The following is a 57,671-nucleotide window of genomic DNA, read 5'->3' on the forward strand; positions in this document are numbered from 1 at the left end:
GTTGCGGGTGCAAAAGTAGCTACTTCATACCGTTATCCAATACTTTTTAATCAACTATTTTTAATCTGTTTTTTAATCAACTGAAAATAAGAAACTTATTTTTATTTAATTTTAGTATTTGTAAGATTTTAGAGTTTATTTTAAGACAAGTTGAAAGTTGTATCGCAGAGATTCACAAAGAAAACACCGAGACTCACGAAGGTTTTTTATAGATACAATACAGTTTTAACCGCAAAAACCCTAGCCCTGATAGAAGTGGAAATCCTTTTATGCCGGGGTTCGGCATAAAAGATTGAAACGGATAGCAGGAAAGAGCTCCAAAAAAAAGCTCATACTATATAGTACAAGCTTCATATATGTGGAAAGATTAAAAAAATCTCTATTTCGTTAATTTACAATTTCATCGATTTCTCTTTTCCATCGTAGCTAATTGTTTTATCGAAATTAGTTGTACTAGTCATTCCACTTCCTTTTTCCTTAGTTACAAGTATAATATTAAACGTTCTGTTTTTTATCATACCTTTGAAGTCTCCTTTTCTTTTTCCGATAGTTAAGGTTTTGGTTTGCTCATTCCATTTAAAAGTTATTGTAGAATAGGCTCCTTTTTCATAATTATAATTATCGTTTTCATCTTCATACAAAGTAAATTCGCCATTAGTACCAGGATAAACGCGAATTTCTAATTTATCCCATTTTTTTTCGGTAGCGTACTGCACTTGAGGTCCGAATGGAATTATACTTCCCGATTTAATATATAATGGAATTTCATCGATGGTTGTTGCTTTTTCAATTTCCTGACCTCCGTTAATTTTCTCATTTGTCCAGAAATCATACCAAGCTGTTCCTTCTGGCAAATACACTTTTGTTGATTTAGCCTGAGTAAAAGTTACAGCTTGGGCTTTTGTACTGTTGGCATCATTATTTTTATCCCAACCTGTTTCTTCGTTTGATTTTACAATAGTTTCAGGAGTATATTGAGCATTGACAACAGGTGCAACCAATATTGATTTACCAAATAGATACTCATTATTCATATCTACAACTTTCTTATCATCAAAATCCATTACCAAAGCACGCATCATAGTCGATTGACTATTGGTAATATCCCAAGCAGCAGAATAAATGTATGGCAAAAGTGAATAACGCAAATCAATTGTTTTGGCTATCGCATCATAGATTGGTTCACCTTTTTTTCCAAAATTATAAATCTCTCTAGGAATATCAGTACCATGTGAACGCATCATAGGAGTAAATGCTCCAAACTGCATCCAGCGAACATACAATTCTTGAAATGATGGATTCTTAGTTCCGTCACCCCATCCTTTTTTATAAGCACCTGCGAAAAAACCACCAATATCGGTATTCCAATACGGAATGGCACTCATAGAAAAGTTTAGACCAGCTGGTATCTGATTACGTAACGATTCCCAAGATGAATTGACATCCCCTGACCATGTGTTAGCGCCATAGCGTTGTTGTCCAGCAAAAGCTGAGCGGGTAAGGATAAAAATACGTTTATCAGCACTTGCTGCACGTTGGTGTTCTGAAACTCCACCTACTGTCATCAATGGAAAAGCATTACGAACTTTTCTAAATGAACCTAGATAGGTTTTAAGATCAAAATCAGAAGGCTTGAAGTCTAAGTGATCTGGTTCTGATGAATCCATCCACCATCCATCAATTCCCAACGAGAAAAGCCCTTTGTTTAAATACTTCCAATAGATCTCACGAGCTTCTGGATTGTATGGATCATAAGGCTGAACACCTGATGGATAGTCACGGTTTGGCGGCCAGGTTTCTAATCCTGATTGTGGCCAAGTACCAAAATTTAAAAGCATACCCTTTGGTTGCATTTCTCGAAATTGCTTGGTTTGTGGTCCAAATGAATTCCAAATTGAAATAATCACGTGTGCATTCATGTTGTGAATATCATCCACCATTTTCTTTGGGTTCGGGAATTCGGGGTTGAGGAAGTCCATCGCATTCCACAAATAATTATTGCCCCAATATTGCCAATCCTGAATAATCCCATCCAGCGGAACACCTAATTCACGGTATTTACTCACTACACCTACCAATTCATTTTGGCTTTTGTAGCGTTCTTTACTTTGCCAATAACCAAATGTCCATAATGGAAACATCGGAGCTTGTCCGGTAAGCTCACGCATACCCGCAATAGATCCGTCAATATTTCCACCAACCATGAAATAATAATCAATACAATCGCCTACTTCCGATTTGAATGAAGCACTTTCTGGCTTATCTTCAAAAGTAGTAGGCGAATAATTATCCCAAAACAATCCGTACCCTTTTGTAGAAACTAAGAAAGGAACATAATCATCAACGTTGCCTTGTACCATATTGATTTTTGCGTTACGCAATGATAATTTACCTCGCTGTTGCTGACCAAGACCGTAAATAGCCTCGTCTTTTTCGAGTGTAAATAACTGATTAATGCTATAGGTTTTAGATCCTGCATCATCAAAATCAGTAAACTTTGATCCTGATGCCGCCTCACTTAAAAGTGCTGCTCCAGCAATTGTGTGATATGCTATTTTACCCGATTTTACATCAACATCAACTTTTAGTTTGTCGCTTTTTAGCGAAAGAATAGCTCCTTTTTGTTGGATTGTAAATTTTGTTTGCTGTGGTTTTTTGGTAACGGATAGACTTTCTTTTTTGAAAGCAACTCCTTCGGGTGATTTTAAAATACGAACAATACCTGGACTGTAAAACTGAACCTCAACATCCATAGACTGAAGTTTGGTTTTTAGCCCTAAAGCCGTTTTTTGATAATTTTGAGCTGCTAATGACGAAAAAGAAAACAGCGCAAGCAACAGAATGTACTGGCGGTTTCTACTCAGAAATGCATTTTTCATTTGGTTTATTTTAAGTTAATCAATATGAACCAAAGCTATTTATATTCACTTAAAAAATAGGTACGATATGTTGTTTTTATTGGTACACCTTGTTGTTTATTCCTTTATAACAACTCATTATCAGCCTTTTTACCGTTTTGCGCATACTTTGACGGACTGACTCCAAAAGCTTCTTTAAAATATTTGCTGAAATATTTCTGCGTATTGAAACCTACTTTTTCGGCTACTTCGGCTACGGAATATTGCCCCTGAATTAAAAGTTGTGCGGCACGTTTTAATCGAATGGAACGAATAAATTCTGAAGGAGCAAGTCCGGTGATGGATTGCAATTTTTTATACAAAACTGTTCGATCCATTCCCAAATCCTGACTAAACTGCTGAACGGAATAATCGGGATTATCCATGTTTTTTTCCATGCAGTCAAGTGCTTTTTCGATCAACTGTTCGTCAATTGAAGTAATCGTAATCTCTTTTGGATTTACTTCTAATTTTTTCGAAAATGCCGATTGCCGTTGGTTTTTTTGTGCAATCAATTTTTCTATTCGAAGTAATAGTATTTCCAAATTAAACGGTTTAGCCAAATATTCATCAGCTCCCGATTGATAACCTGTCACTTTTAAATATTCAGATGTACGAGCGGTCAATAATATCAAAGGAATATGCGAAGTCTGTACATTCGATTTGATTCGTTTGCAAAGTTCGAATCCATCCACTTTAGGCATCATCACATCGCTTATTATCAAATCTGGAGATTTTGACAAAGCCAAAACTTCTCCTTCTTCACCATCAGCAGCTTCAAAAACTTCATATTTATGTGACAATTCCGTTGCCAGAAAACGTCTCAAATCATCATTGTCTTCCACTACTAAAAGGGTCTCTTTTTTTGATGTTGTTGCAACAAACTGATTGTGGATTGCGTCTTCAGGAACAGCAACAAGAGTTTCAAAATCGGTTTTTTGAGGAACAAGATTATTTGGGATTCTAAACGAGAATATTGTTTTGACATTAGGTTCACTTTCCACCATTACATCTCCCGAATGCAATTCGACATATTCTTTTACCAGATGCAATCCAATTCCGCTTCCGCCCTGGGTAGTCGAAGCCTGATAAAAACGTTGGAAGACATTAGGCAAATCTTTTTCTGAAATTCCCGAACCCGAATCGATAACCTCTAACTGAACAAAATCGGAATTTTGATTTTCAAATAGTTGCGAAAGTCGGATAGTAATTGTTCCTCCTTCTGGCGTAAACTTAAAAGCATTCGACAACAAATTATTAATAACCTTGTGTAATTTATCCTTATCAAAATACATGAACAACTCTGACTTTTCGGATTGTATCGAAAAATCAATCTGTTTTTCCTGTGCCAATTTGCCAAATAAATCTTCAAATTGCATTACAAAATCTACCAAATCACCAAAAGTAAGATTCAGTTTTTCACCCGAAATTTCCAATCGTCTAAAATCCAATAACTGATTGACCAAATGTTGCAAGTTTAACGCATGACGATGCACTAATTTAATTTTGGATTCGATAGCGGTCTCTTTTATTTCTTTCAAAATGGATTCCAGTGGCGTAATAATCAACGTAAGCGGAGTGCGAAATTCATGGCTGACATTAGTAAAGAAATTAAACTTCATTTCATTTAGTTTTTCTTCATTCTTGCGCATTAATTGCTGATTGGTCCATTTTTTATAATAGGATAATGAAAAATAAAGCAACAACGAGAGGAGTACCAAATACAAAACATAAGCGATCGGCGTTTTCCAAAAAGGTGGATTTACAACAATTCTAATTTCGGCATACTCTTTCGACCATTCTCTACTATTGCTTGCCGCCTTGACTTTCAGCACATAAGTTCCTGGAGCCAAATTAGTATACGAAGCATTTCCAGTTCCATTTTGCGCTACTATTTCACGCCAATTATCATCAACACCTTCCAGACGATAGCGATAATAGGTTTGCGTAGGATTGACATAATTCAATGCCGAAAAATCAACACTTATAAAATTCTGATTGTAATTTAACGCAATACTTTTTGTTGTAGCAATTGCATTTTTCAATATGATATTCCCATCATAGGATTCTCCCGATTTAACTTTTATTCCAAAAAGCATCAAACCTGTAAACAATGGCTTTTGCAATTGTTTAAACGACCAAGGTTTTTGCAAATCGAGAGTATTAAAACCATTAACACCGCCCATTAACAGCTGTCCATTACTCGATGCAAAAGTAGCGGAAGCCGTAAATTCATTTTCAATCACCCCATCGTAATGGTTGAAATTGGCAATCGAAAAACGAAGCTTTTTTTCCTTAGTATCTACCGCAATACGGGAAACACCTCCCGCGGTGGTAACCCAAATGAGTCCTTGTTTGTCTTCTGTAATTCCTTTAATACTATTATTCACCAAACCATCATCGGTGAAAAGCGTATGCAATTCGCCTTTTGATGGCTGCCAAACACTTAATCCATCTTGGGTTCCAATCCACACAATTCCACGACTGTCCTTGAAAATAGCTGTATAATTTTGGTTTTCGTTCTTCAAAAGTGCTTTTAGCGGTTGACTGATGCTATTCTTTTTATAATTATAAACAAACAATCCAGCGTTGCTTCTTCCTAAAAACGATTGGGTATCAAAAACAATCAATTGAGAAACCGAACCTAATGCTTCACCATTCAATCTCAATTGCAAGGACTGAAACTTTCCAGTCACAGGATTAAAATCAGCCAATCTCTCGGATGTTGCTACCAAAAATTGCCCATCTGGTTTTTCAACAATGTAACGACAATTTCCACCAATTTGATTAATATGTTTTACCTGATTATTTTGCAAACAATACACTCCTTTATTTCTGGTACAAATCCAAATCCGATTTTGTGAATCTTTTGTCATCGAAAGACAATCTACATCAGCTGGCAATCCAGTAAAAATGGAAAGTTTAGAAGTTTCAGACAAATAACTGTATAAGCCATTTTTGGTTCCAACAAGAATTGTATTTTGTGCAGTTTGCTCAAAACAAGTGACATCAATATCTATTAATTGTGTTCCAAAAAACGTTTTCCCAACATTCTTAAATTTGAATCGATCGGGATGATAATACAACAATCCATGATTGAATGTGCCAATCCAAAGTCCGCCTTGTGAATCGTTATAAAGTGTACTGGCTTCGGTATTTACTGCTGTTCCATCAACCAGTTTGAACGATGGAATCAATTGTTTTTCTTTTAGATTTTTATCTATAAACCACAATCCAATAGCACAACTCACCCATAAATTGCCTTTGTTGTCAACAGAAATGGTATTAAGCCAGTAGTCGGTTTCAAGTATTTTTGTATGCTTTCGTTTTTTAATATCATACCCTAACATCACGCCTTTGGATCCATTTCGAATCTGGTACAATGAATTGTCCGACTGAACCACCATCAGCGTATTATTGTATTTCGATTGCTCTTGATTCGATAAAGAATTGGTTTTATACAACTCTTTGGCTGTTTTCAAGTCATAACAAACAATCAATCCGTTTCTATAAAAAAGAAAAAGTTGTTGTTTGACTACAGCTACATCATACAATTGGTCTTTTGTTCCATTGGGAGTCGAAACATTTTTAAGTAAAATTGAAGTCTTTCCGTTTTTGGCATTTCGAAAAAACAACTTATCTGAAGATGTAAGCACCCAATAATTTTGAGAAGCATCCACAAAAAAATCGGCAATGGGTTCCCGAATTCCCATTTTAAATAAAACGCTATCTGGTTTCGATACAAAACGTTCCTGCTTTATGTCAATAGCCATCAACCTTGATTTGTCCTTTATCCAAACATATTCCTTATCCACATAACCGTGATGAAATCCTGAATAGCCAGTTAATTGGGAAATGTTATTGCCTTTTAGATGTAAATATTTAAAGGAAGTTCCATCATAAATATTGGTGACACCTTCGGTAGTAACAACCATTCGTCCGTCTTGAAGTTGCAAAATATTACGTACCCTGTTCTCCGAAAGTCCATTTTTAGAATCGATAGCTGTAAATACGAAAGACTGCTGCGCATTTAGAAATACACAGCAACACAAAAACAACCCCAGTAAAACCTTTCGACGAAAATTGATATTCATAATTGTTATTGGAATTCACAATAACGAAACTACAAAAAAACCGTCTCGTTTTTTTTAAAACGAGACGGTTTTATAGTTGTACAGTTTCAAAATCAATCCTTTTGAAGCATTTTCAAATCAACAACAGTTCTAAAACCTACATGATTCGAACTAGAACCTTCTGCCATTCCCATTCGGGCAGAAATTCTAAAACTGGAACAATAGGATTCATTACATAAAAAAGAACCTCCTTTTATTATTCGTTCTTTTTCATATTGATTGCTTGGATTCCATGCTTCAGTAGCTCCCTGCGGATTCCGAGTAGTTTCCCCTTTCGAAAACAACTCCTGATAATAATTTACATTGTACCAATCCTGAGTATACTCCCAAACATTTCCAGCAATATCATAAATTCCTAAAGAATTTGGAGTAAATGATTTCACCGCAGCCAAAGCCGAATAGCCATCACTTTTAGCATTGTAATTTGGAAAATCGCCCTGCCAGGTATTAGCCTTTTCATCCATTTTTGATTGATCATCACCCCAAGTATAAACTGGATTTTTTAGATTTCCCATAGCGGCTAATTCCCATTCCGCCTCAGTTGGAAGCCTCCTTTTAGCCCATTTGCAATAAGCCTGAGCATCTTCAAAAGAAATATGTACTACCGGATAATTATCTTTTCCTATAATGTTTGTATTTTTTCCTTCAGGATGCCTCCAATTGGCTCCTGTCTGCCATTTCCACCACTGACGAAAATCAGTATAATCAGTCACATTTTTTACCTCATCATTAAAAACCAATGAACCTGGCTGCAATATAGAATCGGCTGGTTTAGGTGTTCCCTCGGGCAAGGTTTTTTTAAATTCTTCCCAAATAATAGGTCTTTCGGCGGTGGTTACATAATGCGTTTCATCTACAAATTTTTTAAAACTGGCATTGGTCACTTCGGTAATGTCCATAAAAAAACCATCAACAGCAACACTATGCGCTGGTTTTTCATGTTCGAGAGCTAATCGATCGTTTTCTTTTGCTCCTTGAGTAAATGTATTTCCCGGAACCCAAACCATATTATGAGGAGTTGCAACATTTTCGGGCTGTTCTTTGACAACTTGCTCTTTGTTATTGCAAGCGAAAATGGCAACCAACAAAATTCCAATAATCCATTTATTTATTTCCATCCCAATTGTAATTTATCTAAAAAGCAAAAAACGCTTATAACATCCTAAAATTTAGGACTAGACAAAACTACTATTTTTTTAATGACTATCCGTTTCATATACCAATGATTGAGAATGGCACACAGATGAAACCGATTTTAACGGATTATCGCAGATTGTGATTTACAAATAGCTATGAAAAATCCGTTTTTATCTGTTCAATCAGTGTCACCTGCCTGTCGGCAGACAGGTCTGCGGACTATTTTTAGTCTAGTCCACTTAGCGGACAGTCATGTTTTTTATTCCAATTCCAGTAACAAAACCGATTGTGCTTCAATCGTAAATTCATAATTTAAATCAATCGTTTTTTTAGAAAAAATATCTTTACCAAATTTGAAATTCTTTATGTTTTCCTGAAAACGTTTTGGATTGATGGCACTTGAAGTCAAATTATTATTAACAACAACCATAACCGTTTTACTATCTGTATATCTAAAATAAACATAGACATTATTTTCCGGAATATAATGTGTCATTTTTCCAAAATGTACTGCTTCATTCGTTTTTCTCCATTGGAACAATTTAGACGTAAAATCAAAAAATTGTTGTTGCTCTTCGGTTCTTCCATTTTTAGCAAAAGCATTGTTGCTGTCGCCACTCCAACCACCAGGGAAATCCAAACGAATTGCTCCGTCGCCTTCATTTTTGTTACCTGCCATAGCTATTTCAGAACCATAATACAACTGAGGAACACCACGTACAGTAGCCATTAAAGTCATTGCCATTTGGTATTTCTTGAAGTCTTTTTTATAGATTTCGTTAAAACGTTGGGTATCGTGATTTTCGACAAAAGTCAAAATATTATTTGGATTAGGATACAGAAAATCATTGGTGAAATTATTATAGATTCTAATAAGTCCTTTGTCCCACTCTGCCTTATTTTCGTTGAAAGCAACGCTTGTTGCATTGTGCAAAGTAAAATCCATTACGCTGGGCAAATAAGAATTGTAGTTTTGAATGGCGCTCAGTTTACTGTCTTTTTGCCAATATGCCATTTGAGCCTGATCGTGCATCCATACTTCGCCTACAATATTAAAACTAGGATATTCGTCGGTGATGGCTTTGGTCCATTTTGCAATTCCAATTTTATCATTATACGAATAAGTATCTACTCGGAATCCGTCTAAATCGGCATATTCAATCCACCAAATGGCATTTTGAATCAAGTAATTCAATACTAATGGATTAGATTGGTTCAAGTCGGGCATTGATTTTACAAACCAACCATCGACACACATTTTAGTATCAATTATGGAAGCATTAATATCAAATTGAGTCGTCATGCGATAATTGGTTTGTGCATAACCCGGAAATTGATGGATCCAATCGTAAGTTGGTAAATCATTCATCATCCAATGTTGTGCTCCCCAATGATTCGTAACATAATCCATGATGAGTTTCATGTCTCTTTTGTGTAATTCGGCTGATAATTTCAGGTAATCTTCGTTCGTTCCATAACGCGGATCTATTTTATACAAATCCGATTGTGCATATCCGTGATAAGAACCTTGTGGATCATTGTCTTCACAAAGCGGTGTTGGCCAAAGTGCCGTAACACCCAATTCCTGCAAATAATCCAGATTTTGAATAACCCCTTCAATATCGCCTCCATGTCTTCCCGATGAATTATTTCTATCGGCTTTTTCTGCAAGTGCTTTTTGGCTGTCGTTTTTAGGATTTCCATTCGCAAAACGATCGGGCATAATCAAATAAATCATGTCCGAAGCATCATAACTTTTGCGTAAAGCGGAATTATCCCTCCGCTGTTTTAAAGTATATTTTTTAGTAAAAACTACTTTTTTATTTTTCGAAAATGAAAATAGAATTTCCTGTGCAGCTACTCCTTTAGTATCAATGGTTACAAAAAGATAATTGGGATTTTCTGTTTTTTCAATGGATTTTATAGAAATTCCATTCGAAACAGTCACATCATTTTCGGCAATATTTTTACCATAAAATAAAATCTGTAGTTCGGGATTGTGCATTCCGGCATACCAAAACGGAGGTTCTACTCTTTGTATCTGAGCGAAAGTGCTTAATGAAAACAAAAGCAGTAACAATAAGACCGGTTTTACTATTTTCGACTTTTTATTATATCTGTTTAAATTCATTTTTATAGTATTAGAATTAATTTAATTGGTTTTAAATTGCCAAAGCTGACCGATGGTTTCTCCTCCTTTATTGTCTTTTACCACCACTCTCCAATAATAATTTGTGGCAGCCTGCAAGGCATTTTGCGTTAAAGAAGCTGCTGTTAAATTGCTTCCGACTTTGGTAAGCGGAGGATTTGCTGTTCCCAGATACACATCGTAGCTAAGAATATCATTGGCATCCACATCAGAAGCTGACCATTTTAAATGTACTGTTGCCGGATTGACGAAAGAATTAATTTCCGGCTGTAACAATTGCGGTAAAAACGGCAAATGATTGGCTACCGCCGTTCCCTCCGTATAAAAACTATAAGTCGCAGAATAATTGCCCGATACATTCTTATTATCGGTTGCCTTTACCCTCCAATAGTAAGCCGTTCCTTTGTTTAAAGTTACTGTTTGTCCAATTGCAGCGCCTTCAGCCGTTTTTACAATTTGTGTAAACTGATTGTCGGTCGCAATTTGCAGCTGATAAATTATCGCATTGTTTTCTGCATCAGTCGAGGCGTTCCATTCTAAAGTAACAACATTGCCGGTACAAAGAGTAGCATTTGCAGGAGACACTAATGCAGGAACACTTGGTGCCGTATTTTCAGATTCCTGTGCCGGTGAATCCTCTTTTCCACAGGAAAACAATACGAAACTCATACAAACGGAATAGATTATATTTCTCATATTTACTTTTTTATGACGGTTATATTCACAGGATTTTCTAAATCTACTTTGGCTATATAAATTCCACTAGCCAATTTTTCTACATCAAGTTGTATTTTTTGGTCAACCACAGCATAACTTTCTTTTGAAATTAACTGTCCAGTCGTTGAATACAATTCGATCATTATTTTTTTCTTTGAAGTTGGAGTCAAAATGGTAAACAAATTCTGAGTGGGATTTGGATAGCCCACAGCGTTTTCCATTTCGCCAACAATCTTTTTGGTATAAATTCCCTCACAAGCTTTAGCCGATTTTACTTCCAGTAAATCGCCTTGTTGTACTGCAACGGTAAAATGTGCCGATTCAGTTTCAAATTGTGGGCTGCCATTAATAAAAACCTGGTATGGAAATGTTCCTTCGGTAATTTCTATCGAAAGCTTATCAGAAGAAAATGTTGATTTTCCGGCGAGAGTAGCGCCTTTATTGATAGTCACATTATAACATTGTTCGAATGTTTTTCCGTCAATAGTGATACAAATTGTATAGTTTCCTGAAGCTAAATTGGGAACAGTCAGACTGTTGTTTGTAAAGTTGTAATTCACCCCATTAATTCGGGCTGTATAATTATAAGTCTGTGCTGCGGTAATGATTATTTCGCCATTGTTTTTGTTTAGGCAAGTTTCAGCTTTAGATTCCACTATAAAATTATCCGATGGCAATGCAAATGGAACATCAGCTGAAAAAGCGGGTTTATTGCCATAAATCCTAAATTGCCCAGCCGGAATAGCAATAGGAGCATTCACATTAGTTACATTCAATGTTGAATTATCCATCAAATTGTACCATTCTCCAGCGGAGGGAAATCCTGTGGCTACATTTTGAGTTGTTACATCAAAATTAGCAAGTATCAAGATCTCTTTCAAACTATTGGTCGGCAAAGAAGCATCGGAAATTTTTATGTTTTTAGTTAACGAACTGGAATTTGTCATTGTTACTGTTCCGGAAAATACCGCTTCCTGTGTCTTCAATTTGATTATTTTAGCCCAATCGGCATAAATTTTATATCTATTGTCATTGTTCAACCAATTAGCGGTCCACTGATTTTGTGGTTTGGTGTCCAATTTACAATCGCCCGAACTCGCATCTGTTGAAGTGTTTACAGTTCCGTTATTGCAGGTAAATATAGAATCGTCATAGCCTAATTCGCCAAAATGCCAAATCATTTTAGGTCCCGGAATCAATAACGATACCGCTCCTATTGCAGACATTCGGGATAATGCCGTATTTAGGTTTCGCACATTGTGAGTAGCATTGGTATTATTACCAAATTGCAGATTTTTATACATCAGGCGTTCCTCATCATGACTTTCGGCATAACCTATTAGTCTGTTTTTAGAAAATCCCCTGCTGTTGCTGTTCATTCTTGCAATATTTGAAGCATAGCCAATTGAAAGTTCATTGTATTCATTGGTCATTTTTCCCCATAACATAATTCCTTTGCTTGGTGTTTCTTCAACCCTGTAATTTGCCCATTGTTGCTCTTCTGCATCGGTTCCTAAATGTTCAAAAATAGCATAATGGGTTGGGTCTAAACTCCAGGAATAATCGGCATAGGATTTTAAAACTGCTACTCGATCGGCTCTATACGCATTGGTACAGGCTTCATCATTTGCGGTACATTCCTGTGTAAAACCTTTGGTCAAATCCCAACGAAAACCATCAATTTTATACTCTTCAATCCAATGTTTAATTACGCGATGAACATAATATTGGGTTCTGGATTGTTGATGGTTAAAGTCTTCGCCAACACTGTATGAATGTTTCGCCACTGTATTAAAATAAGGGTTTTCAGTTGAAGGACTTCCCCAACCATCGCCATCAGCATCATTCATCCACATGCGTACCATTGGATTTCGACCAAAAGCATGATTCAAAGCGACATCCAGAATTACTGCAATTCCGTTTTGATGGCATTTATCAATGAGTTCTTTTAATTTTTCGGATGTTCCATAAAATTTATCCAAAGCCATGTGAAAAGAAGTATTGTAGCCCCAACTTTCGTTGCCTTCAAATTCCATTACCGGCATTAACTGAATCGCGTTTATTTTCAGGTTTTTGAAATAATCAATTCTGTCAATTAAACTTTGATAGTTTCTTTTAGCATCAAAATCTCTTACCAAAACTTCATAAACTACCAGTTTTTCTTTATCCGGTTTCACAAAATTAGTGGTCGCTGTACTCCATGAGTAAGGGGTTTGCCCCGTTTGTAAAACAGTGACTTCACGTTCCTGCCCTGTTGGGTAAGACGGTAAGTCAGGATAGGATGCAGCCGGAATTGCAGGATCATCAAAAGGCGATAAAACCAGAGTAGAGTAGGGGTCGGCTGTTTTGACCATAGCCGGAGAATTTGCCAGAGGTGTCGCATCAACAACCCAATATTGATAACTGTATTTTGTTCCAGATGTCAAACCGCTTAATTCCAACCAAAATTTCCCTGAAACAGGATCTTTTTTCATCGCGTAGTTGCTGCCGGGCTGCCAATTATTAAAACTTCCGGCTACATAAACAAAATCTTTTAAAGGAGCATCAAGTACCAATGTTGCTTTGGTTGCATCCGAATTATTGTAATTAATACCGTCTTCTAATCCCGAAGGCATTGCTTGCGAAACAGTCCCCGGATTGACAATAACGCTAAATTTTTTAGTTATAGTCGTCGCTCCCTGAGTGATTTCTAATACATAATTCTGATTTGCCGTTAGGTTCGAATGGATAAAATTATAGGAAGCCGTAGTTGCTGTATTGATGTTAATTCCGTTTGCCGAAAGGGTATAGACAGCATCTCCATTTGTATTTGTTGCCGATATGGTAAAATTTTGCCCGGAAGTAATAATTGTGCTGCTGTTTTGTAAAGGAGCGGTTAATGTTGCCTGAAAAGCACCTACATTAAAAAAAGTATCGGCAGTTTGCATGGTACCGGCATCGTTTCTGATTACCACGCAGATTTCCGTAATGGCATTGGATACAGGCACACCAAAAAAAGCATACAAATCAGGTGTTATTTCTAATTTATAATTGCTTCCGGAGACTAAACTTAAGGCGGGTTGCGTGCTGTTGTTTCCCCAGCTTCCTTTTACATTCTGCCATCTTGTTCCGTTTACGGTTAAACCAATATGTGCATACAAAGTACCTGAATAAGCCGCTAAAGGAGTTCCCGTTTTATTAAAATTAAGGGTAACAGTTCCATTTGCTATAGCAGGAGAAGGAGTAGTAGTAAATTGCGCAAAACAAATGGATGAAAACAGTAAAAATAATATCGTAATTTTTTTCATAATAAGTCAGATAAAAAAAGGGCTACCCATTAGATAGCCCCCTTTAATTTTACAATTAATATTATTGTTGATTAGGCAACATCAAATAACTGCCGTCTAAATCATTAAAATAGACTTTGTATTTTGATTTGGCTACCGGAATATCGCCACCGCCAGCACCGTGAGCAGTATATCCTGAAAAAGCAGTATCGCCTCCCCAGTTTACATCCCAGGCATTATTAGCTCTGAACTTTCCTTTTCCGTCAAATAAACTAATCGTTAGTGTCCAGATATGAGGATCAAATGTTGATTGAACCATATCAGTATCGTCTCCCCACCCGGCTTCTGTTCCAGTTCTTGAAGAACCAATGTATCCAATAACAGAATAAGTAGTTGCTGCTGAAGCATCATAAGGAATCAAAGTATAAGTCAAGGTTTGTGTATCCATAGTAAAAGTGTAATAACCAGCAGTTGCAATGCTAAAATTTGCTGGATCGGCATCGGCATCTGTTCCTCTGTAAGCTAAACTTCCACCAGCACCCATACCGTACATAGGTATCCAGCTTCCTAAAGTTGAAATTACTTTGAATGAACCTACTTTGAAATAACCAGTGTATTTATAAAGTTTTGGATTCGTTCCGCTTCTAAATAAAGGTTGGTTTGCTTTATTATTATCCCAACCTGCAACGGTAGCATCTCCTACCAAATACCAATCGGTAAATGGGTAATTTACTAATCCGGAATAAGCAGTAATATTAATATTGATGATTTCTTCAGTTTCCATTGGCACACCTCCAGAAACACTGCATTTTACTTTTACATCAAACGACTTAGCTGTTCCTGGCACTGCACCCAATTCGATTGCAGCCTGATTTAGGGTTTTTACACTAATTGATGCCTGACTGATGTTACTTGTAGTTGCTAGTGTTTGAGCATTGGCAAAATCGCCATCTTTTGCATCCATCATCAATGTATAACTTACGACCACATCATGCGAATATTCTGCTGCAGTCCATGTGAATAGATCGGCTTCATCATCAGCATTTTCTTCGGTAAGTACAAATATTTCTCCTGTAGCAGGCAAGGTCATTTCGGGAGCTGAAACACTCTCCAATATTGGTCTATTGTCAACATCATCAGCGTTACATGAAACAGCCAAGATGCTAATAAACGCGATTAAAATTTTAGATATATTTTTCAATTGTATCATTATTTATAAATTAAAAAATTAGTTTACGTAGCCAATATTTTGTTCCAATGTTGGATTTGCCTGAATAATTCTGGAAGGAATTGGCATTAAATCTCTAAAAGATTCTGTTGCAGAACCGTTTTCAGTTCCACCTTTCCATTGCCAAATTTTACTTCCGCCAGTGAATTTTCCAAAACGAATTAAATCGGTTCTTCTATGGCATTCCCAGAATAATTCTCTTCCTCTTTCGTCCAGAATAAAATCAAGTGTTAAATCGGCAGCAGTTATTGTTGCAGCATTTGCTCTGTCTCTCAGTTGATTGATATAACCCACAGCTGTTGTAACATTTCCTGATGAAGCTCCTCTAACAGTTGCTTCGGCATACATTAAATAAACATCCGATAATCGGTACAATGGGAAATCAGTATCTGGAATATCATTTCTTTGCGCTGCTGAACCGTCTGATTTTTTATTGATGTATTTTGTAATAGCATATCCATTGGTAAAAGTTCCCACATTAGCAATATCCAGTGTTTGTCCATCAGTATAAAAAGTGCCTCGCTCATCAGCAGTTGCAGTTGCATCAGGAAAAAGTTGAACAAATTCTCTACGAGTTCTGATTCCCTGCCATCCTCCGTCCATACCTCTAGAAGCTGCATCCATGCTTCCTCCAATTGAGGCGTGCAAAATAAAACTCATACCACCACCCGTTGCTCTAATGGCATTTCCGTCACTGATAATTGGAAATATAAATTCATTTTGAGCTCCGTTAGTGTTATTGTCTGCAGAGAATAGATAGTTATAAGGAACATTAGCAAAAGTGTATCCTGAATTGTTGATGATGTCAGCACATAGAGTACCCGCTTCATCAAATCTCTCGGTTCCAGTATAAACTTTAGCATTCAAATAGATTTTTGCTAATAAAAATTTAGCCGCTGTTTTATCTACTCTGCCATATTCATTTGTTTTTGAATCGGCAAGACTGTTATCTAAATCTTTCAATTCCGATTCGATATAGGCAAAGACTTCTGCTCTTGTTTTTTGTTCTGGATAGAAAAAACCCACTGGATCATTTTCGGTAGTTATAGGTACATTTCCAAACAAATCCATCAGATTATAGTATGAAAATGCTCTTAAAAAACGAGCTTCTGCTCTGTATGTTGCTATTTCAGCTTTTAAACTAGCATCAACACCTCTACTGGTTAATTTCTCTTCTGTTGTTTGTCTCAAAAACTCATTAGACACACTAATTTGGTAGAAAGCTCTTGAAAAAGTTCCTGCTAAAAATTCATTAGCTGGCGACCAGTTTTGCGTATTCATTGTTGGCAAAGCACCATCTGCCCAGGCAATAATAGCTTCGTCAGTAGGAAGTTCCTGTACCACAAATAGCAATCTTAAGTAACTGCTAAAATCACCTCCAATTCCTGCAATATCTGCTAATCCGTCACCGTCATTTCCTCCCACATACAAACCTGCATACATTTTTGCTAATACTTGCTTATAAGAGGCTGGATCTTCAAAAAACGTTTCTGACAAAAACTCATCATCGTCTTTTGGGGTTACTTCCAAGTCGTTTGAACACGAAGTAAGTGTCATATTTAACCCTAAAATGAATAGGAAAAAATAAGATATATATTTAAATGATATTTTCATTTTATTTCTTTTTAAAATTTGTTTTTTAGTTCGCTATTAGAAATTCGCATTCACTCCAAACAAGAAAGTTCTCGCTCTTGGGTACACATTATTATCAATTCCGTTGAATTTCTCTGGGTCTAATCCATTGTATTTTGTAAGAACAAGAACGTTTTGAACTCCTGCTGTAAATCGTACTGAAGCTGTTTTTAATAGTTTTTTATCGAAGGTGTAACCAATAGTAACATTGTCCAATTTTATAAAAGAAGCATCTTTTATGTAGTAATCAGATAAGTATCTTGAGGTACCATTATCTTCAAAAGTGAAACCAGTATTCAAGTAATCAGTACTTACATTAGACAAATCAGTTTGTCTTCTTAAACCTGCATCCGAATACCCTAAATTAGAACTTACGTTATCAAAAATATAGTTGCCTAAACTGGCTCTCCAGTTCATTGTGAAATCAAAATTCTTGTAGTTTACGGTTGAGAATACACCAAAAGTATAGTCAGGAGCTGGTTTATTATAGCGGTAACGATCGCCATCATCTAATTTTCCATCACCATTTCTATCAACATAGGCACCTGCAATTGGTTTTTTGTTAGCATCATATAATTGTTCGTAAACAAAGAAAGAATTGGGTGTAAATCCTACCGAATTAATTTGGATTTTATTCCCTCCTCCACCAGCGATATTATCTCCTGTAAAATACCCTTGAAAACTAGGAACTGTAATCCCTAATTGATCTATTTTTTGGTCGATGTATGTGGTGTTGAAAGCTAGATTCCAAGTTAAGTTATCATTTTTAATGATGTCCGATTGAATATTAAATTCAACTCCTTTAGTTCTTACGCTACCAATGTTAAAGAAACCTTGATTTCTAATATTTGCTCCGTCAGGAACAGCAATTTCAGCTAATAAATCAGTCGATTTTTTATTGAAATAATTAATTGTTCCTGTAATTCTTTCGTTTAAGAAACCAAAATCTACTCCTAAGTTTGTTTCGGCTAATTCTTCCCATTTGATATTTTCATTATATCCTTCTGGTCTTGCCGTTTTATAAACTGTATTTCCAAAAATGTATTGGGAACTAATTGTACCTAAGGTTACTCTTTGTAAATAATCGTATTGAGCCGAAATATCTTGTTGTCCTGTAGTTCCGTAACCCACTCTTAATTTTAAACTTGATAATGTTTCATTGTCTTTTAAGAATGATTCTTCCGCAAGATTCCAGGCAAAGGCAGCTCCTGCAAAATTCCCCCAACGGTTAGCTTCAGAAAAACGCGAAGTCCCGTCTCGTCTGTAATTTAATGTCAATAAATAGCGGCTATCGTAATTTAAAATCAAACGACCAAAATACGATTGTAGATTAATATCTGGATCGGTGATAACGTCTTCATTTGGATTAGGTTGTCTGATTTCTCCTGTTTGATACCTTTCTTTTTCAAACAATTGGTAATTGTAACCCGCAGTAGCGTCAATTTTGAATTTCCCTAAGTCTTTAGTGTAGTTTAGGTAACTGTTTAAGTTTTTGTTTTGAAGCATATCTGTATAGCTGGAGTAATTACCTAAGTTTACCCAGTCGCCTGACGTAAAAGCATTAGGCTGAAATCCTAGAGCACTTTGCGTACTCACTTCAGTATGTCCTTTGCTATCAAATCTATCAATACCTGCTTCTGCCACAACTCTTAAATCTTCGAAGAAATGCAATTTATAATCTAACCTAACATTTCCCCATTTTCTGGTAGAAGTAGCTCTTCTTTCATCCTGATTTAATCTGGCTACAGGGTTTCTGGCTGGTAATAAAGGTAAATTTCCATTGGCTTCAAACCATTCGAAATAGCCACCATAACGCGAATTAGCAGCAAAAACAGGCTGTGTAGGGTCAAAACCAATAGCGCTTCCGATTACGGCACCTTCATCTTGAAATTGATTTTTACCAAAGGACATGTTACCGTTAATGTCAATTCGTAAATGATTGTCGAATAAAACTGGATTTAGGGAAATAGATGTGGTAGTTCTTTCAAAAGAAGTGTTTCTTAAGATCCCTGCATTATCTACATTTCCAACAGACAATCGGATGGGTAATTTATTAAACAAAGCACCACTCATGGATATGTTATTATTCATTGTCAATGAAGTGTGGAAAATTTCATCCTGCCAATTGGTATTTGCAGTTCCCATCAAAGCTTGTTGCTCAGCAGTTCCTTTTTCGTTTACAAAAGCACGAAACTGATCAGCACTTAAAACATCCACTTGATTGGCTACAGTATTTACACCTAACTGAGAGCTGAAATTTACTTTTACACCGCCTTTTGTTCCTTTTTTAGTTGTAATTACAATTACCCCATTGGCAGCACGGGAACCATAAATTGCCGCAGCCGAAGCATCTTTTAAAACAGTGAACGATTCAATATCATTTGGATCAATTGTAGAAAGAATACTGGTAGATCCGCTTGGCACAGTATTACTCAAAGGAAGTCCGTCTAATACAATTAAAGGCTCATTTGATGCTGATAAAGAAGAACCTCCACGGATTCTTATATCCGCTTTTGCTCCAGGAGCACCTCCGCCCGTTACATTTACACCTGAAATACGACCACTAATTAAACTTTCTGGTGTTACGTTTTGTCCTTTATTAAACTCTTTTGAAGAAATTTGAGATACTGAACCTGTTGCGTCTTTTTTCTTTACGGTACCATACCCCACTTGTACCACTACTTCTTTCAATTCATTAGAATCCTCTGCCAAAACAATTCGAAGGTTTTGTCCAGTGGCAGGTACTTCTTTCGAAGTAAATCCAATAAAAGAAACCATCAATACTTGAGATTGACTTGATAAAGGCAAAGTAAAAGCACCATCAACATCTGTTATTGTACCAATATTGGTTCCTTTAATTAGGATACTTGCTCCAATTAATGGTTCTCCTTTTTGATCTACTATAAGACCAGAAATCTTGTTAGTTGCATTTTGTGCAACAAGGTTTGGTACAATAAATAGCATGCTACACAATACTAAAATGTAATACATACTGTTTTTCATTTTGACCATAATTTTTTTGTTTTTGGTTGTTAATAATTTTGGTTTTACACAATCGACAGACACTTAAAACTCATCATTAAAAAGTATGATTTCGATTCCGATAATGTAAAATTATGTGGATTTAACAGCCTCAATTTTAGCAACAATAAAAATGTAGTTAATCAATTAATTAAAAACAACTAACTATTTAAATATCAATAATTTATATATTTTATTTTTTAAAAAAAAGTAGTAAAAAAGTAGTGCAAAAAACATGATTTTAGTTCATTTTAGCCCTATTCATAAATAGTTAGCTTAACAATCAAATAATTGTTGATTAAACAATTATTTATTCCATTATTTACATAATAAATAAATTAAGTTACGAATAAATACACACTTAATAAAATATTTCAACTATTAAAATAAGAAAACAGTCCATCTAGTTTAGCCTTAATTTTATATTTTAGCAGTAATTACTTATTATAAATATTCGTTGGATAATCATTTTTTAGCTTTTAAAAAATTAGAGATGCAATCAAATAATTCTTTTTCATTTTTTTTATTAAAATTTTGTCTTATTATTCTGTATCTATTTTCTTCTTTAGGATATACCCAAAATAATATCGGGATTATGGATCAATTAGCAGAACAGTTACAAAGCGTTTCTAAAAATAATGCAAGGGACTTAGTGTATTTACAAACCAGCAAAGGTATTTATGAGACTGAGGAGGATATGTGGTTTAAAGGCTATGTTCTAGATGCGCAAGATTTTACACCTTCAGACCGCAGTAAAACAATGTTTGTACAACTGATAGAAGATAAAAGAGATACAATAGTTTGGGAGAAAAAATACGAAATAGAAAATGGTTTTGTCAATGGACATTTGTTTTTAAAAAATGATTTACCTGAAGGAACTTATACCTTAGCCGCTTATAGTTTACATTCTTTTACAAAAGAGGCAAAAGAGTTTTATGCACTAAAAAAAATAAAAATTGTAAAAACAATAAGCCAAAAAACAGATGTAACTCCAGTAGAAAAAGACAGCATTCTACATTTTTCTACTTTTGCAGAAGGAGGAAAACTCGTTTCAGGAATACAGAGCCGTTTAGCATTTAAGGCTGTCAATTCAAAAGGATTACCAGTAGATACTGCTGGTGCTTTATTTGAAAACAATATTCTTTTACAAACATTTAAAAGCAGTCATGCGGGTATGGGAGCACTAACTTTTACACCAGATGCTGACAAAAAATACCATATTGAACTTTCTGAACCAAAATTGGTCTCCGACAAAAAATATGATATTGCAACTATAGAAAGTAGTGGAAAAATACTGAACCTATTGGCCAATGCTAGAGAATATTTACTGTTTAAAATTTCGCAAAGTGAAGGTTCAAAACCCGAAAAAGTGTTTCTTCGCTTGCAACTTAGAGGGGTGGTTTACAGTATTGCAACAGGAATGTTAAAGAAAGAATTGACAATTAAAATCCCCCTAAAAGAAGTGCCTCAAGGCATTGCCGAAGTCACTCTTTTTAATGAAAATGCGTTGCCAATTGCCGAGCGATTGGTTTTTGTGAAACAAGATCAAAAATTAAATATCCAAACAAAACTCAATAAAAGCGAATTCATTACACGAGACAAGGCAAACTTGAAAATAAAAGTAACGGACGAAAACGGTCAAGCAGTTGTAGCGCATTTGGGATTAAGTGTATATGATGCCATTTATCAAAACAAGCAAGATGCTAAAAACATACAAAGCCATTACTTGCTTTCCACCCAATTAAAAGGCAACATCTATAATCCAGCTTATTATTTTGACGAAAAAAATAAAGACCGAAAAGAAGCATTAGATTTAGTATTACTCACGCAAGGATGGAGGAATTATGTCTGGAATGAGAATAATTTAAAAGAGAAAAGCCTTATTTCCCCTGTTGTATTTGATGAAATAAAAGGAAAAGTTCAGCTAGTAAAACCTGATAAGAAAGCAGCAGACTCTACACCGAAAGCGATGATTTTATTTGCTGCGGATGAAAACAGAGAACAAGAATTGATGATGACCGATGCAGCGGGATTTTTTACCATTGGTTCTAAAAATTTAAAAATAGGAGAAGGTGGTTATACTTATATGAAACTCATGACTCCAGAAAAACCAAAATACCAAATTTCAATCAAAGATAATTCGTTTGAAGTAATTAATAATGAACGTAAAAATAAAACCATAATTTATCCATTCCCAGAAATAGAAAAAATAAACCCTAAAGAAATTTCTCCATTTATAGGTCGTGAATCCATAAACAAACTCAAAGAAGTTGTAATTACTTCAAAAAAGAAAGGACAAGTATTTAGAGATAAATACATTGGAAAATTGGATAGTTTGTATAGAATACAATCTCCAACAGTTGATTTTTTTTGCCCTTTAACTAATTATTTAAACTGTCCTCGTTGTAAAGATGGTTGCCATTCTTCTGATAGATTAAAACCCGTTGAGGGAGGTGTTTATATTAATACTTCTAGATATGTTTGGATTGTTCAATGTCATTCGTATTTAAATGATGACAGGAACGAAGTTGTTTATCATTATCCAAACTTAACCGAAGCTGAACTTTTGGCTTTTTTTAATATGACGATGTTAGAAGGCTATTATGGTAAGAAAGTCTTTTATGAAGCCGTTTATGATGAAGTAACCTCAATGGATTCCACGCCAGATTACCGTAATACCTTATTCTGGAAATCGGATATTATTACAGATGAAAAAGGAGAGGCTGTTGTTGATTTTTTCTGTTCAGATATTAATTCCTTGTTTATAGGAAATCTTGAAGGAGTAAGCGGTACAGGTTTACTGGGAACAGAAAATTTTGAATTTAGAGTAAGAAAAAAACAGAAATAAAACTACAAAAAAGCCCCTCAGTATGCTGAGGGGCTTCACAATAAAAAACACAATTTTGATATTACCAATTAAATAACCAAACTTTTCTAAATTATGGTGTTTTTTACTTCTTTAAAATCTATTTAACTTCGACAATACTAATAGCATAACCACCACCTTGAGCTGAAAACTGGCTCAATTTTGATTTGTTAGTTACTTTTATTTTTCGAATGCTATAAGCTTGAGGATTTGTTTTATAATGAGCCTCTTTTGCATCAGCATAAACAGTGGCTTCATATTTTTTACCTTTTTCTAGAAAATCAAATTTGATAGTTGATATACGTGCTGTTTCTCCATTTACATTCCCTACAAACCAATTGTTTGTTCCTTTGGCTTTTCTGGCAACGCTAATGTATTCTCCTGGTTCTGCTTCTAAATATTTACTATCGCTCCAGTCTACTGCGACATCCTTAATAAACTGAAAAGCATCGGCAAAACGATTGTAATTTTCAGGTAAATCGGCAGCCATTTGCAAGGGACTATACATGGTTACATATAATGCCAATTGGTTAGCCAAAGTACTATTCAAATGCGAAGTATTTTCAGGATTTAATTTGCTAATATCCATTTCAAAAATACCTGGCGTATAATCCATTGGTCCACCAATTAAACGAGTGAATGGCAAAATGGTAACATGATTGGGTTTTGAGCCTCCAAAAGCCTGATATTCGGTTCCTCTGGCTGATTCATTTCCAATTAAATTAGGATAGGTTCTACAAATTCCTGTAGGACGAATTGCTTCGTGAGCATTGACCATAATTTTATAATCGGCTGCTTTTTCAATAGCATATTGATAATGGTTTACTGTCCATTGATTGTAGTGATTTTCACCTCGAGGTAGAATTGGTCCCACATAACCACTTTTTACAGCATCATAACCATTGTCTTTCATAAACTGATAGGCTTTATCCATGTGGCGCTCATAATTGCGGGTAGAACCTGAAGTTTCATGGTGCATCATCATTTTTACACCTTTTGATTTTGCATAATCATGAATGCCTTTTACATCAAAATCCGGATATGGCGTTACAAAATCAAAAACATAATCTTTTGAATGACCAAACCAATCTTCCCAACCTTCATTCCAACCTTCTACTAAAACAGCATCAAATCCATTCGACGCGGCAAAATCAATGTATTTCTTCACATTCGCAGTATTAGCTCCGTGCTTTCCATTCGGTTTAGATTTAGCATAATCAGTTACTCCTAATTGTACCGTTGAAAAATCATCAGTATAAGCCCAAGAGCTTTTTCCTGTAATCATTTCCCACCAAACCCCAATATATTTAACTGGTTTTATCCAGGAGGTATCTTCAATTTTACAAGGATCATTCAAATTTAAAGTCATTTTTGAAGCTAAAATTTCTGTAGCATCATCACTAACCATAATGGTTCTCCATGGAGAATGATCGGGAGCTTGCATATAACCTTTGTCACCACTAGCGTCAGGCGTTAACCAAGATTCAAAAACCATGTTTTTGTCATCTAAATTCAAGTGCATACAAGAATAGTTAATTAGAGCCGCTTCGTGCAAATTGATGTACAATCCATCAGCAGTTTTCATCATTAATGAAGTTTGAACGCCTGTAGGCGAAAATGTTTTTTGAGATACATTTTCGGTAGTTGCTTTTGTTGTTAAACCTCTAATTTCAGATAATTTTGAAGTGGTATAATCGTATTCCTGCGTATCGTAATCTCCTGGCAACCAAAAAGCCGTGTGATCTCCAGTCATAGCAAATTGAGAACGCTCTTCTTTGATTACAAAATAAGTTAGATTCTTTTGTGCAGGAAATTCATAACGAAATCCAAGTCCGTCATCAAACAAACGAAAACGAATGATTAATTGTCTTTCTGTAACTTTTTGATTTAAGGTCACCACTAATTCGTTATAATGATTGCGAATTGAAGCTACTTCACCCCATACTGGTTTCCATACTTCATCAAAAGTACTGGTCTTTGAATCTTTAATTATAAAATCGTTCAATAATGATTTGGCATCATTTTTTAGTTCTAAACCTAACTTACTTGGTTTGACAACAACTTTTCCTTTGTAATTCAAACTGTAAACTGGTGTACCATCATTTTGCAAAGAAAACTCCATTTGCAATTTCTGATTTGGCGATTGTAACTGTTGTGCAAAAGTGGTATTAACTAATGCGAAACAGCACAGCGTTAATAAATAAAAATACTTCATTTGGTTCTGTTAATAGATTAATAAATTGCTTTAAAAGCATTCGATAACCAAATTTATATTGATTTTATTCTCCTAATTTTCATTAATAAAAAATGGTAGTCAAAAACAATACAAAAACATCACAAAATATTGATTTAAAGTAAGTTAATTTATTTTTTAGAACTAAAAAAAGTAGTAAATCTGTAGTTTACAAAAACAATAATAAACCTTAAAAAGAGAACAGAAGCTACAATTACAAAAGTAAATTACTTATTTATTGATCCAATACGCATCACATTTGCCTCAAATTCATCACGAGGTCCCAAAGCTTTGTTTCTTAATTTAGTTCTGTAATTGTAAATTGTAGATAGAGAATAGCGCAAAAATTCGGCTATTTTTACACTGTCTGAAATTCCTAAACGGATTAAAGCAAAAATTCGCAACTCGGTATTCATTAACTCTCCTTGTTTCAATTTTATATCTTCATTGTCTATCAATAAAGCATTGAAATCTTCAATGAAATTCGGAAAAAGCAATAAGAAAGTCTTGTCAAAATTATGATAGAAATCTTTTAGTTCTTCTTCAATAAATTCTTTGGATTTAATCACTTTTACCAATTCGGCAGTTTTCCCACTCATGACAATTACATTCAGTTTTCGTCTGTATTCATCTAATTTGCTGATATAAACAGAACATTGATCCATGTAGCGACCGATGTAAATTTCTTTTACAAGATTGGCTTCTTTCAGCGTATTGTTCGTATCATTTAGCTTTTCGTTAAACAAATGCAACTCATTATTAAGCGTGATTAATTGAGAGTTTGCAGAACTAATTTCTTGTTTTGCTTTGGATAATTTTTTCATTTGTTTGAATAACAAAAACAAAACAACCATTAAAAACAAAGACAAAATACTCGCACTCACTAAAAACAAAATCAATTGTTTTCGATTAGTATCATTTTGTTTTTGATAAGCTTCATTAATAATAGGCATCATCTTAGAAATTTCGAATGTTCTTAAACGAGCATTGCAAAAGAGTGCGTCTTCAAGTGTCCTTTTTGTATATTTATAAGCACGATCTATATCGCCTTCTTCATATAAAATGTAGGCTAATGAACGAAGCGAAATGTATTCTTTTTTTTCTAATTGCAAGTCTGATATCGCCGAAACAATCAGCCATTTTTTCTCTTGTTCGTACTCTTTTTTGTGTTGATGTGCTTGCGAAACAATATAAGCAACTACTGCTTTATCAGGATTATTTTTGTCCATTTTAGAAAAATAATCACTTAATAAACGAATAATTTCATCGTACTTTTTATTTTGAAAAAGCTTGTTAGATTGATGAATTATAAAAGGTTCTGAATTTTTAGGATAAAAATAATAGCTCGAATCTCTATATTGTTGCGTTAATTCTAAGTAGTTATTTTTTTCTTGTGATGTAGCTGCAAAATCAGACATTGAAAGATAAAGTGTGCTACAAACGCCAAAATAGGCACCTTTAATTTCAGGTGTGGCATTAATATCTATTTTATTTAACACATCTGTTGCTTCCTTATACATCCCTAAAGTTCCCATTGTGGAAGAAAGGTTTAATTTAGAGATATTAATTTTTGATAAATCATTTAATTCATCTGCAATTTTCATGCTTTTCTTAGCATAATTTAAAGCAGAATCCGATTGATAAAATTTATATTCTCCATATAATTTCTCATAAATTTCATATTGATGAACCTTTGTAGACGTAAGTTTCAGCAGACTGCGGAGTTTATTGATTTCAGTTTCTTTCTTATTATGATAAAATTCGCTTTTGTCTAAAGTTGTATCCAATTCATTTAATAATGAATCGATTTCCACTTGAGAAAAAAGAAATAATGGAAAAAAAATAACAAGGATGGAAGTCCAAAATTTAAGCATTGTACAGATTTTAGTTTTATGTTAAATTAAAACTAATTTATTAAATATTTCACATTTAAGTTCTTTTTTTTAACTCTAAAAAAAACCTTATTTATAAAAAAAGCAATTCTGCTTGCATTTTTGATATTATCTAAAAAGATATGAGATCCCGATAGAGCCATAAAAATAACCCGTCATTCTTTCTGATTTTAATTCTTTTCCTCTGTAAACAAATGCATAAGAAAGATTTAGATTGTTTTTTCGATACCTCAAACCTGCTTCTCCATTAAATCGAAAAGGGATAATATCAAAAGTTACTGGACTATTATCATCAAAAAGACTGCCTTGTATGGTGGCATCATAAACTTGATAATTAAAATAAGGTGCTAGGTAAAAGTAAAATTCGTTTTGGGACAAACTCTTGTCTTTATTTAAGGAAGCTCCGTAAAAATTAGAATCCGAAAGAGCAACTAATTTTTTAATCCCAATTCTAGTAACAAAACCCGTTGAAAAACCCGTAAATATGGTTCCCAATTTTGCTTCTGTTTGCCATTGAAAATCGATTCTTTCACTATTAATGGTACCTAAAAAAGGTTTTGCAATCATGGCATACAGTTGTATTGACAAGGCATTTTCAATTTGGTAATCCCATTCATCAAAAGCTGTATAGTTAAACAAGCGGTGCGTACTCGATTGTACTTTGTCAGCAAAAGAATTAGGCCCAACATAGCCTATTTGGACATACTTTTTTAAAACGGTTTGATTGGTATAAAAATTAGTATTCCCAAATTCGCCAAAAAGATAACCCGCAAAAGGTCTGTCAAACATTTCTTCTTCATCCCTGTAAATATCTCGAGGACTATACATGTATTGCCCTAATTTAATCTGATTTACTTGTTTTAGGAGTTTTGGTTTCTCTTTTTTTGATAAATAACGATAGAAAATTTCTAATCCGTTAGTATAATATTGATCATTTTTAGAAGAAGTATACAAATCATTTTCAGTAACAATACCTATTTCAATATTCGAATTTTGGCTTAGTACATTAGCCGAAATCAACAAGAAAGAATAGATAAAAAGTACTGTTTTTGATTGCATCTAATACTCAATTTTGCCCACTGTACGCATCACACGCACAATTTTATCTTTTCTTCTATTAATATAAGAAGAAGAACTTGTTGCTGTATATTTTCTAGGACTAGGTAAAATTGCTGCAATTCCGGCGGCTTGTCTAGGAGTTAAATTAGCCGCATCTTTTCGGTACCAATGTTCGGCTGCTGCTTGGGCTCCATAAACGCCATTCCCCATTTCGATACTATTAAGATAGACTTCCATGATGCGTTCTTTCCCCCAAATCAACTCAATCAAAACCGTAAAATAAGCTTCCAGACCTTTTCTAATATAACTTCGGCCTTGCCACAAAAACACATTTTTTGCCGTTTGTTGAGAAATGGTGCTTCCGCCTTTTATTCTTCGACCTCTTTCGTTGTTTTTATAGGCTTTTTGCATCGATTTAAAATCAAAACCATTGTGCTTTAAAAACAAACCGTCTTCGCTGGCAATAACTGCTTTTTGTAAATTAACCGAAATATTCTCCAGCGGTTCCCAATCATGATTGAAATAAACGGGCTTGCCTGCCGTTTTGTTTTCTATAGCACGCATAAGCATCAACGGAGTAAAAGGAACTGGAACAAATTTAAAAAAGACTACAAAAAACAAAGAAAGCCCCACAAACCAGAAAACTGTTTTAAAAAAAATAGTCCTCAATCTGGTCATAAAAGTTGGAGATTTTTTCTTTACAGGTCTTTTATTTGGAGTAATTTTTGTCGCCATTATTGGTGTGCTCTTAATGCTGTTTTTTAACTTGATTGGGTGATTTGTGGTTGAAAATCCAAATTGGAAATTTAGAATCTTACATGAAGTAAAAATACTTTTTTTAATTATTCATCCAATGAAATTCTGATTATTTCTAACTCATTTTAAATCGAAATATAAATTATTTGCAAAACACATCCCCTTTTTTCCTTGTTAAGAACCCAAAGAAGCAATTATAAATTAGCTATTTTTATACTCCCAAAACAATTGTAGCCTTAAAACAATGACTCAAAATAAAATGACAGCCAATTTGCTGTGGCAATTAGGACGAATAACAGCATTAGGATTATCCAAAGACAAAAAAAATATTGTTTACAAAGTAAATACGCCTTCGGTTGAAGAGAACAAACAACATACAAAGCATTATTTTATTCCTATAAACGGTGGAAACCCAACCGAAATTGAAAACACCGATAGTATTTTGGCTAACAAAAAACTATCACCAGATGGTAATTACCTGCTTTCTCACCAAGAAGTAAAATTACAACATGTTTTAGGCAAAGATTTTTACCCTGAACTAGAAAAAGCCGAAGTTCAGATCTATGATTCGTTAAATTACCGCCACTGGGATACCTGGAACGAAGGCAAATTCAATCATGTTTTTTATAGCGAAAATAAAACTGATGCCCCAAAAACGGACATCATGGAAAATGAACTCTTTGATTGTCCTCAAAAACCTTTTGGCGGAGATGAAGATTATATTTGGTCGCAAGACAGCAAAAACATTCTTTATGTAACTAAGAAAAAAGTAGGCACCGAATATGCTATTTCTACCAATAGCAATATTTTTCAATACGAACTAAAAACTGGAAAAACCACTAATCTTACCGAAGAAAATCAAGGTTATGATGTTACTCCACAATTCTCCCCTTCCGGAATTTTGGCTTGGTTGCAAATGAAACGCGACGGATATGAAGCCGATAAAAATGATATTATTGTTCTTTTCCAAGGAATAAAAATCAACCTAACGGCTCATTGGGATGGAACAGTGGATAGTTTTATTTGGAGTGAAGACAGCCAAAAAATTTATTTTATTGCCCCGATTGATGGAACTAAACAATTATTTGAAGTTCATTTTCCCGGACTTACAAAAATGCTTCCACAAGTTCATCAAATTACTGATGGTTATTTTGATATTACAAACTTAATTGGTTTCAATGAAACTAAAATTATAGTGACCCGAGAGGACACCAATCATGCGGCAGAAATTTTTTCTTATGATTTGGTGGAGAGAAATTGGCAACAATTAACTAATATCAATACTGAAACCTATCAATCTTTAGCTTTAAGCAAAACCGAAAAAAGATACGTAACTACTACTGATGGTAAAAAAATGCTGGTTTGGGTTATTTTTCCACCCCATTTTGATGCTACTAAAAAATATCCGACCTTGTTGTATTGCCAAGGCGGACCACAAAGTGCGTTGAGTCAGTTTTATTCCTACCGATGGAATTTTCAATTAATGGCTGCCAATGATTATATTATTGTAGCACCAAATCGCCGTGGAATGCCAGGACATGGTGTAGAATGGAACGAACAAATTAGTAAAGATTGGGGCGGACAAGTGATGAACGATTATCTTTCGGCAATTGATAATTTAGCACAAGAAAGTTATGTAGATAAAAATCGTTTGGGTTGTATTGGCGCAAGTTATGGCGGATATTCGGTGTTTTATTTGGCTGGAATTCATAAGAATCGTTTCAAAACTTTTATTGCACATGATGGCGTTTTCAATACCCAAAGTATGTATGGAACTACCGAAGAAGTCTTCTTTAGCAACTGGGATTTTGGCGGTGCGTATTGGGAAAAAGACAATACTATTGTACTAAAAGCATACAAAGAATTCAATCCGATAAACTTAGTAAGTAACTGGAATACACCGATATTGATTATCCAAGGCGGAAAAGATTTTCGCGTTCCTATTGGTCAGGCACAAGAAGCTTTTCAAGCAGCTCAATTACTCGGAATTAAAAGTCGTTTTTTGTATTTTCCCGAAGAAAATCATTGGGTATTACAAGCTCAAAATGCACAAGTTTGGCAAAGAGAATTTTTTAAATGGTTGAAAGAAACAATATAAAATAACTACAGAATTTAAAAAAATGGGAAACAAGAACAGTAATATTCCTGTAAAAGTATTTATCAGTTATATGATCTTAGTGTCGCTTGTAGCAGGCGTAGGCTGGATTTTATATACTGAAAATATGGACTATTCGAAAATTGAGAACAAAATAGCTTTCGAAAAAAACAAGGTTTTAAAAGTGAGCCAACTTTTTTCGAATGTGTATAAAACGGAAAGTTTAGCCCGAAAAACCATTCAATCCAATTCTGAAATAGATTATAAAAATTACATTCAGGAAACTAACTCATTACAAACAAGAATTGGCTCTTTAAAACATATTCTTTCCAGCCAATACCAAATAAAATTATTAGACAGTGTGATGGTTTTGCTTACCGAAAAAACACAAAACATCAAATATCTCAAAGCTATAAAAAACAAAACATCTGATGAAGCTTCAGTGAATGACGCTATTGAAGAATTAACCCAATTAGAGTTATCTTTAAGCAAACTAAAACTCCAGGATTTTACCAAAAATCCTGAAAAATTAAGCAATCACCAGCGAACGGTTTTACAAAATTACATTGATTATCTCAATCAAAATATTCCTGATGACACCAGCAATACGTTAACAAAAAAAGAAACCGATTCTATTTTATCAGCTTCAAAAAGATTGTTGAGTAAAGTAAAATTAGAAACCGAAAAGAAAAAAGAATCCTTAAGCATTCAAGAGAGTAAATTATTGACTAATGAACTTTTAATTTCTGATCAGCTTAGAAAAGTACTTCGCATTATTGAACAAGAAATTCTGGCTTCTTCCATAAAAGACAATAATGAAAAAGAAAAATCTTTAAAAAAAATTAACCAAATTGTTACCTATGCCGCCATCCTAGGTTTACTCCTAACAGTGATTTTTTCGATATTAATTACCAGTGATTTTTCTAAAACGCAATCGTATAAAAAACAATTGGAAATTGCCAATTTTAAAACTCAAAACTTGCTCAAAAGCAGGGAACAACTCATTTCTACTGTGAGTCATGATCTCAAAACACCATTGAGTACTATTGTGGGTTATACAGAATTATTGGGGCATTCGACCTTAACTAGCAAACAATCTTATTACACCAATAACATTAAAAATTCATCCGAATATATTTCGAGATTAGTTCAGGATTTATTGGAATTTTCGCAAATTGAAGCTGGGAAAATAAACTTAGAAAAAAATCCGTTTTCATTAGCCGAAACCATAAAAGAAGTAGCTACAAATTTGCAATCGGTTTACCAACAAAAGAGTATCAATTTGCAAATTATAATAGACGAAAAACTCAACCAACCCATTATTGGCGATGCTTTTCGATTGAAACAAGTGCTAATAAACATCATTGGAAATGCCTACAAATTCACTCCTGAAGGTTATATAAAAATTATTGCTAATCTAGATTCTAGCAAAAATAAAGCCTATATAACCATTGAAGATTCTGGAATTGGGATTGAGAAAGAAAGTCAGGATTTGGTTTTTGAAGAATTTGCTCAAGCTAATGAAACTATTGAAAAAAAATACGGTGGAACTGGTTTAGGTTTGGCTATTTCGAAAAAAATTATCACTCTTTTAGGTGGCGAATTATCACTAAAAAACAGCTCTAAAGAAGGAAGTTGTTTCGAAATAGTATTAGACTTAACTTTTGATGAAAATGGAAAAACGGAAGAAACAACCCCATCTATTTACACACCAATTCATCAAAATAAAACTATTATTGTGGTTGATGACGACCCCGATTTATTGCAACTTACCACCGAAGTTTTAAAACAATATTACAATGTGATTTCGTTTTCAAATGCTGTGGAAGCATTACAAAACATGACTTCAGAACATTTTGATGTCTTGATTACGGATATCCAAATGCCTGTAAAAGATGGTTTTGAACTTGTCAAAGAATTACAAACGAACCAAAACAAGTACAACAATCAGCCGTTAATTGCGGTAACAGGAAGAGCCGATTTAACTGAGGATATTTACATCAACGCAGGGTTTACAGCTGTACTCAAAAAACCATTTACACCTAACATTCTATTACAAACTATTGATGCTATTTTAAACCAAACAACGCTTCCTATTCAAGAAAATGAAGTTCAGAAATCTAAAAATCCAGAAGAACTTTATACTCTAGATTCTTTAAATTTATTTTTAAAAAATGACAAAGAAGCTATAAAAACAGTACTTCATTCTTTTATAACATCAACTAATTCCAATCTTTCTGTTCTTGAAAATAATATTCAAACATTGGAATACGAAAAAATAAAACAAGTGGCACATAAAATGGCTCCGATGTTCAAACAAATTCAAGCCACTGAAATTGCCGCCATTTTGAACACACTAGAATTGAAAGATCATGACGAAGCAGAATTAAAAAATTATTTTTCTGACTTGAAATCTAAAATTGCAGTCTTATTTGCGGAACTTGAAAAAATTATTCCAAATTCAATTTAGTTGAAAGGTTATACTTTAATGCCGCTGTTTATTTAGTTTTTTTGAAATAAAACAACGGTAAATTATTTATTGAATATCGTACAATTTGAGTTTATTGTACAAGGTTTTTCGGGTGATTTTCAACAATTTGGCAGCTTCAGATTTGTTGTTTTTAGTTTTAATCAAAGCATTTTCAATGGCTTCTTTTTCATTTTCAGATAAAGAAAAAGAATCGGTTTTGGATTCCCTTTTATTAAAAAATTCGACAGGTAAAACAGCACTTTCAATAAAATTGCCTTGAGTAAGCAATGTTGCTCGTTTGACACAATTTTGTAATTCTCTTAAATTTCCAGGCCAATCGTAATTTTGAAAAATAGTCACTACTTCTTTAGAAAAACCGATTACATCTTTATGCAATTGCATATTGGCTTTTTCTAAAAAGAATTCGGCAAATAAAATTAAATCTTCTTCTCTTTCAGCAAGTGAAGGCGAATGAATTGAGAATTCATTAATTCTATGGTATAAATCTTCCCGGAAATCGCCGTTTTTAACCGCTTCACGCAAATCTTCGTTTGTGGCAGTAATAATTCGAATATCGACCTCAATTTCTTTATTACTACCCACAGGTTTTATCTTACGTTCCTGCAAGGCGCGGAGCAATTGAATTTGGTTTTCATAAGATAAATTTCCTATTTCATCTAGAAAGAGTGTTCCTCCATTAGCCGCTTCAAAATAACCTATTTTATCCGAAATAGCTCCGGTAAAAGATCCTTTTAAATGTCCAAAAAACTCGCTTGCGGCTAATTCTTTTGGAATAGCACCACAATCCACCGCTATAAAATTATTTTCCTTTCGACGACTTTGATGATGAATACTTTGAGCAATTATTTCTTTTCCAGTTCCGCTTTCGCCAATAATTAAAACCGATATATCCGTTGGACTTACCAGTTTAATGTGCTCGGATAATTTCTTAGAAGCGGCAGAAATTCCTTGAACATATTCAACCGTTGTTGTACTTTCCTTAACCGCTTTTTTAGTGGATTTTTGAACTGGATTTGCTTCCACATCTGTTTCTGGTTCCATTGCAAGGGCATTAGAAATAACAACTAAAACCTCATCAGGATTAAAAGGCTTCGAAATATAATCGGAAGCACCATTTTTAATGGCTTTAACAGCTGTACTAACTTCAGAATAACCAGTCATTAAAACCACTGGAATATGTGGATAAGCTGATTTAAACTCTGCTAATAATTCTATCCCATCAGCATCTGGTAATCGTAAATCGGTCAAAATCAAATCAAATGTTTCGTTTTGAATTGCCAATCGGGCTTCGGTTGCAGAAAAAGCGATACTAACCGCATAATTATTTTTGGTTAGAAACTTTTCTAATAATTTGCAAAACGAAATATCATCTTCAATAATTAAAATCTTGGACATCAGACAGGAACTTTTTATGCTAAATTAAGACTAAAATTATTGTATTTTCACAAAATTATGCAAAAAAAAGAAGGCTGCCCTCCCGGACAACCTTCTTTAAAAAACAATAAGCTAATTCGCGTGCTTATTTTTTCAACCAGTTCCCAACAACACCTGTGCAAACAGTAGCCGTTTGGTCTTTAACTGTATTTTCTAATTTTATATTCTTTTTAATTATTTTGAATCCAGTTTCCTGATTCGTCAGCATACAAAGCACCTTCTTTGTCGCCAACTTTAACTTCTAATTTGTATTCTTTTTTATCATTTATAGAAGCCTTGTTAAGCTCTGCTTCTGGAAAAGCTTTCTTTAAAGCTTCAGTAACTGCAGCTGGTACTTCTTCTGTTTTGATTTCAGTGAATGCAGTTGTAGTAGATGTTGCTTCCTCCGCTGTAGTTGCTTGTTCAGCTGGTGCTGTTTGATCTACAGGAGCTGCTTGCTCTGCTGGAGTAGTTTGTTCTGTTGGAACTGCATTTTCTTCTTGCGCTTGAGCGTTCATTGTGGTTAAACTTCCTAATACAATTGCGGCTGATAAGATTAACTTTTTCATAATGTGTATATTTAAATTGTTATAATTATTTGAGATTTATGATGGTGAAATTTTTAGTTTTTTTCAATCCATTTTCCTGTTTCGTCAGCATATAAAGCACCTTCTTTATCATCAACTTTAACTTCTAATTGGTACTCTTTTTTATCATTTACAGAAGCCTTAGTTAAAACTGCGTCTGGAAAAGCTTTCTTTAATGCTTCAGTTACAGCAGCTGGAACTTCTTCTGTTTTAATTTCAGTATAAGCATCTACTTCTTGTGCTACTGTAGCTTGTTCAGATGGAGCGGCTTCTGCTGCTGGAGCGGCTTGCTCAGTTTGAGTAGTTTGTTCTGCTGGTGTTGCATTTTCTTCTTGCGCTTGAGCGTTCATTGCGGTTAAACTTCCTAATACAATTGCGGCTGATAAGATTAACTTTTTCATAATGTGTTTATTTAAATGTTATAATTTTTTTTAGTCTTGCGACCATGAGTTTTTAATTATTTTTGAATCCAGTTTCCTGATTCGTCAGCATATAATGCTCCTTCATTTTCACCAACTTTCACTTCTAATTGGTATTCTTTCTTACTGTTAATTGAAGCTCTATTCAAAACTGCTTCTGGATAAGCTTTCTTTAATGCTTCGGTTACTGCAGCTGGAACTTCTTCTGTTTTAATTTCAGTGTAAGCTTCTGCTGCTGGAGTTGCTTGCTCGGTTGCTGCTTGTTCAGCGGGAGCTGCCTCTGCTGCTGGAGCGGCTTGTTCTGTTTGTGCTGGTTGCTCTGCTGGTGTTGCATTTTCTTCTTGCGCTTGAGCGTTCATTGCTGTTAAACTTCCTAATACGATTGCGGCTGATAAGATTAATTTTTTCATAATGTGTATATTTAAATTGTTATTGATGTTTTACACTTGTGACAACGAAATTATTGTACCAGTATTTTTTTGGAATGCCAAAAAACAAAAACACATTGATTTACAGCGTATTAAAAAATAAACACAATTTTGTATACACTGTAAAGCTGTGTAAAATGAGAACAAATTGTATCCTTTTTACACACTTTGACCCACAAAAAAAGCCGCACATCACTGTACGGCTTTTGATTTTATCAATAAAAAACTTTATTCTGGATCATTCATTTTAAAAGTATCCATAAAAGCAGTAGTATAATCCCCCGCTATGTAACGAGGATCATCCATTAATTGTCTGTGAAAAGGAATGGTTGTTTTGATTCCTTCAATTACAAACTCGTCTAGTGCTCTTCTCATTTTACTAATTGCTTCCTCACGAGATTGAGCAGTAGTAATCAATTTAGCAATCATCGAATCGTAATTTGGCGGAATAGTATAACCTGAATATACGTGAGTATCTAAACGTACTCCGTGACCTCCTGGCATGTGTAATGTAGTAATTTTTCCTGGCGAAGGTCTAAAATCATTATAAGGATCTTCGGCATTGATACGGCATTCGATAGCGTGTAATTCTGGTAAATAGTTTTTACCTGAAATTGGAATCCCAGCTGCTACCATAATTTGCTCACGAATTAAATCGTAATCAATTACTTGTTCTGTAATAGGATGTTCCACCTGAATACGCGTATTCATTTCCATGAAATAGAAATTACGGTGTTTATCTACTAAGAACTCAACTGTTCCAGCACCTTCGTATTTAATATACTCGGCTGCTTTTACTGCTGCTTCTCCCATTGCTTGACGCAATTCGTCAGTCATAAATGGTGAAGGCGTTTCCTCTGTTAATTTTTGATGACGTCTTTGTACCGAACAGTCTCTTTCAGAAAGGTGACATGCTTTTCCATAAGAATCTCCTACAACCTGGATTTCGATATGACGTGGTTCTTCAATTAATTTTTCAAGATACATGCCATCGTTACCAAAAGCGGCAGCTGACTCTTGACGAGCACCTTCCCAAGCTTTTAACAAATCTTCTTCTTTCCAAACAGCACGCATTCCTTTACCACCACCACCAGCGGTAGCTTTTAGCATTACAGGAAAACCGAATTCTCTAGAAAGTTCTAAAGCTTGTTCGTAAGATTCTAGAATACCTACTGAACCCGGAACACAAGGAACACCAGCTTCAATCATTGTTGATTTTGCAGAAGCTTTGTCTCCCATTCTGTCAATCATTTCAGGCGCAGCTCCAATGAACTTAATACCGTGCTCTTGACAAATTTTTGAAAATTTAGAATTTTCAGAAAGGAAACCGTATCCTGGATGAATTGCATCAGCATTTGTAATTTCGGCTGCAGCAATAATATTTGACATTTTCAAATAGGATAAGTTGCTTGGCGGAGGTCCAATACAAACCGCTTCGTCAGCAAACTTTACATGCAAACTTTCTGCATCGGCAGTAGAGTAAACAGCAACTGTTTTAATTCCCATTTCTTTGCAAGTTCTAATTACACGAAGTGCAATTTCTCCTCTATTTGCAATTAATATTTTTTTAAACATCTTTTAAAAGTTAGAAGTTAGAAATTAGAAGTTAGAAGTCAAGAATGCAATTGATTTGAATCTAAATGTTGATTAAGGTTCAAATCTGCAATCTAAAATCTGTAAATCTAAAATCTTAAATTTATGATGGATCTACTAAGAATAATGGTTGATCAAATTCAACTGGAGACATATCATCAACTAATATTTTAACGATTTTTCCAGAAATTTCAGATTCGATTTCATTAAATAATTTCATCGCTTCTACAACACAAAGTACATCACCTTTAGCAATAGAAGTTCCTACTTCAACAAACATTGGTTTGTCTGGAGATGGTTTTCTATAGAAAGTACCAATCATTGGCGATTTTATAGTAATGAATTTTGAATCTTCAGCTACTGGTGCTGCTGCAACTGGTGTTGTTGCAACTGGAGCCGCTGCTATAATTTGTTGTGCTGGTGCCTGAGCTGGCATTTGTTGTACATAAGTTGGCTCTGGAGCAGTGCTTTCTAATGTTGTTCTAATGGTAATTTTAACATCATCCATTTCTAACTTTACCTCGGCAACACCAGAATTAGATACAAATTTGATTAGGTTCTGAATTTCTTTTAAATCCATAATATTTGTGATTTTAGTTTAAATTTATTTTTTGTCGTATGCCCATTTTAGATAAATAGAACCCCAAGTGAATCCTCCTCCAAATGCAGCAAAAATAATAGTATCTCCTTTTTTAAACAAATGTTCAAAATCATTTAAAACCAGAGGCAAGGTTGCTGATGTGGTATTTCCATATCTTTCAATATTCATTAAAACCTTAGATTCCTCTAAATTCATTCGGTTTGCAGTAGCGTCAATGATACGCTTATTAGCCTGATGTGGAACTAAATAATTAACATCTTCGTTAGTAAGATTGTTTCTTTTAAGGATTTGTTCACTTGCGTCGGCCATATTGGTTACAGCATATTTAAATACCGTTTTTCCATCTTGTCTAATACTATGTCTTTTTTCCTCAACGGTTTGGATAGTTGTAGGATGAAGAGATCCTCCTGCATCAATTTTCAAGAAATCACGACCTATACCATCACTTCTTAAATATTCATCTTGCAATCCTAAACCTTCAAAATTAGGTTCGAATAGTACTGCTCCTGCTCCATCTCCAAAAATGATACATGTTGTTCTATCAGTATAATCCACAATAGATGACATTTTATCGGCACCTATTAATAATACTTTTTTATATCTTCCTGATTCAATGTAGGCTGCTGCGGTAGACATTCCGTATAAAAAACTGGAACAAGCGGCTTGTAAATCGTAAGCAAAGGCATTTGTTGCACCTATTTGGGTTGCAACATAAGCTCCTGTTGCTGAAACTTGCATATCTGGTGTGGCCGTTGCCATTAAAACCAAATCAATTTCTAAGGGATCTATATTGGCTTTAGCGATTAAATCTTCAGCTGCTTTTATTGCTAAATAAGAGGTTCCTTTATCAGCATCTTTCAAAATCCTTCTTTCTTTTATTCCTGTACGCGAAGTAATCCATTCGTCGTTTGTGTCCACCATGGTTTCCAGAACTTGGTTTGAAAGCACAAAATCTGGAACATAAGCTCCAACTGCAGTAATTGCGGCCGTAATTTTATTCATTTTATTCGGATATTTTCCCTTCTATTACTATACAAAAGGAAACGTTTAAAAAGGGGTTAAAAATACAAAAAAAATCTAAACCCTTTATCTTTAAAAACTTCTTATTTAGCGAAAATCATAAACAACAAAAAACTCTCACATAGTGTGAGAGTTCTCGTATTATCTATAAAAACGTATTATGCAAAAGTAGCTTCTGACTTATCAATAACCACTTGTCCTCTGTAATACATTTTCCCTTCGTGCCAGTAAGCTCTGTGGTATAAATGCGCTTCTCCAGTAATAGGACAAGTAGCGATTTGTGCTACTGTAGCTTTATAATGTGTTCTTCTCTTATCTCTTCTTGTTTTCGAGATTTTTCTTTTAGGATGTGCCATTTTACTATATTATTTATCCGTTAATAGTTGCTTTAATTTGTCCCAGCGTGGGTCTATATTCTCTTCTTTATCTTCTTTTTTTACTTCTTCTTTGACTTGTAATTCTTTCAGTTTATCTAAAGCTTCTGTTTTTAAACTTCCGTCTTTAACTCCTGGATGAACTCGTTTTAGAGGAACAGAAAGCGCAATCATCTCATAAATATATTGTATTATATCTATTTCAAATTCGCCGAAAGGCAAAATCAACAGCTCTTCGTTATCATTATTAAACTCTTCTCCAAAACGAACGATTAATTTCATTTTACCTTTAATTGGTAAATCAAAATCTTCTCCCGTTAAATCGCAAGGAACATTAACTGTGCCTTTGTGCTTAAACTCTAACTCAAGCATATTGCTTTTCTTATCTAAAACTACCGTTACTTTGATATCTGAATTTTGAAATTCATCATAATCAAAGTTCTCAAAGAACGCATTATTTATTTGATACTCAAAATGATGTTTCCCTAGCTTTAAGCCTACGAAAGGAATTAAAAATTCTTTTGTCCTATTCATTTCCACAAAATTTTGCCCGTAACTTCGGGAGTGCAAAGATATAAAATTATTGTAAATCCAATAACGTTATCAATCTTTTTTTATTTACATTTATTTTTCTCTAACTTTTAGCGGCTTTTCGGTGATTTCTTCATACTGAATCCTTGAAGAATAGACATCTATAGCCAAATATACTGCTTCTTTAAACGAATTATAATCAGCAATTCCTTTACCAGCGATATCATAAGCAGTCCCGTGATCTGGCGAAGTTCTAATCTTATCTAAACCAGCAGTAAAATTAACTCCTTTTCCAAAAGACAAAGTCTTAAAAGGAACCAAACCCTGATCATGATAAGTCGCAATTACTGCATCAAATTTTTCGTAATGTCCACTTCCGAAAAAACCATCTGCTGCAAAAGGACCAAAAACCATTGTTCCTTTGTCAAACATTTTTTTCAAAACCGGCTTAATCAATTCTTCGTCTTCTTTACCAATAACTCCTCCGTCTCCACAATGTGGATTCAGGCCTAAAACGGCAATTTTAGGATTATTGATACTAAAATCACGAATTAACGACTTTTTTACGGTCATTATTTTTTTAACAATTAAGTCTTCAGTCAATCGGGAAGCCACTTCATTAATTGGCACATGATCTGTCAACAAACCCACTCTCAAATTATCCTGAACCATAAACATTAAAGCATCTCCATCCAATTCCTGCTCCAAATAATCCGTATGACCTGGAAATTTAAATTCTTCCGATTGAATGTTGTATTTATTTATAGGCGCTGTTACCAAAACATCAATCAAACCCTCTTTCAAAGCTTTTGTAGCAGCAACAAAAGATTTAATAGCATATTCGCCTACTTTTTCATCATTTGTACCCAAATTCAAATCGACACCTTCTTTCCAAACATTCAAGACATTGATTTTCCCAACAACAACTTGGTCTAGTCTATCAATTCCATGAAGCACAACAGCCGAATCTAAATTTCGTTTTATAAAAGACAAAATCTTTACATTAGCAAAAATTACTGGTGTACACAGCTCTAACATTCGAACATCTTCAAATGTTTTAAGAATAACCTCGCTTCCAATACCATTTAAATCTCCAATCGAAATTCCTACGATAATATTTTCTGCTTTTTTAATCATATCCACAAGTTTTTATTGCTAATTTTGAGCTGCAAATTTAGTAAAATAAAACAAGAATGTTTACAGGAATCATAGAAACCCTTGGAACCATCCAAGAATTAAAAAAAGAGAAAGACAATATCCACATAACAATAGACGCTGCCATCACAACTGAACTCAAAATAGATCAAAGCGTAGCTCATAATGGAGTTTGCCTTACTGTGGTAGCCATAAAAAACAACAGCTACACCGTAACCGCTATTGACGAGACCATAAAAAAGACCAATTTAGGAGAATGGCAAGAGGGCGATTTAGTAAATCTAGAAAGAGCTATGAAACTAGGCGATCGATTAGACGGTCATATTGTACAAGGCCACGTGGATCAAACCGGAACCTGCATAGACATTCAAGAAACCAATGGAAGCTGGCTTTACACCTTTGAATACGACGACAAACTAAACAACATCACTATAGAAAAAGGTTCTATTACCGTAAACGGAGTAAGTTTAACTGTTGTAAATTCGAAGAAAAATGAATTTAGCGTAGCGATTATCCCTTACACGCACGAACACACTAATTTTAAAAATTTTAAAGTAGGTTCTAAAATCAATCTTGAATTTGACGTTATAGGAAAATATGTTTCCCGACTGAATCAATTAAGATAATCCATAAAACAAAAAAACTCCAATTTACATTGGAGTTTTTTTTATGTTTTTATTCTTCTGGCTATTACAAAAGAAGCAAGTGCAACACCCGCTACCATCGAAATATAAATGTAAATAGAATTATCGACTGGAACTGTATCCGCACAATATGAACCAGGTTCTTCAGTCTCAGCAGCTATACAATCCAACCATTGCTGAGAAGGATTACCATTTTCGTCTTCCCCTTCAAACTCCCTACAACAACCATCACTTGGAGAAGGAGGAACACCTCCTGGATAACCTGGAGGAGAAGGAGTATCTGCCAAAACAACAAATCCAACAAACAAGCAGCTTATTAAAAAAACATATTTATTCAATATTCTCCTCATGAATTTAAAATCTCTTAGTTAAAACAAAGATATACCATTTAATAAACATCCCCAAAAGAAAAACCCCTTTAAAACGTTAATTTTAAAGGGGTTTGCAATTGTGGTCCCACCTGGGCTCGAACCAGGGACCACCTGATTATGAGTCAGGTGCTCTAACCAGCTGAGCTATAGGACCAGTTAAGAGGTTGCAATATTACTACTATTTTTTGATTGCTCCAAATATTTTTGACTTAGTTTTTATACGACTATACTATTAAAAAAAGTCTCAACAGAAACTTACTGATTATTAGAATTGTATCTTTTAAAAAATCATTTAATACTTTGACACAATTCTATCAAAACACCGTTAGTAGTTTTTGGATGTAAAAAAACTACTAATTTGTTATCGGCTCCTTTTTTAGGAATTTCATTCAAAATAACAAATCCTTCTTTTTTTAATCTTTGGATTTCTTCTTCAATATTAGCTACTTCAAAAGCAATATGATGGATTCCTTCTCCTTTTTTAGCTATAAATTGAGCAATCACACTATCTTCAGAGGTTGCCGCCAAAAGCTCTATTTTATTAGTATCACTTTTAAAAAACGAAGTCAAAACTCTTTCGTTTTCTACTTCTTCTTGTTTATAGGGAGCAACGCCTAATAGTTTTTCGAACAATGCATTCGACACCGTCATATCATTTACAGCAATACCTATATGATCTATTTTTTTCATTTGACAGCAATATTATTGATTAACATAGGTATTAAAATAACCACATTCTCTAATCACATCCTGATAATATTTAGTATCTGAATATTCATTTTGCAAAAGCTTAAATCCATTCCAGGCTAAAAAATTCACTTTATCTCCATAAAAACTCCAGTAATCTTTATTTTGGAAATAATACCTCTCATTGTAAAAATCATTTCGCTCGCATTTCGCTAATAAATAAATGCATTTTGCTTTTTGTTCTTTGTTAGTTGCAGCAGCTAACGCCTTTTGATAATACATTTTCGAAACTGAACAATCCACAATCATTTTTTTAATCGATTCTCTAAAATAAGTTGGACTAGAACCATAACCTACAATACTAATTTCATAAAACGTTCGTGCATTACCAAAATGAGAAATATTATAAAAAGCGTTTCCTAACAACAAACTATTATTATAAACGTCTTCATTTTTAACCACTTTATCCTGCATTTCTTTTATCAAAGTTAAAAATTGTATTTGAGTAAATTTTCTTTTTTGATAAGCCGCATGCTCGCAATCGTGGCAATCTTTTATGTTTCCATTAAACGGATTTCCTAAGAAAACATGGTGTTGCAAACTATCCGTTTCTTTCATAAAAGCAATTGCTTCAGGGATTTTATTAGCAAAAGTTGCTTTTACCGCTTGAAAAGCACTAATGTCTCTGAGTTTTAGCCCATAAATACTTTCGGCAATTTTTTCCATCTCCGTCTTATTCGACTTTAACAAAAAACCTTTCATTGCTTGCAAGTTTTGTTCCTTATCATAAAAAGAATTTTGCTTTCCTGTATAATCATAATTGGATCGCGAAAACAACTCAGCCATAACCACATTCTTTTGTGTTTCATACAAAGAAGACAAATACGTCTTACTCCAACTAGACGCATTTTGGTAACGAAAATCTTCTAGATTTTTATTTGGTAATTCGTTATACAACCAATTCAAATCTTTTAAAATAGTTTTTTCGGAAACGGAATTGATTTGTGTTATTTTATTCAAATTATTCACAAATCGCAACAATCGCAACTGACTGGAAGCTAATTCTGTTTTTGGTAATTTGGTTTCAACAGCAGCATAAATTTCATCTGCTTTAGTATAATTTCCATTCAAAGTTTGTAAATATCCAAGAGCCACATTCCACAAATACGGTTCGTTTGTGCTATTTGAAGCAGCAATTTTCGAAACTAAATCAAAAGTGGATTTATCTAATTTGGTTTTTTGTAATTCTTTGTTTTCGGCAATGGATTTATCTTTATAATTTACCTGCATTTTATTTTCCTGATTATTAATTAATCGAGTCAATAAATAATTTAGATGTTCGCTTGAAGGATCTAATTCGAAAATTTTAGCAATTGCCGTTTCTTCATCTTTATAATAGCCATGAATAGCCCAAAGTGCCGCTTTCTCGGGATTATTTTTCGCTAATGCTAAAGATTGATTCCAATCGGCTTCATCCTGCGGGCGAAAACTATATGCTGCCACAACACGCATTTCCGGACATTTATCAAAAACCTGGCTGTACAAATAATTAGAAGTGGAATAGTTTTTTTGCTTATGATGAATCCCGGCCAAATAACTAACTGCTCTATAATACAAAGTGTTTTTAGGAACCGCAGCCGCTGTCTTATTAAAAAAATCGATGGCTTTTTGCTTATCATCACTATAAAAATAGGCTTTGATGGTTTGAAACCAATACCTGTTTTTTAGAAACACATCTTTTGTTTTATTGTATTTATTTTCAATCTCATTAATTATTTCCAAGTTAGCAAAACTCTTGTAAACAACAGGATCATAACTCCAACTATTTTTCACAACAGAAACATCTTCAACATGCTGAGCCAAGTACAAAAAGTTTATAAACTCTTTAGTCTTTGCATCTTTCAAATCTATTTTTGAAGCAAAACCTATAGAAGATTCATTTTTATTCTTGGTCTTAAAAAAGAAATACAATTCCTCAACCTTAATCTTTCTATTATTATCCAATAAAAAAGACTTAACCTCGTCAGGATTCATTTTGTCTTTTAAATACAATTGCCAGTCAGATACAATTTGATCGTTAAAACGCGAATTGTGTTCGTCATCAAAACCAATTTTATAAAAAACTTCTCCCGACAAAAACAACGGCGAATAAGATTTGTCTACAAAAATCTCTGGTGTGAAATTAGAATTGTAATACCAATCTTCAAACCAATCGCCACCACCACAAGCATAAATCACACTGTAAGTAAACAATAATACAGTACTAGAAACAAGAAACAACTTGTTCAAAAATAGTTTTTTCATAATTTTTTATATTGAATTCGTCTAAGTCGTAAAAAATAATTTCTTTAGGTTGTACTGCCGAATTTTCGCTTAAATCTTCCGCCATTTCCTTTAAATCCTTCTTCGAAATGGCTTCAATTTTTAATTCATCTCCTTTTTTATAAAAAGTTCCATTTCGATAATTAGGAGTATTGACAACAAAATTTGTTTCATCTTTTAACGTAAAATTTTTATCTTTTTGCAAATCTAAAACACTCATTTTACTTCGCAATCCTATTACTTTATTATTTCGAATATGAATTCCCCAGGAATAAATAGGCAAAGCAAAATTTAGAGCCAACGGATATTTTTTCAAACTTTTAATATAACGTTCGGCAATGCTTCTGTCGTATATTGAATTTGGAGAATTCACAGCAATATTTCCCATATTGTAATACATCAAAACTCCTGAATCTACATTAGGAATAGCGGTTTTTTCGAAATATTTAATTTGGTGTAAACGAATGGTAGCCGATAATTTTTTATCCGACATTTGCTTGAAAGATTCCATAAATTGCAAATAATTATCCTTGCTGTTCAAGGTCCAATCGCAATCAATTTGAATTTCTTTGCACGAAAATCCGTTTTTAGTATTTATTAGATTTACAAAATCGAAAGTTTGTTTTGCTAATTTTTCAACATCCAAATTAGACTTCAACATCACTTTATTTTTGATAAAAACTACTGGAACAATTTCCTTTATATTTGGTTTTTCGAGAAAATGAATCGGACTTACTGGAAAAGCTTCCTCTGTTTTTGGATGTAAATCAATATCAAAATACCGAATGTAAATTTTCTGAACCGCATTATCTTCTACTGTTTCTTTTTCTAATTTCGACAAAGAAAAATTAGTTTTCCAATAATAGAAAGAAACAACAGGATGCTCTTTTCGACTACACGAAACAGTAAACAAAAACAACATCAGATAAAGAAAATATTTTTTCAAAAAAGAAGAATTAAAATAAGTCCAACAAATGTAAGAAATTCAATCAAACTAACTAGAGTAAATTCAAATTGGATTCCCAATAATTCGCTAAAAAATTTCGCTTAGCGAAAATATAATCGTTATTTTGTGCAATTAAATTTTCATTATAATCATGTTGAAAAACACCTCAAAATACATTTTATTTTTATTCGCAGTTTTAATTTTTAGTTGTGCCAAAAGAGGTAGTATTACTGGCGGACTAAAAGACACCATTGCTCCAAGTTTAAGAACAAGCTTTCCTGAGAATTTCAACACTAATTTCAAAGACAAACAAATCAAATTGGAATTTGACGAAATTGTAATTCTAAAAAACATTCGAAAACAATTAGTGATTTCGCCACCAATGAAAAATGACCCGCTCATTATTCCTACCACTGCCAGCAAAATCATTACTATAAAAATGATAGATACTCTAAAACCCAACACAACCTACAGTTTTAATTTTGGACAAAGTATAACTGATAATAATGAAGGTAATCCATTAAATCAGTTTAAATACGTGTTTTCAACTGGAGATTATATTGACTCTTTAGCTATTGGTGGAAAAGTAAAATATGCTTACGAAAAAGAACCAGAATCGTTTATTTCGGTAATGCTTTATGAAGTGAATGATGCATATAATGATTCTATTATTTACAATGATCCTCCAAGATATATTACTAACACTTTGGACAGTTTAAAAACCTTTAGCCTGGAAAATCTTAAAGCAGGAAAATATAAATTAATTGCTATAAAAGATCTTAACAGCAACAATAAGTTTGATCCTAAAACCGAGAAAATAGGTTTCATTAAAGACTTTATCACAATCCCAAACGACACTTTATACGAAATAGAATTATTCCAGGAAAATATTCCTTTTAAAGCTTTTAAACCAACTCAAGAGACAGGGAACAGATTATTGATGGGCTACGAAGGAAAAATAGCAGACACGAATTCTATACCTAAAATCACACTTAAACACAACAACGATATACTACCTAACATTGTGACTAAAATGCCTAAAAAAGATTCGCTCCAAATTTGGTACAAACCCATAAAAACCGATTCTTTAAACGTAGAAGTTACTCAAAATAATTACAATAAAAGCTTTGTTTTAAAAACAAGAAGTAACAAAAAAGACAGTCTAAATATCAGCCCGATAAGTCCTGTTAGCTTTAAAGATCTTTTTGGTTTAGAATCCTCAACACCCTTAGTTAAATTTGATGAGTCAAAAATAAAATTAATGAATGCTGATTCTACTGATGTAAAATTCACTACAAAGTATGATGTGTTTACTCAAAAATTGTTTCTTGATTTCAAAAAAGAAGTTGCTGAAAAATATACGATTGATATCCTTCCAGGTGCAATAACGGATTTTTACGATCAAACAAATGACACACTAAATTACCAAATAAGCACCAAGGAACTAGAAAACTACGGGAATTTGAAAGTGAAATTAGAAAATGTAAAATCTTTTCCAGTTATTATCGAATTGCTAAAATCCACAGGAGATGTAGTTGTTAGCGAATATATCGAATCAGATACTGTGATTAATTTCAATCTTCTGGATCCAACCCAATTCACTCTTCGAGCCATTTACGACACCAACAAAAACAAGAGATTTGATCCCGGAAGTTTTTTAGAAAACAAATATGCTGAAGAAGTCATTTATTTTTCTGGAGAAATCGATGTTAGAGCTAACTGGGATGTGGAACAACCTTTTGACTTAAGCATTCCCTACACGCCTCCCATCAAAAAAGACGACAAAAACAAGAAGAAAACACGATAACATTAAAGTAACTCAAACGAATCTTTATCGTTTAAAAAACCCATTTTATTTCTTGTAACAAGCATTTTTTCGCGGTCTAAAGCGACTAAAAACACATTTTCATATTCATTAGGTCCCAATAAATATTCGCCTAAACAGTCTATTACCTGGCTGTGTCCAGAATATAGATGTTCATTGCCATCAACACCTATTCTATTTACAGCTGCAACATAACTCATGTTTTCGATAGCTCGCGCTTTAAGTAGTGCGTCCCAAGCATTGATTCTTTTATCAGGCCAACTCGCCACATACAGTAACAAATCGTAATTTTCAGTATTTCTGGAAAAAACCGGAAAACGCAAATCATAACAAACCATGGGGCAAATTTTCCAATCTAAATAATCTACAATTAATTTCTGGTTGCCTGCTGTATAGACCTTTTCTTCGCCAGCCAGCGTAAACAAATGCCTTTTATCATAAAACTGAATTTCACCCGAAGGAAAAACAAAAAGCATTCTGTTATAAAAATTACCCAATTCTTCAATAACCAAGCTTCCAGTTATAGCTGTTTTTTGGGCTTTCGCCAAAGATTGCATCCACAACACCGTTTCGCCCTGCATAGTTTCAGCAACAGCGCCAGGATTCATTGTAAAGCCTGTAGAAAACATTTCAGGAAGAATAACTAAATCTACTTTTTCAGTAATAACATTTATTTTTTCTTCGAAATAGTTTCTATTCGCTTTTGGGTTTTCCCAAAATAAAGAGGATTGAATTAGTGCGATTTTCATTTTATAAAAGTACAAAAAAGAAATATTGTCAATATCGTTTTAGTTATTATCTATTTCAATAATAGCCTTATGCTTATTACGATTCACAGGAATCCTTCTATTTCGTATCATTTTTATAATAAGAAATAGACTTAAAAAAATAAAATAAATCCCCCAAGAATACATAGCTCCTTTTGAGTTGGAAATAAAACGAGAGCACAAAACATTCAACAATTGAGGTGACATAACAATAATTAAAAAAAATATTGTTCCTCTTTTATTATTATTAATATCTTTTTCCTCAATAAGATGATCTGATTGCAAACAATTCATTACAGCATCAATCTGATTTTTTTCAAGCACCAATCCTTTTCCTTTGACTCGACCCGATTCTACAAAATATATCTCTACTATATTATTTTGAAAAAATTTTCTAAATTTTATCTTAGTAATGGTATTAATATTAATTAAAGGTGTACCTGAACTAAAAAACATAGTATGAATAGCCATAATTAAGAAAGCAAAACCAAATGATCCCGAATATAAAACTAAGTCCATTCTTTGCATATTATAGAAAACAATAGCAAAAATGGCACTTATGGGTATTATAATAAAAAACACCATTAATGTTTTAAAAACATAAGTGACTGATTTTCTATAATCATCAACTAAGTTAATTTCGGGAGTTTTGCTAAAAACAAGTTTATCCTTAAAAAAATGAATGTATTCGTGTTTTGTTTTTAGAACTATTTTAGGCACTTCTTTTTCAGATGTAAAACCTAACAATTCATCTGGAACAACTTCTAAAACAGCTGCTATTCTTTTTAATGTTTCACCCGTAGGTATTGTTTCGCCGTTTTCAACTCTTTGAACCGTTCGCAATGATAAGCCAGCACTTTTAGCTAATTCATCTTGTGATAAAGCTTTTCTTTTTCTTAACTCTTTTACTCCTTGAGCCAAATTTTGGTTTTCCATAAATCGATTGAATAATGCTCCAAAAATAAGCGAAATCTAGTATAATAAATGGAATTCTATTATGTCATCTTTACGTCATTTTGATTTATACAGGGATTCGGGTGAGGGATAGCAGTGAAAATCCTTTTATGTAACGCAGTGGAATAAAAGATTGTAACGAATAGCCCGACCGTAGGGCACCCCCAAAATAAAAAGCGCATTCAAATCAATGAATGCGCTTTTGTAAAATATATTGAAAAAATATTATCCTTTCAAACTTGCTGACATGTACTCTCTGTTCATACGAGCAATGTTTTCTAGAGAAATTCCTTTTGGACATTCTACTTCACAAGCTCCAGTGTTTGTACAGTTACCAAAACCTTCGTCATCCATCTGGCTTACCATATTCAATACACGATCAACTGCTTCTACCTGACCTTGTGGCAATAGAGCAAATTGAGAAACTTTTGCAGCAACAAATAACATAGCCGAAGAGTTTTTACAAGTAGCTACACAAGCTCCACATCCAATACAAGTTGCAGCATCAAAAGCAGCATCAGCATCTTGTTTGTTTACTGGAATTGTATTTGCATCGATAGTGTTTCCTGAAGTGTTTACCGAGATAAATCCTCCTGCGTGTTGGATTCTGTCAAAAGAACTTCTGTCAACAACTAAATCTTTTACTACAGGGAAAGCAGCTGCACGGAATGGCTCGATAGTGATAGTATCACCATCTTTAAACATACGCATGTGCAATTGACAAGTAGTTACTCCTCTGTCTGGTCCGTGAGCTTCTCCATTGATGAATAAAGAACACATTCCGCAAATTCCTTCGCGACAATCGTGGTCAAAAGCTACTGGTTCTTCACCAGCATTGATTTGTTGTTCGTTGAATACGTCAAGCATTTCAAGGAATGACATATCAGGTTCAATTCCGTCAATTTTGTAATCGACCATTGCTCCTTTATCTTGGGCGTTTTTTTGACGCCATATTTTTAATGTAAGTTTCATACTGTTTTAGTTTGAAAGTCATAAAGTCGAATGTCTAAAGCCTGCAACTTTGGACTAGGGACTTTGGACTAATTACTATTTATAACTTCTTTGAACTAGTTTAATGTTTTCGTAATTCAGTGGTTCTTTGTGTAACACTGCATCACTTGGTTTTCCTTTGTATTCCCAAGCTGCAACGTATGCAAAGTTCTCGTCATCACGAAGTGCTTCTCCCTCTTCTGTTTGGTACTCCTCACGGAAGTGACCTCCACAAGATTCATTACGGTGTAAAGCATCTTTAGCAAACAATTCTCCTAATTCTAAGAAATCGGCAACACGAATTGCTTTTTCTAATTCTTGGTTGAATCCTTTGTCAGTCCCAGGTACTCTTACATCTTTATAAAACTCTTCACGTAAAGCAGCAATTTCAACAATAGCTTCGTTTAATCCTTTTTCGTTACGAGCCATACCTACTTTATCCCACATAATTTTACCTAATTTTTTGTGGAAGTGGTCTACTGAATGCGTTCCTTTATTATTCATAAATTTAGCAATCAATTCTTTTACACTTTTTTCAGCTTCTTCAAACTCAGGTCTATCAGTAGAAATTTCTCCCATTTTGATATCCGGAGCTAAATAATCTCCAATAGTGTAAGGCAATACGAAATACCCATCAGCCAAACCTTGCATTAAAGCAGAAGCTCCAAGTCTGTTTGCACCGTGGTCTGAGAAGTTAGATTCTCCAATAGAGAAACAACCCGGAATTGTAGTCATCAAATTATAATCAACCCAAGTTCCACCCATAGTGTAGTGAACCGCTGGGTAAATCATCATTGGTGAAGTATAAGGATCCTCATCTACAATTTTATAATACATTTGGAACAAGTTCCCGTATTTACTTTTTACAATTTCAGTACCTAATTTAGTTACTAATTTAGTATCATTAGCATCTAAACCTTTTACATAAGCTGCTTCAGTACCGTAACGTTGAATTGCCGCAGCAAAATCCAGGTAAACTGCTTCTCCTGTTTTGTTAACACCAAAACCAGCATCACATCTTTCTTTAGCAGCACGAGAAGCTACGTCACGTGGTACCAAGTTACCAAAAGCTGGATATCTTCTTTCTAAGAAATAATCTCTATCTGCTTCAGCTAAATCAGTTGCTTTTTTCTTTCCTTCACGAATAGCTTTCGCATCTTCTAATTTTGCAGGAACCCAGATACGTCCGTCATTACGAAGAGACTCAGACATCAAAGTTAATTTTGACTGATGATCTCCAGAAACTGGAATACATGTTGGGTGAATTTGAGTATAACAAGGGTTTGCGAAGAAAGCTCCTTTTTTGTGGATTTTCCAAGCCGCAGTAGCATTCGATCCCATTGCATTAGTTGATAAGAAGAAAACGTTTCCGTAACCTCCAGAACCTATAACAACTGCATGAGCTGAATGTCTTTCAATCTCACCAGTAATCAAGTTACGGGCGATAATACCTCTTGCTTTTCCGTCAATCACTACTAATTCTAGCATTTCGTGACGGTTGTACATTTTAATTTTCCCACGACCAATTTGACGGTTCATTGCAGAATAAGCTCCTAACAATAACTGTTGTCCTGTTTGCCCTTGCGCATAAAATGTACGAGAAACTAAAGTTCCTCCAAATGAACGGTTGTCCAATAATCCACCATATTCACGAGCCAATGGCACCCCTTGAGCCACACACTGGTCAATAATATTAGCAGAAACTTCAGCTAAACGGTGTACGTTTGCCTCACGAGCGCGGTAATCTCCACCTTTTACAGTATCATAAAACAATCTGTAAACTGAGTCACCGTCTCCTTTATAATTTTTTGCTGCATTGATTCCCCCTTGTGCTGCAATAGAGTGCGCACGACGTGGTGAATCCTGAAAACAAAATGCTTTTACGTTATATCCTAATTCTGCTAAAGTAGCAGCTGCAGAACCTCCAGCTAATCCTGTTCCAACAACAATAATATCTAAATTACGTTTGTTAGCAGGGTTTACTAAATTAATATGATCTTTATAATTTGTCCATTTGTCCGCAATTGGACCATTTGGAATTTTTGAATCTAATGCCATTATAATTGAATATTAATGATTGAAATGATGAAATAATGCAATAAATACGAATCCTAAAGGAATAATAATTGCGAAAGCCAATCCGAAACCTCTCAATCCTTTTGTATATTTATTGTTCTGTCCTACTGATTGGAAAGAAGAACTAAATCCGTGTTGTAAGTGTAAAGACAACAATACAAACGACAAGCTGTATAAACCAGTACGAACTGGACTTACAAATTTCTCAGTTAATTCATGAAAATAACGAGTCTCGTCAGCAGGATTGCATTCTACATATTTGTATACTATTTCCGGAACCCAGAAATCATAAAAATGCAATGCTAAAAATGCCAAAATTACAGAACCTGAAATGATCATGTTACGTGAAGCCCAACTTGCATTAGCAGCTCCGTTGTAACTAGCATATCCTACTGGTCTTGCTTTTTTGTTTTGAATATCCAAAACAAATCCCATGATAAAGTGAAAAACAACCCCTATAATAAGAATAGGTTGCATAACAAACTGAATCAATGGATTAGTTCCCATAAAATGAGAAATCGAATTAAAAACATCAGCACTAAACACTGAAGTCATATTAATAAAAAAATGCTGCGCTAGAAACAACATCAAAAAAAGTCCTGAAAGTGCCATAGCTACTTTTTTTGCTATTGACGATTTCAATAATCCAGATTTTGCCATAATATTTTAGAATATAATTTAAAAAGTACACAAAAATAAAGTAATTAGTAACGAACTACAACCTTTTCGTTCTTATTTAGAAGCATTATAAAGTTTTAATAAAAAAGACTCAAAAAAACACATCAAAAACAACATAAAAAACTAACTATCAATACATTGATAAAAAATAAACTAAAAAAACCAACAAAATTAACCAAAAAAACAAATCAACAATAATCATTCAAAAGCCTAAAAAATATACATTTAATAATTTTTAGAATAAAATGCTTTTAAATCAGCAAAAAACACAAAAACACACAATTTTGTGTAGTTAAAAAAACAGCAATTCAAAAGGGGCATTTATCTTTGTAAATTCTAAAAAAATGAAAATGAAAACAGGAATTGATGCAATATCATTTGACGTAGCGAAATTACATTTACCCATAAAAACTTTGGCGGAAGTCAGAAATATAGAACCCGAAAAACTAGAAAAAGGTCTAGGATTAATCCAAATGACTTTGCCAGATGCACATCAGGACAGTGTGGTTTTTGCTGCAAATGCTTTGACTAAATTAATTCAAAATAACCAAATTAATTTAAAAGAAATTGCACGTATTTATGTGGGAACCGAAAGCGGCATTGACAATGCAAAACCTATTGGTTCCTTTCTAGTTGATTTGATGGAACAGAAATTTGGCGAAAACACTTTAGGAGAATGCGATGTTGTCGATTTTACTTTTGCCTGCATTGGCGGAGTTGATGCTATGCAAAATTGCCTTGATTTCATTCGATTGAATCCAGACAAAAAAGCAATTGTTGTAACTACTGATATTGCCAAATACGATTTGAATTCGACTGGCGAATACACTCAAGGCGCAGGAGCAACAGCGATGTTAATCACTTCGAATCCAAGAATTATTACTTTCGAAAATAATTGGGCAACTAATACCAAAGGTGTTTTTGATTTTTTCAAACCGCATAGAACCCTTTCAAAAGAAGCCATAACTGGAAACACCAACAACGAATCCTGGTTTGATAATTTAGAAGCTGAAATTGAAATTCACAAAGACCAACCTGTTTTTGACGGGCAATATTCGAATCAATGTTATATGGACAGAACCAGAAATGCCTATTTCTCGTTTAAAAAGTTAAAAGAAGCTTCAAATACTTTATATCAAACCTGGAACAGCATCATCATGCACTTACCGTATTCGTTTCAAGGTCGCAGAATGTTATCTGAAATTTATGCTTTAGATGCCGAAAATACCATTATTTCTGGTGAAGAAAATGCTGCTGAATACCAAACTAAATTAAAAGAAACCAGCAAAACTCCAGAATATAAAAACTTCGTAGAAGAAAAATTAATGCCTGCCGAATTAGCTTCATCACTAATTGGAAATTTATATACAGGTTCTATTTTTATGGGATTCTTTTCGACTCTGGCGTATTTTTATGATTCAGAAAAAGAAATTGCAGGCAACACTTTTGGATTTCTTGCTTACGGAAGTGGTTCGAAATCAAAAGTATTCGAAGGAATTATTCAGGACGAATGGAAAGTGGCTTTAGCCAACGTAACTCTTTTTGAAACCTTAGCTAAAAGTTTTGAAATTGACTTTGAAACTTACGAAAAACTGCATAAAAAAGAACAAAAACAAAGCATTCAATCACCAAAAAACGAATGGATTTTAGACCGAATTGAAAACCAAAATCCAAATCTTATTGGTGCTCGTTATTACAAATGGATTGATTAAGTTTGTATAAATAAAACTCCAGAAAATGAAATACCATCAGATTGATAGCCATTTATTTATAAAAAATCGCAGCAAATTTACAGCTCAAATGAAGCCTAAAAGTGTAGCTGTTTTTAATTCTAACGATATTTATCCCGTTAGTGCCGACAGTACTTTGCCTTTTGCACAACATCGTGATATTTTTTATTTAAGCGGAATCGATCAGGAAGAAAGTATTTTACTTCTTTTTCCTAATGCGCCTTATGAACATCAAAAAGAAATTTTATTCCTAAAAGAAACCAGCGAATTAATCGCTATTTGGGAAGGTGCTAAATTAACTAAAGAAGATGCTTTTGCTGTTTCGGGAATCAAAACGGTACATTGGTTGCAAGATTTCGAAAAAGTATTGGCCGAATTAATGACCTATTCTGAAACCATTTACATTAATACGAATGAACATTATCGCGCTACAATTGAAACCGAAACCCGCGAAGCTCGTTTTGTAAAATGGTGGAAAGAAAAATATCCCGCGCATGCTGTTGCCAAGAGCAATCCTATTTTGCAACGCCTCCGTTCCGTAAAAGAAATCGAAGAAATTGATTTGATTCAGCATGCTTGCAACATTACCGAAAAAGGTTTTAGACGCATTCTCGAGTTTGTAAAACCCAATGTAATGGAATACGAAATCGAAGCTGAATTCATTCACGAATTCATTCGCAATCGCTCCAAAGGTTTTGCTTATACTCCTATTATTGCTTCAGGAAACAATGCGAATGTGTTGCATTATATTGAAAATAATAAAGAATGCAAAGCAGGCGATTTGATTTTGCTCGATGTTGCTGCTGAATATGCTAATTATTCCAGTGACTTAACCCGAACGATTCCCGTTTCTGGTCGTTATTCCGAAAGACAAAAAGCTGTTTATAATGCTGTTTTAAAAGTAAAAAACGAAGCGACTAAAATGCTAACTCCAGGAACGCTCTGGAAAGAATATCAGGCTGAAGTTGGCAAAATCATGTCTTCAGAACTATTAGGTTTGGGACTTTTAGATAAAGCCGATGTGCAGAATGAAAATCCAGAATGGCCAGCTTACAAAAAATATTTCATGCACGGCACTTCGCACCACATGGGATTGGACACTCATGATTACGGACTTTTAACAGAACCGATGCAGGCCAATATGGTTTTTACTGTAGAACCGGGAATCTACATTCCGGAAGAAGGTTTCGGAATTCGCCTAGAAGATAATGTTGTCATTCAACCTACAGGCGAGCCTTTTAATTTGATGAAAAATATTCCAATTGAAATTGAGGAAATTGAGAGTTTGATGAGTTCTTGATTTAGAGAATAAGAAACAAGAAGAAAGAACAAAGACGGTTTACAAAAGTAAGCCGCCTTTTATTTTTCTACATCTAAAAAAAGAAACTTATGATTCATCTTTAGTGCTACGAACTAAACTTATACCAGACATAAAAAATACAATTCCAAGTATTCCATAAACAATTAATGCTTTTACATCTCTAGTTTCGCCAGACGTCCCGGTAAACAATACAGCTGTATAAATTAAACCTACAATACCTAAAATTGTAAGTAATCCTCCGAAAAATCTTTTAAGATTCATGATATTTAGTTTTAATATTTCTAATCAAATTTACTATCATATATTTTTAAAACATTATACAATTGCCTGAAATAATTACATCATTTACAGCAAATTAACCAATAAAAAAATCCCTTAACAATTACATCGTTAAGGGATTTTCAACTTTATTACTTGGTTTTTATTATCCAATTTTTGCAATTTGCACATCTAATGCAAATTTTCCAGCAGCTTCATTTTCATTGATTAATTCGAAAAGTTCTAAAGCTCTACGAGCATTTTTCTCTTCTTCTCTTTGCTCTGAAACATACCACATCATAAAATCTTCTGTAGCATAATCATTTTCTGCTCTACATTTTGCAATTACCTTATTTACTGCTTTAGTTACAGCAATTTCGTTTTGCAAAGCAATTTCAAAAACTTCTCT

The 57,671-nt window shown here is 34.0% G+C and carries 41 protein-coding genes and 1 tRNA gene (1 of these 42 running past the window's edge); 7 read left to right on the forward strand and 35 right to left on the reverse strand.

Annotated elements, in window-relative coordinates; translation table 11 throughout:
• Positions 1-392: 392 nt before the first annotated feature.
• The 9 genes from AAGV33_RS13310 to AAGV33_RS13350 all read right to left on the reverse strand — a co-directional run bounded on the left by AAGV33_RS13310 (position 393) and on the right by AAGV33_RS13350 (position 20,162).
• Complete coding sequence (locus tag AAGV33_RS13310) at positions 393-2,879, reverse strand: glycoside hydrolase family 31 protein (protein ID WP_373392553.1); 2,487 nt, start codon at positions 2,877-2,879, stop codon at positions 393-395.
• 104 nt (positions 2,880-2,983) lie between these two features.
• The gene (locus tag AAGV33_RS13315) at positions 2,984-6,991 is read right to left on the reverse strand and encodes an ATP-binding protein (RefSeq protein ID WP_373392554.1); all 4,008 of its coding nucleotides are present in this window, start codon (positions 6,989-6,991) and stop codon (positions 2,984-2,986) included.
• A 92-nt stretch (positions 6,992-7,083) separates the two neighbouring features.
• Positions 7,084-8,148: a formylglycine-generating enzyme family protein gene (locus AAGV33_RS13320; RefSeq protein ID WP_373392555.1), complete on the reverse strand. Its 1,065-nt coding sequence runs from the start codon at positions 8,146-8,148 to the stop codon at positions 7,084-7,086.
• 278 nt (positions 8,149-8,426) lie between these two features.
• A complete protein-coding gene (locus tag AAGV33_RS13325) occupies positions 8,427-10,298 on the reverse strand; it encodes a glycoside hydrolase family 13 protein (protein WP_373392557.1) in 1,872 nt (623 codons plus the stop codon).
• A 21-nt stretch (positions 10,299-10,319) separates the two neighbouring features.
• Positions 10,320-11,012, reverse strand: a complete 693-nt coding sequence (locus AAGV33_RS13330) for a fibronectin type III domain-containing protein (RefSeq protein ID WP_373392558.1) — start codon at positions 11,010-11,012, stop codon at positions 10,320-10,322.
• A 2-nt stretch (positions 11,013-11,014) separates the two neighbouring features.
• Entirely contained in the window at positions 11,015-14,320 is a 3,306-nt protein-coding gene (locus tag AAGV33_RS13335; protein ID WP_373392560.1) for an alpha-amylase family glycosyl hydrolase, read from the reverse strand.
• Positions 14,321-14,381: 61 nt separating this feature from the next.
• Positions 14,382-15,500, reverse strand: a complete 1,119-nt coding sequence (locus AAGV33_RS13340; protein ID WP_373392562.1) for a SusE domain-containing protein — start codon at positions 15,498-15,500, stop codon at positions 14,382-14,384.
• A 27-nt stretch (positions 15,501-15,527) separates the two neighbouring features.
• A complete protein-coding gene (locus AAGV33_RS13345) occupies positions 15,528-17,141 on the reverse strand; it encodes a RagB/SusD family nutrient uptake outer membrane protein (protein ID WP_373392563.1) in 1,614 nt (537 codons plus the stop codon).
• A gap of 36 nt (positions 17,142-17,177) precedes the next feature.
• Complete coding sequence (locus AAGV33_RS13350; RefSeq protein WP_373392565.1) at positions 17,178-20,162, reverse strand: SusC/RagA family TonB-linked outer membrane protein; 2,985 nt, start codon at positions 20,160-20,162, stop codon at positions 17,178-17,180.
• Positions 20,163-20,775: 613 nt separating this feature from the next.
• On the opposite strand from AAGV33_RS13350, the gene AAGV33_RS13355 reads away from it, so the two are divergent.
• Complete coding sequence (locus AAGV33_RS13355) at positions 20,776-23,028, forward strand: hypothetical protein (protein WP_373392567.1); 2,253 nt, start codon at positions 20,776-20,778, stop codon at positions 23,026-23,028.
• A gap of 118 nt (positions 23,029-23,146) precedes the next feature.
• On the opposite strand, the gene AAGV33_RS13360 is transcribed toward AAGV33_RS13355, so the two are convergent.
• The 4 genes from AAGV33_RS13360 to mtgA form a co-directional block, all read right to left on the reverse strand.
• A complete protein-coding gene (locus AAGV33_RS13360; protein ID WP_373392568.1) occupies positions 23,147-25,261 on the reverse strand; it encodes a glycoside hydrolase family 97 protein in 2,115 nt (704 codons plus the stop codon).
• Between the two features lie 245 nt (positions 25,262-25,506).
• Positions 25,507-27,153, reverse strand: a complete 1,647-nt coding sequence (locus AAGV33_RS13365; RefSeq protein WP_373392569.1) for a DUF6377 domain-containing protein — start codon at positions 27,151-27,153, stop codon at positions 25,507-25,509.
• A 126-nt stretch (positions 27,154-27,279) separates the two neighbouring features.
• Positions 27,280-28,230 carry a lipid A deacylase LpxR family protein gene (locus AAGV33_RS13370; protein WP_373392571.1) on the reverse strand — a complete coding sequence of 317 codons (951 nt, stop codon included), beginning with the start codon at positions 28,228-28,230 and terminating at the stop codon, positions 27,280-27,282.
• Positions 28,231-28,965 carry a monofunctional biosynthetic peptidoglycan transglycosylase gene (mtgA, locus tag AAGV33_RS13375; protein WP_373392573.1) on the reverse strand — a complete coding sequence of 245 codons (735 nt, stop codon included), beginning with the start codon at positions 28,963-28,965 and terminating at the stop codon, positions 28,231-28,233.
• 265 nt (positions 28,966-29,230) lie between these two features.
• Here mtgA and AAGV33_RS13380 point away from each other — a divergent pair, with 265 nt between their 5' ends.
• Positions 29,231-31,084, forward strand: coding sequence for a S9 family peptidase (locus AAGV33_RS13380; RefSeq protein WP_373392574.1), 1,854 nt, complete (start codon positions 29,231-29,233; stop codon positions 31,082-31,084).
• A gap of 22 nt (positions 31,085-31,106) precedes the next feature.
• The gene (locus AAGV33_RS13385; RefSeq protein WP_373392575.1) at positions 31,107-33,551 is read left to right on the forward strand and encodes a hybrid sensor histidine kinase/response regulator; all 2,445 of its coding nucleotides are present in this window, start codon (positions 31,107-31,109) and stop codon (positions 33,549-33,551) included.
• 66 nt (positions 33,552-33,617) lie between these two features.
• Here the strand turns inward: AAGV33_RS13385 and AAGV33_RS13390 are convergent, their stop codons facing one another.
• From AAGV33_RS13390 to pdxA, 10 genes are all read right to left on the reverse strand, one after another.
• Complete coding sequence (locus tag AAGV33_RS13390) at positions 33,618-34,967, reverse strand: sigma-54-dependent transcriptional regulator (RefSeq protein WP_373392577.1); 1,350 nt, start codon at positions 34,965-34,967, stop codon at positions 33,618-33,620.
• A 209-nt stretch (positions 34,968-35,176) separates the two neighbouring features.
• Positions 35,177-35,554 carry a hypothetical protein gene (locus AAGV33_RS13395; RefSeq protein WP_373392578.1) on the reverse strand — a complete coding sequence of 126 codons (378 nt, stop codon included), beginning with the start codon at positions 35,552-35,554 and terminating at the stop codon, positions 35,177-35,179.
• 53 nt (positions 35,555-35,607) lie between these two features.
• Entirely contained in the window at positions 35,608-35,973 is a 366-nt protein-coding gene (locus AAGV33_RS13400) for a hypothetical protein (RefSeq protein WP_373392580.1), read from the reverse strand.
• A gap of 56 nt (positions 35,974-36,029) precedes the next feature.
• Positions 36,030-36,401 carry a hypothetical protein gene (locus AAGV33_RS13405; RefSeq protein ID WP_373392582.1) on the reverse strand — a complete coding sequence of 124 codons (372 nt, stop codon included), beginning with the start codon at positions 36,399-36,401 and terminating at the stop codon, positions 36,030-36,032.
• Positions 36,402-36,647: 246 nt separating this feature from the next.
• Positions 36,648-37,994: an acetyl-CoA carboxylase biotin carboxylase subunit gene (gene accC, locus AAGV33_RS13410; RefSeq protein WP_373392584.1), complete on the reverse strand. Its 1,347-nt coding sequence runs from the start codon at positions 37,992-37,994 to the stop codon at positions 36,648-36,650.
• Positions 37,995-38,115: 121 nt separating this feature from the next.
• A complete protein-coding gene (gene accB, locus AAGV33_RS13415; protein WP_373392585.1) occupies positions 38,116-38,592 on the reverse strand; it encodes an acetyl-CoA carboxylase biotin carboxyl carrier protein in 477 nt (158 codons plus the stop codon).
• A gap of 24 nt (positions 38,593-38,616) precedes the next feature.
• The gene (locus AAGV33_RS13420; RefSeq protein ID WP_373392587.1) at positions 38,617-39,615 is read right to left on the reverse strand and encodes a beta-ketoacyl-ACP synthase III; all 999 of its coding nucleotides are present in this window, start codon (positions 39,613-39,615) and stop codon (positions 38,617-38,619) included.
• A gap of 176 nt (positions 39,616-39,791) precedes the next feature.
• Positions 39,792-39,989, reverse strand: a complete 198-nt coding sequence (rpmF, locus tag AAGV33_RS13425; protein ID WP_073242095.1) for a 50S ribosomal protein L32 — start codon at positions 39,987-39,989, stop codon at positions 39,792-39,794.
• Positions 39,990-39,998: 9 nt separating this feature from the next.
• Positions 39,999-40,541 (reverse strand): YceD family protein, encoded by a 543-nt coding sequence (locus AAGV33_RS13430; RefSeq protein ID WP_373392589.1) that lies wholly within the window; start codon positions 40,539-40,541, stop codon positions 39,999-40,001.
• 90 nt (positions 40,542-40,631) lie between these two features.
• Entirely contained in the window at positions 40,632-41,675 is a 1,044-nt protein-coding gene (gene pdxA, locus AAGV33_RS13435) for a 4-hydroxythreonine-4-phosphate dehydrogenase PdxA (RefSeq protein ID WP_373392591.1), read from the reverse strand.
• A 56-nt stretch (positions 41,676-41,731) separates the two neighbouring features.
• Here pdxA and AAGV33_RS13440 point away from each other — a divergent pair, with 56 nt between their 5' ends.
• Positions 41,732-42,319, forward strand: a complete 588-nt coding sequence (locus AAGV33_RS13440; RefSeq protein WP_373392592.1) for a riboflavin synthase — start codon at positions 41,732-41,734, stop codon at positions 42,317-42,319.
• A gap of 41 nt (positions 42,320-42,360) precedes the next feature.
• Here AAGV33_RS13440 and AAGV33_RS13445 read toward each other — a convergent pair whose 3' ends face one another.
• From AAGV33_RS13445 to AAGV33_RS13465, 5 genes are all read right to left on the reverse strand, one after another.
• On the reverse strand, positions 42,361-42,687 hold the full coding sequence (locus tag AAGV33_RS13445) for a hypothetical protein (RefSeq protein ID WP_373392593.1): 327 nt from the start codon (positions 42,685-42,687) through the stop codon (positions 42,361-42,363).
• A gap of 101 nt (positions 42,688-42,788) precedes the next feature.
• Positions 42,789-42,862: transfer RNA gene (locus AAGV33_RS13450), tRNA-Ile, on the reverse strand.
• 134 nt (positions 42,863-42,996) lie between these two features.
• The gene (gene mce / locus AAGV33_RS13455; RefSeq protein WP_373392595.1) at positions 42,997-43,398 is read right to left on the reverse strand and encodes a methylmalonyl-CoA epimerase; all 402 of its coding nucleotides are present in this window, start codon (positions 43,396-43,398) and stop codon (positions 42,997-42,999) included.
• 12 nt (positions 43,399-43,410) lie between these two features.
• The gene (locus tag AAGV33_RS13460) at positions 43,411-45,699 is read right to left on the reverse strand and encodes a hypothetical protein (RefSeq protein WP_373392596.1); all 2,289 of its coding nucleotides are present in this window, start codon (positions 45,697-45,699) and stop codon (positions 43,411-43,413) included.
• A complete protein-coding gene (locus AAGV33_RS13465; protein WP_373392598.1) occupies positions 45,659-46,663 on the reverse strand; it encodes a hypothetical protein in 1,005 nt (334 codons plus the stop codon). The genes AAGV33_RS13460 and AAGV33_RS13465 overlap by 41 nt, the downstream gene beginning before the upstream one ends.
• A 151-nt stretch (positions 46,664-46,814) precedes the next feature.
• Between AAGV33_RS13465 and AAGV33_RS13470 the strand changes: the two genes are divergently transcribed.
• On the forward strand, positions 46,815-48,470 hold the full coding sequence (locus AAGV33_RS13470) for an Ig-like domain-containing domain (protein ID WP_373392599.1): 1,656 nt from the start codon (positions 46,815-46,817) through the stop codon (positions 48,468-48,470).
• A 2-nt stretch (positions 48,471-48,472) separates the two neighbouring features.
• Here the strand turns inward: AAGV33_RS13470 and AAGV33_RS13475 are convergent, their stop codons facing one another.
• From AAGV33_RS13475 to AAGV33_RS13495, 5 genes are all read right to left on the reverse strand, one after another.
• A complete protein-coding gene (locus tag AAGV33_RS13475; protein ID WP_373392600.1) occupies positions 48,473-49,237 on the reverse strand; it encodes an amidohydrolase in 765 nt (254 codons plus the stop codon).
• 39 nt (positions 49,238-49,276) lie between these two features.
• A complete protein-coding gene (locus tag AAGV33_RS13480) occupies positions 49,277-50,191 on the reverse strand; it encodes a helix-turn-helix domain-containing protein (protein ID WP_373392601.1) in 915 nt (304 codons plus the stop codon).
• A gap of 243 nt (positions 50,192-50,434) precedes the next feature.
• Positions 50,435-51,181: a succinate dehydrogenase/fumarate reductase iron-sulfur subunit gene (locus AAGV33_RS13485; RefSeq protein WP_373392602.1), complete on the reverse strand. Its 747-nt coding sequence runs from the start codon at positions 51,179-51,181 to the stop codon at positions 50,435-50,437.
• A 75-nt stretch (positions 51,182-51,256) separates the two neighbouring features.
• Positions 51,257-53,257 (reverse strand): fumarate reductase/succinate dehydrogenase flavoprotein subunit, encoded by a 2,001-nt coding sequence (locus AAGV33_RS13490; RefSeq protein ID WP_373392603.1) that lies wholly within the window; start codon positions 53,255-53,257, stop codon positions 51,257-51,259.
• Positions 53,258-53,269: 12 nt separating this feature from the next.
• Complete coding sequence (locus tag AAGV33_RS13495; protein WP_373392605.1) at positions 53,270-53,935, reverse strand: succinate dehydrogenase cytochrome b subunit; 666 nt, start codon at positions 53,933-53,935, stop codon at positions 53,270-53,272.
• Positions 53,936-54,303: 368 nt separating this feature from the next.
• Between AAGV33_RS13495 and AAGV33_RS13500 the strand changes: the two genes are divergently transcribed.
• The gene (locus AAGV33_RS13500; RefSeq protein ID WP_373392607.1) at positions 54,304-55,665 is read left to right on the forward strand and encodes a hydroxymethylglutaryl-CoA synthase family protein; all 1,362 of its coding nucleotides are present in this window, start codon (positions 54,304-54,306) and stop codon (positions 55,663-55,665) included.
• A gap of 25 nt (positions 55,666-55,690) precedes the next feature.
• Positions 55,691-56,983, forward strand: coding sequence for an aminopeptidase P family protein (locus AAGV33_RS13505; protein ID WP_373392608.1), 1,293 nt, complete (start codon positions 55,691-55,693; stop codon positions 56,981-56,983).
• 87 nt (positions 56,984-57,070) lie between these two features.
• Here the strand turns inward: AAGV33_RS13505 and AAGV33_RS13510 are convergent, their stop codons facing one another.
• A complete protein-coding gene (locus AAGV33_RS13510) occupies positions 57,071-57,265 on the reverse strand; it encodes a hypothetical protein (protein WP_035659552.1) in 195 nt (64 codons plus the stop codon).
• Positions 57,266-57,428: 163 nt separating this feature from the next.
• Positions 57,429-57,671 carry the 3' end of a ferritin gene (locus AAGV33_RS13515; RefSeq protein WP_373392609.1) on the reverse strand. Its footprint extends 276 nt past the window's final position, so the window shows 243 of its 519 coding nt (coding positions 277-519); the start codon falls outside the window, past its right edge; the stop codon is at positions 57,429-57,431.

The organism is Flavobacterium magnesitis (genome assembly GCF_041729735.1).
Taxonomy (GTDB): Bacteria; Bacteroidota; Bacteroidia; order Flavobacteriales; family Flavobacteriaceae; genus Flavobacterium; species Flavobacterium magnesitis.

Bases quoted from the DNA above. Each gene is read 5' to 3' on its own strand.
- AAGV33_RS13310 (WP_373392553.1), bottom strand. From the start codon at position 2,879: ATGAAAAATGCATTTCTGAGTAGAAACCGCCAGTACATTCTGTTGCTT.
- AAGV33_RS13315 (WP_373392554.1), bottom strand. From the start codon at position 6,991: ATGAATATCAATTTTCGTCGAAAGGTTTTACTGGGGTTGTTTTTGTGT.
- AAGV33_RS13320 (WP_373392555.1), bottom strand. From the start codon at position 8,148: ATGGAAATAAATAAATGGATTATTGGAATTTTGTTGGTTGCCATTTTC.
- AAGV33_RS13325 (WP_373392557.1), bottom strand. From the start codon at position 10,298: ATGAATTTAAACAGATATAATAAAAAGTCGAAAATAGTAAAACCGGTC.
- AAGV33_RS13330 (WP_373392558.1), bottom strand. From the start codon at position 11,012: ATGAGAAATATAATCTATTCCGTTTGTATGAGTTTCGTATTGTTTTCC.
- AAGV33_RS13335 (WP_373392560.1), bottom strand. From the start codon at position 14,320: ATGAAAAAAATTACGATATTATTTTTACTGTTTTCATCCATTTGTTTT.
- AAGV33_RS13345 (WP_373392563.1), bottom strand. From the start codon at position 17,141: ATGAAAATATCATTTAAATATATATCTTATTTTTTCCTATTCATTTTA.
- AAGV33_RS13350 (WP_373392565.1), bottom strand. From the start codon at position 20,162: ATGAAAAACAGTATGTATTACATTTTAGTATTGTGTAGCATGCTATTT.
- AAGV33_RS13355 (WP_373392567.1), top strand. From the start codon at position 20,776: ATGGATCAATTAGCAGAACAGTTACAAAGCGTTTCTAAAAATAATGCA.
- AAGV33_RS13360 (WP_373392568.1), bottom strand. From the start codon at position 25,261: ATGAAGTATTTTTATTTATTAACGCTGTGCTGTTTCGCATTAGTTAAT.
- AAGV33_RS13365 (WP_373392569.1), bottom strand. From the start codon at position 27,153: ATGCTTAAATTTTGGACTTCCATCCTTGTTATTTTTTTTCCATTATTT.
- AAGV33_RS13370 (WP_373392571.1), bottom strand. From the start codon at position 28,230: ATGCAATCAAAAACAGTACTTTTTATCTATTCTTTCTTGTTGATTTCG.
- mtgA (WP_373392573.1), bottom strand. From the start codon at position 28,965: ATGGCGACAAAAATTACTCCAAATAAAAGACCTGTAAAGAAAAAATCT.
- AAGV33_RS13380 (WP_373392574.1), top strand. From the start codon at position 29,231: ATGACTCAAAATAAAATGACAGCCAATTTGCTGTGGCAATTAGGACGA.
- AAGV33_RS13385 (WP_373392575.1), top strand. From the start codon at position 31,107: ATGGGAAACAAGAACAGTAATATTCCTGTAAAAGTATTTATCAGTTAT.
- AAGV33_RS13390 (WP_373392577.1), bottom strand. From the start codon at position 34,967: ATGTCCAAGATTTTAATTATTGAAGATGATATTTCGTTTTGCAAATTA.
- AAGV33_RS13395 (WP_373392578.1), bottom strand. From the start codon at position 35,554: ATGAAAAAGTTAATCTTATCAGCCGCAATTGTATTAGGAAGTTTAACC.
- AAGV33_RS13400 (WP_373392580.1), bottom strand. From the start codon at position 35,973: ATGAAAAAGTTAATCTTATCAGCCGCAATTGTATTAGGAAGTTTAACC.
- AAGV33_RS13405 (WP_373392582.1), bottom strand. From the start codon at position 36,401: ATGAAAAAATTAATCTTATCAGCCGCAATCGTATTAGGAAGTTTAACA.
- accC (WP_373392584.1), bottom strand. From the start codon at position 37,994: ATGTTTAAAAAAATATTAATTGCAAATAGAGGAGAAATTGCACTTCGT.
- accB (WP_373392585.1), bottom strand. From the start codon at position 38,592: ATGGATTTAAAAGAAATTCAGAACCTAATCAAATTTGTATCTAATTCT.
- AAGV33_RS13420 (WP_373392587.1), bottom strand. From the start codon at position 39,615: ATGAATAAAATTACGGCCGCAATTACTGCAGTTGGAGCTTATGTTCCA.
- rpmF (WP_073242095.1), bottom strand. From the start codon at position 39,989: ATGGCACATCCTAAAAGAAAAATCTCGAAAACAAGAAGAGATAAGAGA.
- AAGV33_RS13430 (WP_373392589.1), bottom strand. From the start codon at position 40,541: ATGAATAGGACAAAAGAATTTTTAATTCCTTTCGTAGGCTTAAAGCTA.
- pdxA (WP_373392591.1), bottom strand. From the start codon at position 41,675: ATGATTAAAAAAGCAGAAAATATTATCGTAGGAATTTCGATTGGAGAT.
- AAGV33_RS13440 (WP_373392592.1), top strand. From the start codon at position 41,732: ATGTTTACAGGAATCATAGAAACCCTTGGAACCATCCAAGAATTAAAA.
- AAGV33_RS13445 (WP_373392593.1), bottom strand. From the start codon at position 42,687: ATGAGGAGAATATTGAATAAATATGTTTTTTTAATAAGCTGCTTGTTT.
- mce (WP_373392595.1), bottom strand. From the start codon at position 43,398: ATGAAAAAAATAGATCATATAGGTATTGCTGTAAATGATATGACGGTG.
- AAGV33_RS13460 (WP_373392596.1), bottom strand. From the start codon at position 45,699: ATGAAAAAACTATTTTTGAACAAGTTGTTTCTTGTTTCTAGTACTGTA.
- AAGV33_RS13470 (WP_373392599.1), top strand. From the start codon at position 46,815: ATGTTGAAAAACACCTCAAAATACATTTTATTTTTATTCGCAGTTTTA.
- AAGV33_RS13475 (WP_373392600.1), bottom strand. From the start codon at position 49,237: ATGAAAATCGCACTAATTCAATCCTCTTTATTTTGGGAAAACCCAAAA.
- AAGV33_RS13480 (WP_373392601.1), bottom strand. From the start codon at position 50,191: ATGGAAAACCAAAATTTGGCTCAAGGAGTAAAAGAGTTAAGAAAAAGA.
- AAGV33_RS13485 (WP_373392602.1), bottom strand. From the start codon at position 51,181: ATGAAACTTACATTAAAAATATGGCGTCAAAAAAACGCCCAAGATAAA.
- AAGV33_RS13490 (WP_373392603.1), bottom strand. From the start codon at position 53,257: ATGGCATTAGATTCAAAAATTCCAAATGGTCCAATTGCGGACAAATGG.
- AAGV33_RS13495 (WP_373392605.1), bottom strand. From the start codon at position 53,935: ATGGCAAAATCTGGATTATTGAAATCGTCAATAGCAAAAAAAGTAGCT.
- AAGV33_RS13500 (WP_373392607.1), top strand. From the start codon at position 54,304: ATGAAAACAGGAATTGATGCAATATCATTTGACGTAGCGAAATTACAT.
- AAGV33_RS13505 (WP_373392608.1), top strand. From the start codon at position 55,691: ATGAAATACCATCAGATTGATAGCCATTTATTTATAAAAAATCGCAGC.
- AAGV33_RS13510 (WP_035659552.1), bottom strand. From the start codon at position 57,265: ATGAATCTTAAAAGATTTTTCGGAGGATTACTTACAATTTTAGGTATT.